The sequence below is a fragment of the Streptomyces sp. GbtcB6 genome (assembly GCF_019091475.1).
GTDB lineage: Bacteria > Actinomycetota > Actinomycetes > Streptomycetales > Streptomycetaceae > Streptomyces > Streptomyces hyaluromycini.
In genome coordinates, this window is record NZ_JAGXJL010000050.1 from 1 (window position 1) to 57,671 (window position 57,671).

The window sequence follows — 57,671 nt, forward strand, 5'->3', positions numbered from 1 at the left end:
CGCGCCGTCTACTTCGGCGCCCGCGTCCTCATCCTGGACGAGCCCACCGCCGCCCTCGGCGTCAAACAGTCCGGCGTGGTCCTGAAGTACATCGCCGCCGCCCGCGAACGCGGCCTCGGCGTCATCTTCATCACCCACAACCCCCACCACGCCTACATGGTCGGCGACCACTTCAGCGTGCTGCGCCTGGGCACCCTCGAACTCTCCGCCGAACGCAGCGCCATCACCCTGGAGGAACTCACCAACCACATGGCCGGCGGCGCCGAACTCGCGGCCCTCAAGCACGAGTTGTCCCAGGTCCGCGGCGTCGACACCGAGGAACTCCCCGAAGAGGAAGACCTCGGCGCACCCGTCGGGACCGGTTCGGAAGGAAATTCCTGAGCCCATGACCGACGCTCTCGACCGCATCCGGGTCGGCTCGGCTCCCGACTCCTGGGGCGTCTGGTTCCCGGACGACCCCCGGCAGGTCCCCTGGGAACGCTTCCTCGACGAGGTCGCCGAGGCCGGCTACTCCTGGATCGAACTGGGCCCGTACGGCTACCTCCCCACCGACCCGGCCCGCCTCACCGACGAGATCGCGAAGCGGGACCTGAAGGTCTCGGCGGGCACGGTCTTCACGGGCCTGCACCGCGGCCCGGCCGTCTGGGAGTCGACCTGGGAGCACGTCAGCCAGGTCGCCGCGCTCACCCAGGCGATGGGGGCGAAGCACCTGGTGGTCATCCCGTCCTTCTGGCGGGACGACAAGACCGCCGAGATCCTGGAGCCGCCGGAGCTGACCGGCGAGCAGTGGGCCCACCTCACCAAGGGCATGGAACGGCTCGGCCACGAGGTGAAGGAGGCGTACGGCCTGGACATCGTCGTCCATCCGCACGCCGACACCCACATCGACACCGAGGAGCACGTCGAGCACTTCCTCGACTCGACCGACACGGAGTTGGTCAACCTCTGCCTGGACACCGGCCACTACGCCTACTGCGGCGGCGACAGCGTCAAGCTGATCGAGACGTACGGCGAGCGGATCGGCTACCTCCACCTCAAGCAGGTGGACCCGGCGATCCTGGCCGACGTCCAGGCCAAGGGCACGCCGTTCGGGCCGGCCGTGGCCCAGGGCGTGATGTGCGAACCGCCCGCCGGCGTACCGGAGCTGGCGCCGGTGCTGACGGCGGCGCAGCGGCTGGGAGTCGACCTGTTCGCGATCGTCGAGCAGGACATGTACCCCTGCGAGCCGGACAAGCCGCTCCCCATCGCGGTGCGCACCCGGAAGTTCCTGAGGTCCTGCGGCGCCTGACAGCCGCTTCCCGGGGACCGCGCGGAGAGATCCGCGCGGTCCCGTGCGCCCCGGCGGGTTCGGGAACACCCGCCGGGGCGCACGCGTTTTGACGGGTGACGGGTGACGTCCGCTACGACGGGGAGGACGAACATGAGCCACGAGGAGACCGCGGCCGAGGCCGTGACACGCAAGGAGCGGTTCGGCGCGCTGCCCGAGAGGATCCGCCCGGAGGACATGGTGGAGACCACGCCGGCGATCCCGCACGACCCGGACCGGGACGCCTACGACCCGGACGAGTTCGCGGTGCGTTACGGCCTCTGAGCCGCCGCCGGGACGCGGACCGCGCCGTGGGCGAGCAGGCTCTCGGCGCTGTCCGGCACCGTCTGCCGGGCCGTCCGGCCCGATCCGCGGCACCCGGGCATCGCCCCGGACGGCATCCGGGCGACGATCCCGACGGAACCGGCGGTGTCCGTGGTCAGCACCGGCCCGAACACCGCACCGGGGAGCACGGTGGTCAGCTCGGTCGGCCCGTCGTGCCCCCGGATGAACTCCCAGGCCGCCGGCTCGGCGGGGGTCTTCGACCGGCGGTAGCGGATCGGCGTCGGATCCTCCGGATCGACCCGGCGCGTGATGACGCCGGGGCACGGACGCCGCGGATCCTGGCGCTGATCGTGGACGGACTGCGGGTCCGATGGGCCTGAGAGGCCTGACGGAACGGAACGGCGGGGCGGGGACCGGAACACGGTCCCCGCCCCGCCGTAGTGCGAGTGTCCGAGGGTGTCAGGCCCCGCGGACCTCCGCGATGGTGACCGGCCGGTGCTCGTGCAGGGACAGCGTGCAGGCGTCGGCGATCCAGCCGGCCTCCAGGGCGTCCTCGACGGTGCAGGGGGAGGGCCGGGTGCCGGCCACGACCTCGGTGAAGGCGGTGAGTTCGGCGCGGTAGGCCGCCGTGAACCGGTCCATGAAGAAGTCGTGCGGGGTGCCCGCCGGGAAGGTCACGCCGGGCTCGACCGAGCGCAGCGGCAGCTTGTCCTCCAGACCGACGGCGATGGAGTCCGCGAAGCCGTGCAGCTCCATGCGGACGTCGTAACCACGGGCGTTGTGCCGGGAGTTGGAGACCACCGCGATGGTGCCGTCGTCCAGGGTGAGGATCGCGCCGGTGGTGTCGGCGTCCCCGGCCTCCTTGATGTAGTCGGCGCCCCGGTTGCCGCCGACCGCGTACACCTCGGTGACCTCATGGCCGGTCACCCAGCGGATGATGTCGAAGTCGTGCACGGAACAGTCCCGGAAGATCCCGCCGGACGCGGCGATGTACGCGGCCGGCGGCGGGGCCGGGTCCAGGGTGGTGGAGCGGACGGTGTGCAGCTTGCCCAGCTCGCCGGCCTGGACGGCGGCCCGGGCTGCGACGAAGCCCGCGTCGAAGCGGCGGTTGTAGCCGATCTGGATCGGTACGCCGCTGCCCTGGACGGCCCGGAGCACCTCGACGCCCTCGGCCATCGTCTTCGCCACCGGCTTCTCGCAGAAGACCGGGACACCGGCCTCGACACCGGCCAGGATCAGGGCCGGATGGGCGTCGGTGGCGGCGGCCACGACGATGCCGTCCACACCGGCGGCCAGCAGCGCCTCGGGCGAGTCCACGACCTCGGCACCGAACTTCTCGGCGGCGGCCTTGGCCGCGTCCGCGAACGGGTCGGTGAAGACGAGCGACTCGACGGCGTCGAGCCCGGAGAGGGTCTCGGCGTGAAACGCGCCGATACGGCCGAGGCCGAGGATTCCGATACGCATGGTGTGTTGCTCCTTGATGTTGTTACAGAGGGCGCTATTAGGCGGCCCGTCAGCTTTCCCGCCGCGCCGCGGCCGCCCGCAGCCCGTCCCGCAGCACCCGCGGCGCCCACCCCTCACGCAGCGCCCGCCGCACTAGGTCCGCCTGCGAGGGCGGTGCCATGCCGTCGACCGGCGGATCGCTGTCGAGGTTGGTCGGGAACGGGTAGCCCTCGGCGCTCGCGGCGATGACGTGCTCCAGCCACGCCTCGCCCGCCCCCTCCGACCGGCGCCGGCGCAGCACCGGGTAGACCGCGTTGGCCACCGCCTCCCGGTCCACGGTCTCCATGGCGCGTCCGAAGGCCGAGGACACCTGGAGCAGGTTGGCCATCCGGCGCACGTCGAGGGTGCGGTTGGTGCCGGCCGCGTGGAACACCGCCGGGTTGAAGAACACCGCGTCGCCCTTCGCGAGGGGCAGCTGCACGTGGCGGGCCTTGAAGTAGTCCTGGAACTCCGGCCGACGCCAGGCCAGATAGCCGGGCTCGTAGGTCTGCGAGTAGGGCAGGTACATCGTCGGCCCCGACTCCACCGGCATGTCGCCGTGGGCGACCGCGCCCTGGAGGGTGAGCACGGGGGAGAGGCGGTGCACATGGGCCGGGTAGGCCGCCGCCGTCTCGTCGGAGAGGAAACCGAGGTGGTAGTCGCGGTGCGCGGTCTGCGCCGCGCCGCCCGGGTTGACCAGGTTGATCTGCGAGGTGATCTGGTAGCCGGGGCCCAGCCAGGCCCGGGAGACCAGGGCCACGATGTCGTTGGCGTAGTAGTCGGCGAACACCTCCGGGTCGTACAGCGCCGCCTTCTCCAGGGCGTTCCACACCCGCTCGTTGGCCCCGGGCGCCGCGAAGTGGTCGCCGGCCACGGCACCGGACTCGTGCTGCTCCGAGATGAGCGCCTCGAACACCGCGGTGGCCCGGTCGACCACCTTCGGATCGGGGAACGCGCCCTTGAAGACGGCGACGCCGGGACCGTCGGTGAGGGCGCGGACGAGCTCGGTCCGTACCTGGTGGGCCGCGCCGGCGGTGCGCAGCCGCTCGCTGTCGTAGACGAGGACGTTGTCCTCGACGGCCGAGGCGTGCGGGTAGGCGGCAGGGTCCGTGGTCCGCTCGACCAGGGCACGGAAGGTGTCGAGGTCGCAGTCCTGCTGCGAGAGCCAGGCACGGCCCTGTTCGGCGGCAAGGGACATCGATGTCCTGCTTTCGGTCACGGCCGCGGTCACGGCCACGGCGGGGCTCTGCCATTCTTGTCAGCACAAACCCCTCGAACAACCAGCAGCGACCCATCAAAAACCCTTCAAGGAGGCAGCCCGTGGGCCACCCCTTCCCCATCCGTGAGATCGCTCGTCAGGCCGGGCTCAGCGAGGCCACCGTGGACCGGGTGCTGAACGGCAGGGGCGGCGTCCGGGATAGCACCGCCCGTGAGGTGGAGCGGGCCATCGCCGATCTGGACCGGCAGCGCACCCAGGTCCGGCTGGTGGGCCGTACCTTCATGGTCGACATCGTGATGCACGCGCCCGAGCGGTTCACCACGGCCGTGCGCGGTGCGCTGGAGGCCGAGCTGTCGGCACTGCACCCGGCGGTGGTGCGCTCCCGGTTCCACTTCCGGGAGACCGGGCCGGTGGAGGAGCTGGTGCGGACGCTGGACCGGATAGCACGCCGCGGCTCGCAGGGCGTGATCCTCAAGGCGCCGGACGTCCCCGAGGTCACCGCCGCCGTCGGGCGCCTCGGATCGGCGGACATCCCGGTCGTCACGCTCGTCACCGACCTGCCCGCCAGCGGTCGGCTGGCCTACGTGGGCAGTGACAACCGGGCCGCCGGCGCCACCGCCGCCTACCTGATGGGCCAGTGGCTCGGCGACCGGCCCGGCAACGTCCTCACGAGCCTCAGCAGCGGCTTCTTCCGCAACGAGGAGGAGCGCGAGATGGGCTTCCGCAGCGCCATGCGGGCCAGGCACCCCGAGCGCACCCTGGTGGAGATCGCCGAGGGACAGGGGCTGGACGCCACCCAGTACGAGCTGGTCCGCGCCGCGCTGGAGCGCGACCCGGAGATCCGCGCCGTCTACTCCATCGGCGGCGGCAACATCGCCACCCTGCGCGCCTTCGACGACCTCGGCCGGGAGTGCGCCGTGTTCGTCGCCCACGACCTCGACCACGACAACACCCGCCTGCTGCGCGAGCACCGCCTGTCCGCCGTCCTCCACCACGACCTGCGCCAGGACATGCGCGAGGCCTGCCATCTGGTGATGCGTGCCCAGGGCGCGCTGCCCCCGGCGGGCCCGACCCTGCCGTCGGCGATACAGGTGGTCACGCCCTACAACATGCCCGCGCCCACGACCCGCTGAGCGCGTTCGCGGACTGACTCACAGGTTGATCGCGTACGCCTTGCGCAGCGTCTCGTGCACCGTCCAGGTCGTACGGTCGCCCGCGCGCAGTACGGCCATGTCCCCGGGGCCCACGGTGAACGTCGCCCCGCCCTCGACCTCGATCGTCGCCGAGCCGCTGACCACCACGAACAGCTCGTCCGCCTCGGTGTCGGTGACCACGCCCGGGGTGATCTGCCAGATGCCACGGAGCTGCTTGCCGTCGGCCGACTCCCAGACCACCTTCCCGGTGACCTCGGGCGTGCCGGAGACGATCTGCGCCGGATCGAGCGGATCGGGTTCGAGTTCGGCGTCGGGGATGTGCAGGGCGAAGCTGTGCGTCGTCATACGGCGACCCTAGCGAGCCGACCGGTGTCCCGGCCGTGGACAGGGTGTGGGGCATCCGGCCTGGTGGGAGGACACTTCGTCGGGCCGTGCCCGGTGGCGTCCGGGCCCGGGCCGGGTGATCGTGGAGGACATGGCTGACTCCCCGGCGGCCGTGGGCCGGCCGCGCGCGCACGACACCCGCGAGGCCGTCCTGTTCGGCGGGGTCTACGGCGCCGTGCTGGCCTGCTCGATGGTGGCCGCGCTCACCCAGTACGGGCACACCTCCGCGGCCAGCCGCCGCTACGACGCCCTCTGGCTCCTGGTCACCGCCTGCGCCTCCGCCCTCGCGCACGGCTACGCCCACTACATCGCCGAGCGGGCCCCGCACCAGCGCTGGGACGCACTGCACACCCTGGCCGACGAGTGGCCGCTGGTCACGGCGGTCCTGCCCACCGTCTTCCTGCTCGCCGGCGCCGGATGGGGCTGGTGGCCGCCGAAGGGCGTCGAGTATCCGGCCTTCGTTCTGAACATCGTGATCCTGTTCGGCCTCGGACTCGTCACCGCCCGCTGGTCGGCACGGAGTTGGCCGTTGGCCGTGTTCATCGGCATGGTCGACGCGTTGCTCGGGGTGATCGTGGTGATCGCCAACGCGCTCATCAAGTAGGTGCCGAGTCGATGCAGTTCATTGAACGGTAAACGGGTTTACGATCACTCAAGGTCACTGTTCCTCCGGGCAAGGAGCCGGCATGACATCCGAAGACGCGGTCACCGCGGAGGCCGTCGACAGCCTGCGGGGCACCGACGATCCCCGGCTGCGCGAACTGCTCACCTCGCTGATCCGCCATCTGCACGCCTTCACCCGCGAGACCCGGCTGACCCAGCGTGAGTGGGAGACGGCGATCGCGTTCCTCACCGAGACCGGGCAGACCTGCACGGACACCCGGCAGGAGTTCATCCTGCTCTCCGACGTCCTGGGCCTGTCGATGCTGGTCGAGACGGTCAACGGGCACAGCGACCCCGGCAGCACCGAGTCGACCGTCCTCGGACCCTTCCACATGACCGAGTCCCCGGTCCGGGAACTCGGCGCCGGCATCGACCTGGTGGGCACCGGTGAACCCTGCGTGGTCAGCGGTGTCGTCCGCTCCGCCGACGGCACTCCGCTGCCCGGCGCGGTCCTGGACGTTTGGCAGGCCGACCCGCACGGCTTCTACGACGTGCAGCAGCCCGACGTCCAGCCGCCCGGCAACGGCCGCGGCCTGTTCACCGCCGACGACGAGGGCCGCTTCCGGTTCCGGACCTGTGTGCCCCGCGAGTACCCGATCCCGACCGACGGCCCGGTGGGCGCCCTGCTGAAGGCCACCGGACGGCACCCCTACCGCCCCGCCCACATCCACTTCATCGTCTCGGCCGCGGGACACGCGCCGGTCACCACGCACATCTTCGTCGCCGGCGGTGCGTACCTGGACTCCGACGCGGTGTTCGCGGTCAAGGAGAGCCTGGTCAAGGACTTCACCCCGACCGACGACCCGGCCCTGGCCGAGGAGTACGGCGTGCCGAACCCGTTCCGGCACGCCCGCTTCGACCTGGTCCTGGAGCGCTCGTGAACCCCTTCGACTTCGTCTACGAGACCCGTCCCGCCCGGGTGGTCTTCCGGCCCGGCGCCGCGCTCACCGCACCCGCCGAGGAGGCCCGGCACCTCGGGCTGCGGCGGCTGCTGGTGCTCAGCGGCGAGCGGGGCGCGGACACCGCGCGGGCGGTCGCCGACTCTCTCGGGGACGCCTGCGCGGGCCTGCACACCGGGGCCCGGATGCACGTCCCGGTGGAGGTCGCCGACCGGGGCGTCGAGGCGGCGCGGGCCGCGGGCGCCGACGGCTGTGTGGCCGTCGGCGGCGGCTCGGCCATCGGCCTCGGCAAGGCCGTCGCGCTGCGCACCGGACTCCCGCTGATCGCCGTGCCCTCGACCTACGCCGGCTCCGAGATGACCCCGGTCTGGGGACTGACCGAGCACGGCGTCAAACGCACCGGCCGCGACCCCGTCGTCCTGCCCCGCAGTGTCGTCTACGACCCCGAGCTCACCCTCTCCCTGCCCGTCCCGCTCTCGGTGACCAGCGGGATCAACGCCCTCGCCCACGCCGTCGAGGCGCTGTACGCCCCCGACGGCTCGCCGCTGGTCGCGCTCATGGCCGAGGAGGGCGTACGGGCGCTGGCGGGCGCCCTGCCCGAGATCGCCGCCGCGCCGGAGTCGGTACCGGCCCGCTCCCGCGCCCTGTACGGCGCCTGGCTGTGCGGGGCCTGCCTCGGCGCCACCACCATGGGCCTGCACCACAAGCTGTGCCATGTCCTCGGCGGCACCTTCGGCCTCCCGCACGCCGAGACCCACACCGTCGTCCTGCCCTACGCCCTCGCCTTCAACGCGTCCGCCGCCCCGGAGGCGGCCGCCGCCGTGGCCCGGGCCCTCGGCGCGGACGACGCCCCAACCGCCCTGCGGGAACTGGCCGGCCGCCTCGGCGCACCCCGCTCCCTCGCCGAACTCGGCCTGAAGGAACCGGACTTGGCGGTTGCCGCGGCCCAGGTCGCCGGGCAGCCGTACGCCAACCCGAGACCGGTCACGACCGACGAGGCCCTGAGCGTGCTGCGCGCGGCGTACGAGGGCGGGCCGGTCCGGTAGGGCCGCGGGGCCCCACGGTCGTTCCCTTCTGCGAGTGCCTGCTCGGTTACCATGCGCGATGTGAACTCACGGGCGGCGCGGGGACTTTGGGCAGTGGCGGGCGCCGCCGGGGCGTTCGCCGCGGTCGCCGCGGGCTGGCAGGTGCTGGGCGACGTGGGACCGGAGCAGTTCGCGTTCGCCGGAGTGAGCGCGCTGATCGGCGGCGCGCTCGCCTGGTTCCAGGCGGGCAGCGCCGTGCGGCCGTCGGTGCCACAGCGTCCGGTGCCCCGGGAACTGCCCCGTGACATCGCCGACTTCACCGGCCGCGGGCCCGAACTGGCGGAACTCGATGACCTGTTGCGCACGAGAGACCGGCCGACCGGGCCGCTGGTCGCGATCTCGGGCCGGGGCGGACTGGGCAAGACGACACTCGCGGTACGGGCCGCGCAGCGTGTCGCAGCCGACTTCCCCGACGGGCAGCTGTTCACGAACCTGCGCGGCTACGACGCCACGCCGGCCGAACCGGCCGAGGTGCTGGGCAGCTTCCTCCGGTCGCTGGGCACCGACCCGCACGCGATTCCCGACGCCCAGCAGGACCGCGAGCAGATGTTGCGCACGCTGACCGCCGGACGCCGACTGCTCATCGTCCTCGACAACGCCAACGGACCCAGGCAGGTGCGGCCGCTCCTTCCCGGCGGGCCGGACTCCGCGGTGGTCGTCACCAGCCGCGCCCCGCTGAGCAGCATCGAGGGGGCCCACCCGGTCGTCCTCGACCTCCTGAACCCTGACGAGGCGGTCGAGCTGCTGGGCAGGGTCGCCGGCCCGGACCGGGTGGCCAACGACCCACAGGAGGCACGGCGGTTGGTGGCACTGTGCGGGCACCTGCCGCTGGCCATCCGCATCGCGGGGGCGCGCCTGGCCGAGCGTCCGGACCTCGGCCTGCCCGCCCTGGCAGAGCGTCTGGCCGACGAACGCCACCGGCTGGACCACCTGGAGATCGGAGATCTCGATGTCAGATCCACATTCATGATCAGCTATCAGGGACTGACGGACGAGCAGCAGCGGGCGTTCCGGCTGCTCGGCCGCTTTCCCGGACCCGACTTCGCGGCGTGGCCGCTCGCCGCGCTCATGGACATCGCACCGCGCGACGCCGAGCGCCACCTGGACGCACTCGTCGTCGCCCAACTGCTCGACCCCGTACGCCCCGACGAGACCGGTGCCGCCCGCTACCGGTTCCACGACCTGCTGCGCGTACTCGCCGCCGAGCAGCCCGAACCCGAGGCCGACGCCGCGGCCGGCCGGCTTCTCGGCGCGTATCTCGCACTCGCCGCCGAGGCGGAGGACCGGTTCCAGCCGGGGGAGCTGCGCAAGACCAGTACCCACCCGCGCCACGAGATCGAGGCCGAGCACCGCGACCGGCTGCTGCGCGACCCGGTCGCGTGGTTCATCGCCGAGCGGCACAACATCGTGCCGTGCGTGCGGTTCGCACACGAGCGGCAACTCTGGGACGCGGCATGGGAACTCGCCCACATCGCCGCTCCGTTCTTCGAGATGCTGGCCACCTGGGACGACTGGGACGCGGCTCTGGGCCTGGCGTTGGCCGCGGCCCGGCACTCCGGGAACCGCTGGGCGGAGTCGATCACACTGTTCGACGCCGGGGCGCTGTCTCGTTTCCTGGGCAGGCCCGATGAAGCAATGGCCGCCTACGAGGAGGCCCTGGCCGGGTACGAGGCATCCGGCGACCGGCACGGCATGGCCGCCGTCATGCTGGGGCAAGGCATCGTCCACCGCAATCGTGGTGAGCGGGACGCTGCCGCGGAGCGGCTGACCGCTGCCGCCGAGCAGTTGGAGACCGCCGGGGACCGCCGGCTCACCGCGCAGGCGGTGCGCAGTCTCGCGGTCGTCCACTGTGGCCAGGGTCGCCTCGACGAGGCCATCGCGCTGTTCCGGCAGGCGATGGCGGAGTTCCACGATCTCGGAGACAGACGGGCCGAGGCCTACGCGTGGCGTGGTCTCGCACAGGCCCAGCTCGACAACGGTGACCTGGGTGCGGCGGCGAGTGCCTTCGGCAGAAGCCTGGAACTGACCCGGGAACTGCACGACCGCCGGGGCGAGGCCCGGGCGCTGCAAGGACTCGGCCGGGTCGAATCCGCCCTGGGCACGACCGCTGCGGCGTTGCGCCGATTCGCCCAGGCCAGGGAGATCGCCGAGGAGACCAATGATCAGGTCCTCGACAGTGAGCTGAGCAACGACATCACGTCCGTGCCCCAGGCGTAACCGTCCCGGCTGCCGGATGCGCCGCGCTTCACGGCCGATGCGGACCGGCGGGGCCGGTCTGACCGGCTTCCTAAACCGTCGCCCGGCCTCAGTCCGGAGCCGAACCGGGTCCGGGAGCGGAGCCGTCGGCGGAAGGGAGGTCGAGTCGTTCGAGGAGTCCGGCACGCAGCGGATCGGCGTCCGGGAGACCGAGTTCGGCGGTGATGGCCAGCGCGTGGGTCCACGCGGTGCGGGCGGGATAGGGGCGTCCGTTGGCGCCGTGGACGTCGCCGAGACAGACGAGACCGGCGGCCTCGCCGTGCCGGTCGCCCGTCTGGTGGAACAGGTCGAGGGCCTGCTGATAGCGGTCGACGGCCTCGGCGTGCTCACCGAGCCGGTGGAGGATGTAGCCGAGACTGTCCTGGATGTGGGCCTGCCCGTTGAGGTCCCCGGTCTCCTGCGCCAGTTCCAGCGCCTGGCGGCAGTACGTCAGTGCCTGCTGGTGGTCGCCGAGCTGGGCGAGTATCCAGCCGATGTGGTTCAGCGCGGCGGACTGCCCGGCCCGGTCGTCGACGGCTCGGTGGTGCGCGAGGCTGTCGTGGGCGTGGCCGAGCGCCTGCTGATGCCGGCCCTGGGCCTCGGACATCCGGGACAGGTGCTGATGGATACGGGCCCGCCCGGCGTGGTCGCCGGCCTCGCCGAACAGTTCCAGCGCGCGCAGGTAGTGCGCGCGGGCCGCGTCCGGACGGTCCAGCCGGTCCTCGGCGAGCCCGAGTCCCCGGTGGGCCTCCGCCTGCCCGACGACATCGCCCTCGCGCCCGGCGGCGTCCAGTGCCGCGGTGTGCGCGGCGATCAGCGCCCGCCGGTTGCCGTGCCGGTCGAGATAGGTGGTCAGCGCCGAGGCCAGCCGCCAGGTGTGGCTGTGCAGGCCGGCCGCGGGCGCCTGCTCCACCGCGGCGAGCAGGACCGGATGCTCGGCGGTGAACCAGGCCTGTGCCTGCCGGTGGCCGGACAACTGCTCGGCGGCGGCGCCCGGTTGGGCGGGCGGCAGGGGAGTGGGGCTGGGCCGGGGAGTCAGCAGGGCGTCCGCCCGGTGCGCGGTGTGGAGGTAGTGGTCGAACAAGCGGTGCGCCGCGGTGCGCCGGGTGTCGTCGCTGTCGTGCGTGGCGACCAGCTCGGCCGCGTAGGCGCGCAGCAGGTCGTGGAAGGCGTACCGGCCGGCGGGCTGTTCGGTGAGCAGATGTCCGCGGACCAGTTCGGCCACCAGCACACGGGCACGGGCGGCAGGCACGCCGGCCAGCGCGGCGACGGCCGGGAGCGCGGCGTCCGGGCCGGGATGCAGGCCCAGTAATCGGAAGAGCCGGGCGGCCTCCTGGCCGAGCGCCCGGTACGACCAGGAGAACACCGCCCGTACCTCACTGCTCGCCTCCCCGCTGTCCAGGGCGTCCAGCCGCCGGTCGGTCAGGCGCAGCTCCTCGGCGAGGGCGGCCAGCGGCAGTTCGGGCTGCGCTGCGGCACGGGCGGCGACGATCGCGAGCGCGAGCGGCAGGCCGGCGCACCGGCCGACGATCTCCCGTACGGCATCGGGATCGGCCTTCACCCGCTCCGCGCCGAGCCGGCGGATCAGCAACTCCCTGGCCTCCTCGGCGGCGAGCATGCCGACGGTCAGCAACTGCGCCCCCTCGGTGGCCGCGAGACCGGTCAGCGACCTCCGGCTGGTGATCAACGCCAGACACCCGGGCGCCCCGGGCAGCAGCGGACGGACCTGCTCGGCGTCGCGCGCGTTGTCCAGCACCACCAGCACCCGACGCCCCGCCAGCAGACTGCGGTACAGGCCGACCTGGGCCTCCAGGCCCGCCGGGACACGGGCCGGCGGCACACTCAGGGCGTCCAGGAATCCCCGTACCGCCTCGGCGGGGCTCAGTACCGATCCGCTGGGCGTGAAGCCGCGCAGGTTCACATACAACTGGCCGTCGGGGAAGGCTCGTTGGGCTCTTCGTGCCCAGTGCACGGCCAACGCGGTCTTGCCCACTCCGGCCGTGCCCGACACCGCCGTGATCACCACCGCCGACGGCTGGTCCGCAACCGAGGCGAGGATGGCCTCCAGCCGGGCGAGCTCCTCACCGCGACCGATGAACCCCTGGACCCCCATGGGGAGTTGGCCCGGTGCCGCACCCGGCCAGGGAGTCGCCGCGGCCGACGGCCGCGCCGGGGGAGCGGCCCGGCCCGGTGCACGGGACGCCGGCCGTGCGACGGACTCGGCCAAGCCTCCCCGCAGGATCGCCTCGTGGACCTTCCGCAGTTCCGCACCGGGGTCGGTGCCGAGCTCCTCGGCGAGCCGCTTGCGGACGGCGGCGTAGCAGTCCAGCGCCTCCGCGCTGCGGCCGGCGGCGTGCAGCGCCCGCATCAGCGCCTCGGTCAGCGGTTCCACGAGCGGGTACGCTTCGAGGAGTTCGGTCAACGGGCCGATCACGGCAACGGGATCGCTGACGCGCGACTCCACATGCACCCAGGCGACCGCGGCGTCCACATGCTGCCGCCGCCAGGCCTCGCGCACCCGTGCCGCCCACTGCCCGCCGAGCCCGGCCAGCGGTTCCCCGTGCCACAGCCCGAGCGCCTCGCGCAGCAGCGCCGCCCGCGCCTCGTCCGTCCGCTCCGTCTCCCGGGCCCGGCCGGCCAACTGCCGGAACCGATGGAAGTCCACCTGGTCCTCGCGGGCCTCCAGCAGGTATCCGCCGGAGCGGCGCACCAGACGCAAGCGGGGATGTCCCGATCCCTCGGTCTGCTCGCACAGCCGGCGCAGCCGTGCGACATGGGCGTGCAACGCGCGCCGCGCTCCGTCCGGCGGATCGGCGCCCCACACCCGTCTGATCAGTACGTCGGCCGCGACGGGCCGGCCGGTGTCCACCGCCAGCGCGGCCAGCACGGTCCGCCGCTGTGGTGGCCCGACCTCGGCGGTCCGGCCCTGAATCTGGAGCTCCACGGGTCCGAGAAGGCGTAATTCCACCACGACATCCACACTCCCCGCACAGCTGTTCTTCACTCTGTGCACACATTCTCGCGCTGGGCGACAACCTATCGACAACGTTCTCAGCCACACTCGAACTTCAGTCTGATGACGCGGACTTCAGTCTGCTGGGGCGTGGAGTCTCCACGCACGGCGGCGCACCGCACACGGGGAACGGCGGCACGGAGCGCCGGTCGAGCGGTATCCGGGGGAGAGAGACGTGAACGAACAACGGGGAGCCACAGCCACGAGAACGGCGGAATTACCGGTACGACGGACGGACCGCCCGTACGACCCGCAGGCGCAGCGCACGGCACCGCACCCGCCGCCTGCTCCGCACCCGTCGGACGGCGGCGGACGCAGTGTGCTGGAGGGCGCCTTCGCGCTGCTGGGAGCGGTGGAGCGGGCCGAAGAGGCCGGACTGACCAGGCTCGCGGCGGAGTGCGGCCTGCCCAAGACGACCTCGTACCGCCTGCTGGAGCAGCTGGTCGAACTGGGTGCCGTCGAGCGAAGCCGCAAGGGCTACCGGATGGGGCCGCGGATCTTCCGGCTCGGGCAGGGCTGGCAGCCGTACCCGGGCCTGCGCACCGCCGCGCGGGCACCGGCCCGCCGTCTCGCGCGCATCACCGGCGCGACGGTGGGGCTCAACGTGCTGCGGGAGGGGCAGACCCTGGTCCTGGACTGGACGCCCGGCGAGACCTCCGGGACGCTCGGCCGATCGCTCGACAGCGGGGTCTGGCCATGGTTCACCGCGGCCGGCAAGGTGCTGGTGGCCGGGGCGTATCCACGGCTGCCGCTGGGCCCGCTGCCAGGGTCCTGGCACCGGCAGGCCGAGGCGATCCGGGACCGGGGCGTCGCCTTCGACCGGGAGGAGGTGACGGCCGGCGTGTGCTGTGTGGCTGTGCCGGTGCACGGCCCGAACGGCGCGCCGCTGGCGTCCCTGAGCGTCGTGACCGATCCCGCCCACAGCCTGGACCGGCTTGCGGGCGTGGTGCAGCAGACGGGAAGGATGATCGGCGCCGCCCTGCGCGGCCGCTGAGCCGACGGGCAGCGGATGCCCGACGCCCTCCGGGGGCGTCCTCACCTTGGTCAGGACCGGGATCGCGGGCGAGACGGGCGCCCGGCTGGGGAGAACCTCGGCCCAGGCGCCCTCTTCCGTGGCCCCTCGACCACTGCACGGGTGCGTTCAGGGTGATGTGCTCGGCATAGCGGCTGTCGGCCGCGGCCAGGATGCGCAGTCGATCCCGGAACCACAGCGCCGAGCCGCCGGAGTGGGTGCCGAGTTCCACGACGACCTGGGCCCGGGAAAGCCACAGCAGATGCTCGAACATCCGCAGATCCTCGGGGAATTTCATGAGACGGACACCCGCGTACGAATCAGGCACATGCTGGCCCACACGATCCTGCCAGTAAGTCAGCAGGCTGCCTTCGGCAGCGGCCTTCGCTTCGGGCGGAAGTGATTCGGGGTCGTGCACGTGGGGCGGAAGGGCCACTGATTCCTGGTCGGCCATCGTTTCTCCCTTTCCGGGGTAAGCAAGGAAACAACAGTGCCTGGCGTTCGAGCGGAACTCATCCATGCAGCTGGGAAAGCGGCACGAAGCAGTTGACCTCGATCTTCTCTGCAGCGGTTGTCGGAGCCTGCGGGGGTTGTCGAGGCGTAGTGTCTCGCTCTTCTAGCGATTGGCGACCGCCCTGCCGCACATCAATCAACCGACGGGCTTGGGTCAGAGCCTGTTTCCTCGTCGGACTGCCTCCGCCTTTCCGATGGGGCCGTCAATTCGAAGGATGTGTGATCCGCAAAAGGTTCACAGCCTACGCGCACGTTGATTCGCTCTTCGTGAATTGCGTGGGGCTTGGAAGCCGGCGTGAGAACGCGGGAGGCGATCGGTGGCCGACGGCTGCGTCGCGTGCGCGACCACCTGTGCCGACGGGCGGTTGTTGAGGGGGGATCAGGTCGAGGGCGGAGCTGTACCCCTCGCGTGGGCCGGCCGATGTCCACGGATGTATTTCGGGTGCCCGTGAGGCGTGCCCATGCCTGCGGCGCTCGATGATGGTGGCGCCCGGAGTTGGTGTCGCCTTTGCGGCCCAGCCGCACATGACGGCCGGCCCTGGCTCTCATCGCCGGCCCCTTAAGCGGAGAAGCCGCCACCGCTTAGGGGTGCCGGGACGGGCTTTCTCGTAGTGCGGCAGGCCCAAAAGGCAACCAAAACTGCCTACTGGGGCAGATCCAGTGGTCGAGGACGAGGTCGGCGCGACTGATTCGCAGCCCGTCGACGGCCTCGGTGAGTGCGCGATTGTGAAGGCGACGGGGACGGCCCGGTCGAGGTCGCCCTCGGTGTCCGCTCGCGCGAGCGGAGCGGTGAAGATCCGTTCCCGTGTGCCGTCGACCGCCCGTCCCTGCAGTCGGCGCCCCGTGCTCACCCGACAGGAATCAGCCGAACACTCTCCGAATATGGCCTAGTTGGCAGTGCCGGGACGCCTCGGGGGCGCCGCTGCGGGCAGCCCGGAGAACTCGCGTCATCGAAGGTCACAGGGCACGTCTTCCGTCGCCGGGGCACCCACAGGCGACCGCCTATCCGTGGACCCGGCTTCAAATCATGAGCACAAATTCCACACAGCCCTCTCTTCAGGCGGGCCCCGATGGTCTAGATTGACCCTGCTTCGCACATGCTGGGACACGAGGCGACAAATGATGATCTATGGGTCCGTCGACACAGACGGCTGGTGGCCGCATCTCCGGCGCCGGACGTGGGGGTGATCAACTCCTGGGGCCCGAGAGGAGCTTCGGGTGCGGGGAGCACCCGGGATCTCGATGGGTTCCCGTGCACGTCGGGAGCCTGGCAGGGCATGCAAGTCCGCCGTGGCAAAGGCGGGTTGTTCAAGCAGCGCTGAAGTAGCCGGGATGTCACACGCAGGGGGCGGGGGCCACCTGCGGGAAGAACAGCGCGGCGCGGGGAGCCGGGGGGCCTCCCGGGGGCGGAAGCGTGCGGGAGGCGGGGGCCTTCCGGGGGAGGAACCGTGTCAGTGCACCATGTCGAACCACTGGGGACCGGGGGGTTTCTGTGCGGCAGGGGGGACTAGTCGACCCTTTTCCGCCGGCGCGCAGGCGTCTGGCGAACGGGGCAATCAGCAGGCCTGCGATCGAGTGGGAGCAGCGGTACCGCCGTACCGTGATCATCAGCGACACCGTGGCCACCGCCTTCGTGGTGGCGGGGATCGGCGAGTTCTTCGGGGCCCGGGACGCGGCCAACTGGCACGAGAAGTGGGGGATTCTCGCATTCGGCACCGAACTGCTGGTGCTGTCGGCGCTTGCGGTGGGCCGGGCGTGGGTTCCGGCCGTGCTCGGCCAGGGCGCCGAGGAGTTCCGCCGGCTCGGACGCTCACTGTTCGCGGCGACCGTCGTCCTGGCGCTCGGCGGGATCGCCCTCACCTCGCGCAACATCAAGCTCTGGATCTTCGTCGCGATCCCCGCGATCGGCCTCGTCACCATGTCCGCGCGGTATCTGCTCCGCCTCTCCTTGCACAAACAGCGGAAGGAAGGGCGGTGCCTGAGACCGGTGCTCGCTGCCGGAAGCCCGGCCACCGTGGGCGACCTGATCACCCGGACCCGCAAGTTCCCGCACATCGGCTGGCGGGTTGAGGCGGTGTGCACGACGGACGGTCGCGGGCTCGACGGCGACGAACTGGACGGAGTACCGGTCGTCGGCCGGCTGACGGACGTCGCCAAGCACGTCCGCCACGACGGCTACCGCGTCGTCGCGGTCACGCCGGACCCGCACTGGACACCGGACCGGTTGCAGCGGCTGGCCTGGAACCTCGAAGGCAGCGATGCCGAGATGGTCGTGGCCCCGGTGCTGATGGAGGTGGCAGGTCCGCGGCTGCACGTCGACGCGGTGCTCGGGATCCCGCTGCTGCGGGTCAGCCTGCCGACCTTCACCGGGGGCCGCCGGGCGATCAAGGAGGTCGTCGACCGGGTGGGCGCGGTGGTCCTGCTGATGCTGTTCGCGCCGCTGATGATGTTCGCCGCGCTGCTCGTGCTGGTGGACAGCCGGGGCGGGGCCTTCTACCGCCAGCGCAGGGTCGGCAAGGACGGCCGGGAGTTCACGATTCTCAAGTTCCGCACCATGGCCGTCGGGGCACACGGGGCACGTGCCCAGCTCGCCGACCGCAACGAGGGCGCAGGACTGCTGTTCAAGCTCCGCCGGGACCCGCGGGTGACCCGGGTGGGAGCAGTGCTGCGCCGGTACTCGGTCGACGAACTCCCGCAGCTTTTCAACGTACTCACCGGATCGATGTCGCTCGTCGGCCCGCGGCCTCCGTTGCCGGAGGAGTGCGCCGAGTACGGCCCGGACATCCGGCGGCGGCTGCTGGTCAAGCCCGGGCTCACCGGCCTGTGGCAGATCAGCGGACGCAGCGACCTGCCGTGGGAGGAGGCCGTCCGCCTCGACCTGCGGTACGTGGAGGACTGGTCGCTCGCCCTCGACACAGTGATCTTGTGGAAGACGATGCGTGCGGTCCTCCATGGGCAGGGGGCCTACTGATGCGCGGGGGGCTGCGACTCATGGGTCCCGCCGACGCGCGGACCGCAGGCCACAAGGGCCTGCCTGGGGGGAGAGACGGGTCATGAGAGTCAGCGTTTTCGGGCTCGGCTACGTGGGCTGCGTATCAGCCGCGTGCCTGGCCGGCATGGGTCACGAGGTCATCGGGGTGGACGTGAACCAGGTGAAGGTCGACCTGGTCAACGACGGCAAGGCCCCGGTGGTGGAGGAACGTATCGGCGAGCTCATCGCCGAGGTCGTGCGGACCGGAGCGCTACGCGCCACCGGCGACGTCCGCGAGGCGATCATGGACAGCGAGGTGTCACTGGTCTGCGTGGGCACGCCGTCGGAGCCCAACGGCAGCCTGTGCACGACGTACTTGGAGCGGGTCACCGAGGAGATCGGCGCCGCGCTGGCCGAGCGGGGCGGGCGGCACACCGTCGTGTTCCGCAGCACCATGCTCCCGGGCACCTGCCTGAACCTGCTGGTACCGATCCTGGAGAAGCACGTCGGCGGTCTGGCCGGGGTCGACATCGGGGTCGCGGTCAACCCGGAGTTCCTGCGCGAGGGCACGAGCGTGCGGGACTTCTTCGACCCGCCCAAGACCGTCATCGGCGAGCTCGACCCGGCAAGCGGCGACGCGGTGCTGGCGCTCTACGACGGCCTGCCCGGCGAGGTGTTCCGGGTGCCGGTCCCGACGGCCGAGGCCATCAAGTACGCGGACAACGCGTTCCACGGCCTCAAGATCGGCTTCGCGAACGAGCTGGGCGCGGTGTGCCAGGCGCTCGGGGTGGACTCGCACCAGGTGATGGACGTGTTCCTGGCCGACCGCAAGCTGAACATCAGCCCCGCCTACCTGCGGCCCGGCTTCGCCTTCGGCGGCTCCTGCCTGCCCAAGGACCTGCGCAGCCTGGTCCACGCCGCACAGCGGGCCGACGTCTCGGTACCCATCCTCGCCCACGTGCTGACCTCCAACTCCGACCATCTGCAACGCGCGGTGGACCTGGTCGAGCGCACCGGCAGGCGCCGGGTGGGCCTGTTCGGGCTGTCCTTCAAACCCGGCACCGACGACCTCCGCGAAAGCCCGCTCGTCGAACTGGCGGAGCGGCTCTTCGGCAAGGGCTACGACATCAAGATCTACGACGCCAACGTGAGCCTCTCCCGGCTGCTCGGCGCGAACCGCGAGTACATCGAGAGCCGGCTGCCGCATCTCGCGCAGCTGCTCGCGGACTCCGTCGACGAGGTGCTCGAACACGCCGAGGTGTGCCTGGTCGGGACCAGGGACCCGGCCGTGCTGTCGGTGCTGCCCCATGGCGAAGGACCCGTGATCGTCGACCTCATCCGCCTACCCGACGCCGAGACGCGCCGGACCGAACCGGGGTACATGGGCCTTGCTTGGTAACGCAGTCAGCGGCGACGGGTCCGACCGTCGCGCGCTGATCCTGGTGGAGAACCTGTCGGTGCCGTTCGACCGGCGGGTGTGGCAGGAGTGCACGACGCTGCGCGACGCGGGCTGGACGGTGCACGTCATCTGTCCGCAGGGGAGCAAACGCGACACGGAGCCGGAGGCGGAGATCGACGGGGTGCGGATCCACCGCTACCCGCTGCGCGCGGCCACCGGAGGGCCGGCCGGCTACCTCAAGGAGTACGGATCGGCGCTCTGGCACACGGCCCGGCTGGCCCGCAAGGTCGGCCCGGTCGACGTGGTCCACGCATGCAACCCGCCCGACCTGCTGTTCCTGCCGGCACTGTGGCTGAAACGGCGCGGCGCACGGTTCGTCTTCGACCAGCACGACCTGGTACCCGAGCTGTACCTCTCCCGGTTCGACCGCGGCAAGGACCTGCTCTACCGCGCGGTGTGCGCACTGGAACGGCGGACCTACCGGGCCGCGGACGTCGTCCTCGCCACGAACGAGAGCTACCGGGACGTCGCGGTACGCCGTGGCGGCCGGCGGCCGGAGGACGTCTTCGTGGTGCGCAGCGCGCCCGCGATCGAGCGGTTCCAACCGGTGCCGCCGGAGGAGGAGTTGAAGCGCGGCAAGCCTCATCTGCTGTGCTACCTCGGCGTCATGGGCCCTCAGGACGGCGTCGACTACGCCCTGCGGGCTCTTGCGAAGCTCCGCGACGAGCTCGGGCGGACCGACTGGCATGCGGTGTTCGTCGGCTCCGGCGACGCCTTCGACGCGATGGTGGAGCTGTCCCGGCGGCTCGGGCTCGGTGACCAGGTGCAGTTCACCGGGCGTATTCCGGACGCCGACCTGGTGCGCTACCTGTCCACTGCGGACGTCTGCCTCTCGCCCGACCCGCGCAATCCGCTCAACGACGTGTCGACCATGAACAAGGTCCTCGAGTACATGGCGATGGGCCGGCCGATCGTCTCCTTCGACCTCAAGGAGGCGCGTGTCTCCGCCGGTGAGGCCGCGCTCTACGCGCCCGCCAACGACGAGGCCGAGTTCGCCAAGCTCATCGCGCTGCTTCTCGACGATCCGGAGAAGCGGGCCCGGATGGGCAAGATCGGCCAGGAGCGGGTGAGCGGCCCGCTGTCCTGGGAGAACTCGCAAGCGTCACTGCTCGCCGCCTATGCCGCCGCCTGCCGGGACCAGACCCCGGTGTCGGCGGGCGGGCCGGTCCGTACGGGGAAGAGGCCGCACCATTGAATGACGACACGATCCGCCTGGTCACGATCGGACGGATTCTCCGTCGGCGGTGGCGGCTCCTGGCCGTCCTCGCCGTAGCGGGCGCGCTCTTCGGCTACGGCACCTCGGTGCTGCTGCTTCCGCCGCGCTACACGGCAGAGGCATCGGTCCTGCTGCCGGGCCAGTGGGAAGAGCGCGAACTGCTCACCCAGGTGGACATCGCGACCAGTTCGGCGGTGGTCGACCGCGCGGCCGACGCGCTCAAGTGGGGCGTCAACGGCACCGAGTTGCAGAAAGACGTGAGTGCCAAGGCCGACGACGGGAACATCATCAAGGTGTCCGGTACGGCCGACACCCCGGAGCGCGCGCAGCGGCTCTCCGACCAGCTGGCCCAGCAGTTCGTCACCTTCGCTACCCGCATCGCGGGCGGCAGCACCGACCCCGCGGCGGACACGGCGACGGAGGCACTGCGCAAGCAGGTCGCCGAGACCAACCGCCGTATCACCGACCTGGCCAACTCGGCGGACCCGGGGCAGACCGTGGAGGGCGTGCAGGCCCGCACCGAGCTGGAAGGCCTGCGCACCGGACTCCAGGACGCCATGAAGAAGCTGGAGGAGGCCAACCCGGCGTCCGCCAAGGCCAGCATGGTCGTCATGGGACCGGCACCCCGGCCCACCGGCGCGTCGGCGCCGACCAGGACACAGCTCATCGGCGCCGGGGCACTGCTGTTCTTCCTGCTCGCCGTAGTCGGCCATCTCGCCGCCGCACGGGTGAGCCGCCGGCTGCGCACCGAACCGGAGATCGCCGCCGCGCTCGGCTCGCCGTTCCTCGGCACCGTCGACGTGCCCGGCGAACGGCACGGGCACCGGCCCGAGAGCCATGGCGCACGGGCCCGGCTCCGCCGGCTTCTCGGCACCGACGTCCGCTGGGACGTACCGGCCCCGCAGCGCTCCGGCGACGAGGCCGAGCGGCGGCTCCGCTACCGGCGGGTGTGCGCCCGCCTCCGGGACCAACTGCCCGCCCCCCGGCGGCTGCTGGTCGTCGTACCGGAAGGCGACGAGGTCGCCCGGCTGGCCGCGGGACAGCTCGTCGCCGAGGCCACCAATGACCCCCGGCTGCGGGTCGTGGAGGTCTCGGTGGACCGGCCGATCGTGCCGGACCGCGACACCGAGTCCGGTGCCCTCGCCGTCCTCAGCGCGGGCAGCTGGACCGCCGCCGAACTCGCTGGCATCGCCGAGGCGTGCGCGGACGGCGGGCACGAGCTGGTCGGCGTCGTCGTCGCCGGCACGGTCCGCGCCCGGCCGACGGAAAAGACCGCCGACCGACTTTCCGACGACGCCACTTTGACGTTCGCGGTCCATGGCCACGCGACAGGAGATCCAGCGTGACGACGAGCACGACTTCGGAGTCGTCGGCCGCCACCCCGCTCCTCGACCTCCAGGCACTGGTGGTCGCGGTGCGCAGACGCCGCCGCCTGTGGGGCGCCATGGCGCTGCTCGGACTGCTGGCCGGCGCGGCCGTCGCGGTCCTGCTGCCGCCCGCCCCGGCCGCCGTGACCAAGGTCCTGGTCGCGCATCAGGAGGACCAGCCGAACGACACCGGAACACTGATCCGCACCGACGCCCAGCTGCTGGCGACCTCGCGGATCGCCGGCCATGCCCTGAAGATCCTCAAGTCCCCGGAAAAACCGGAGGACTTCATGAAGGACTACCGGGGCACCGGGCTGACCAACAACGTCCTTGAGATCGATGTGACGGGCAAGACCGACGCGGAGGCGGTGGCCCGGGCCAAGGCACTGGCCCAGGCGTTCGTCGCGGACCACGCCAAGCGCATCCAGGACATCGCCAACGCCAACGCCCAGGGCCTGCTCGACCAGCAGGCGCGGATGCAGGCGGAACTCGCCGACGTCAACAAGACGATCGGCGGCCGAACGCCCGACACCGACCCGAAGGACTCGGCGAACCTCGAATCGCTCTTCGCCCAGCGGGCCGAACTCACCTCGCAGATCTCCGACTTCGGCCAACGTGCCGAGGAGGCACGCGTCGGCGCACCTCAGCTCGTCGCCGGCACCCAGATCGTGGACGCCCCGCGCGCGGTGGCGCACTCCCTGCCCAAGGCCCTCGTCACCGACGGCGTGGTCGGACTCGTCCTCGGGCTCTTCCTCGGGCTCGCGCTCGCAGCGGTCGGCGTGGTCGTCACGGACCGGCCCGTGCTGCGCCGGGACATCGCGGCGAACCTCGGCGCCTCGGTCATCGCCGAACTGCCCCGCCGCTCCGGCAGGTTGTGGCAGCGGCGGCGGACCCGGGTGGCACGCGAACGGCTCACCACCACGCTGGTCCGCACCTCGCGCGGCGCGGCGGAACCGCTGTCGCTGCTGGAACTCGGCTGCGCCCGCAGCACGGCCGGGATCGCCCTCGGTCTCGCCCGGGCACTGGGGGAGGACGGTCCGGTGACCGTCGTCGACGGTCTCCCCGGTACGCAGCTCTCGGGCCGCCGCCCGAAACCGGGGGACCCCACCGTGGTCGGCGGCGAGAAGGCCGCGACCGTGTCCCCGCAGGACCAGCGGATCGGCGTCGGCTCGGTGGCACCCGGCACGGCGTGGACCGACCTCCAGTACCTCGGCACCCGCACCGTGCTCGTCGTCCGCGCCGGGCACGGCAACGCCGCCTGGCTGCACACCGTGGCCCGGCAGCTCGCCGACCAGCGCATCCCGGTGATCGGTGTCGTACTGATCGACCCCGACCCGCGCGACCGGACCGACGGCACCCTGTGGGACGGGCTGGCCAACGCCCTGCGCGGCCGGACCGAGCCGCCGACCTGGCAGAACGGTGGGGGTACCTCCCACGCCGTTCAGGCAGTGGGGGACGGCAGGCGGCTCACCGAACGCCAGCCGATACGGGCCGCACGGGTCCCGGACAACGACCAGGAGGTGCGGTAGACGTGTGCGGCATCGCGGGCACGTACCGATGGCCGGACGGCAAGGCCGTCACCGACCGGCTCACCGACACCCTCGCCCACCGCGGCCCCGACGGCTCGGGCCGCTACGGCCACCCCCTGGGTGACGGCGAAGTGCAGCTCGGGCACCGCCGGTTGGCCATCGTCGACCTGTCGGAGACCGGCGCCCAGCCGATGGTCTCGGACGGCCTCGCCCTGACGTACAACGGCGAGCTGTACAACGCCCCTGAACTCCGCGCCGAGTTGGAGGCCACCGGAGTGCGTTTCCGCGGCACCTCCGACACCGAGGTGGTCCTGGAGGCCTGGCGGCGCTGGGGCACCGACTGCCTGCCCCGGCTGCGCGGCATGTTCGCGTTCGGCGTCTTCGACGAGCGCACCGGTGACCTGGTGCTCGTCCGCGACCAGCTCGGCATCAAGCCGCTGTTCCTGCTCCGGCGGGGCGAGGGCCTGATGTTCGCCTCCGAGCTCAAGGCGCTCGCCGCCGCGTCCGGCAAGTCCCTGGAGGTCGACCAGGCCGCGTTGGTGGCGTCCCTCCTCTACTACTGGGTGCCGGACTCGCGCTGCGCGTTCCGCGAGGCGGAGAAGCTGCCGCCGGGGAGCTGGCTGCGGTGCCGGCCCGACGGCCGGGTGGAGCGCGGCAGCTTCTGGAACCTGAAGGACGTCGCCGCCGAGGGCCGGGACCGGGCCCTGGCCGGTGAACGGCCGGACCTCGCCGCCATCGTCGAGGAGTCCACCCGCCGCCACCTCATGTCCGACGTGCCCGTGGCGACCTTCCTCTCCGGCGGCCTCGACTCCAGCTATCTCACCGCGCTGGCGGCCCGCCACCAGCCGGGGATCTCCGCCTACACCATCGGATTCCGCGCCGAGGACGCCAAGTTCGAGGCGATGCCCGACGACCTGCGCTACGCCCGGCAGGTCGCCCAGCAGTTCGGCGTCGACCTGCACGAGATCGAGATCGCCCCGAACGTGCTCGACCTGCTGCCGCAGATGACGTACAGCCTGGACGAGCCGATCGGCGACCCCGCCGCGATCAACACGTACCTGATCTGCATGGCCGCCCGGGAGGCCGGGGTCAAGGTGATGCTCTCCGGCATGGGCGCCGACGAGCTGTTCGCGGGCTACCGCAAGCACTTCGCCAACCTGCTCGCGCTGCGCTACCAGCGCGTCCCGCGACCGTTGCGGCGCGGGGTGTCCGGGGTCGTGGACCGGCTGCCGGTCGCCTCGGCCACCCGCGGCTACCGGTCGGTGCGTTTCGCGAAGCGGTTCCTCTCCTTCGCCGATCTGCCCGAGGAGACCGCGTTCCGGCGCAGCTACACCATGTACGACCAGGACGACCTGCTCGCCCTGATCGACCCGGACCTCGCCGGGACGGTCGACGACGTGATCACCGAGCACACGGACGTCTACCAGGACAACGACCTCGACGACTTCGTCAACCGCATGTGCCTGACCGACTCCCGCATGTTCCTGCCGGGCCTGAACCTCACGTACACGGACCGCTCCAGCATGGCCGCCTCCACCGAGGTGCGGACGCCGTACGTCGACATCGAGGTCGTCAAGGCGGCGTTCACCGTGCCCGGCAACCGCAAGATCGTCGGCCGGCAGGGCAAGGCCGTCCTCAAGGAGGCGGCCACCTCGATCCTGCCCAAGGAGATCGTGTACCGGCCCAAGGGCCTGTTCAGCGCCCCGCTGCGGGCCTGGATGAGCCGGGACCTGGCACCGCTGGTGCGCGAGGTGGTCAACGACGGCGAGCTCGTCCGGTCCGGGCTGCTGCGCCGGGACGCGCTGGCCCGGATGGTCGCCGAGGACGCCGCCGGACAGGCGGACTACTCCAAGCATCTGTGGCACGTACTGACCCTCGAGTACTGGTATCGCGACGCGACCTCTGGCCCCGCCCAGAGCGCTCGGACGACGGCTTAGAAAACAGGAGTTCTGGTGAAGCAGGTTGTACAGAACTACAAGAGCGGCGAGCTGGCGGTGCTCGACGTTCCGGTACCGGGGTGCAAGCCGGGCGGGGTGCTGGTGCGCAGCGCCTACTCGCTGATATCCACCGGTACCGAGCTCATGAAGGTCTCCGAGGCCGGCATGTCGATGCTGGGCAAGGCCCGCTCCCGGCCGGACCAGGTGGCCAAGGTCATGCAGAGCGTGGCCACCAACGGACTGCCCGCCACCTACCGCAAGGTGATGGGCAAGCTGGACTCCTACACCCCGCTGGGCTACTCGCTGTGCGGGGTCGTCGAGCAGGTCGGCGCCGGTATCGACGACGTGAAGGTCGGCGACCTGGTGGCCTGCGCGGGCAACGAGCACGCGCTGCACGCCGAGCTGAACTGGGTGCCCAAGAACCTCTACGCCCCCGTCCCCGACGGCCTCGCGCCGCAGCACGCGGCCTTCGGCACCGTCGGCTCGATCGCTATGCAGGGCGTCCGCCAGGGCGAGCCGCAGCTCGGTGAGGTGGCCCTGGTCATCGGCCTCGGCCTGATCGGACAGCTGGTGGTGCAGCTGCTCACCGTGGCCGGAGTCCGCGTCGTCGGCGCCGACCCCGACCCGGCGCGCTGCGAACTCGCCGAGCGCCTGGGCGCCGCGGCCTGCGGCGACCCCGCCTCCGCGGCCGTGGAAGCGGCCGTCGCCGAACTCACCGACGGCCACGGCGTGGACCAGGTCTTCCTGGCCGCCGGCGGCGGTAGCAACCAGCCCGTCGAGCTGGCCGCCCGGCTCGCACGGGACCGCGGCCGGGTCGTCGACATCGGCAAGTGCCGCCTCGACCTGCCGTGGAACGCGTACTACGAGAAGGAACTCGACGTCCGCTTCTCGCGCTCCTACGGCCCCGGCCGCTACGACCCGTCGTACGAGCTGGAGGGCCGCGACTACCCGATCGGCTACGTCCGCTGGACCGAGCGCCGCAACCTGGCCTGCTTCCTCGACCTCGTCGCCCGAGGCCGCGTCGACGTGGAGCCCCTGGTCTCCCACATCGCCGATTTCGACGACGCCGTGGAGACGTACCAGCGCCTGAAGGACGGCGAGTTGAAGGCCGTGGCCGTACTGTTCCGGTACCCCGAGCAGACGGAGGAAGCGGGCGAGACGGAAGCCCCGTCGGTGGCCGTGCCCGCAGTCCGCCGCAGCGAGGGAACGTCCACCCCGGCCCGGTCCGCGAAGACTCCGGTGCGCCTCGCGTTCGTCGGCGCGGGCAACTACGCGACGTCGATGCTGCTGCCGCACCTGGCCCGGCGCGAGGGCGTCGAGCTGGCGACCGTCGTCACCACGACCGCGCTGTCCGGGGCCAACGCGCAGCGGAAGTTCGGCTTCGCCAAGGCGACCACCGACCTCGACGCCGTCCTCGGCGACAAGTCGGTCGACGCCGTGTTCGTGGTCACCCGGCACAGCTCGCACGCCGAACTGACCCGGCAGGCGCTGCTGGCCGGCAAGACCGTGTTCGTGGAGAAGCCTCTGGCCCTCACCGAGGAGGAGCTGGCCGGCGTCCTCGCGACGGTGGAGGAGTCCGGCAACGACCGGCTCCAGGTGGGCTTCAACCGTCGCTTCGCACCGCTGCTGACGGAGGCCAAGGAGCGGTTCGGCGCCCGGACCGGTCCGGCGAGCCTGCGCTATCTCGTCAACGCGGGCAAGCTGCAGCAGGGCAGCTGGTACCTCCAACAGAGCGCCGAGGGCTCGCGGTTCGCCGGTGAGGGCGGCCACTTCATCGACACGGCGAGCTGGCTCCTCGACGCCGACCCGGTCTCCGTGTACGCGACGGCCGCGCCCGGCAACGAGGACCTCCAGGTCGTCCTGCGCTACCCGGACGGCTCCACCGCGACCATCAGCTACGTCACCTCCGGCGCCTCCGGCTTCCCCAAGGAGACCTTGGACATGGTCGGGGACGGCAAGGTGCTGAAGCTCGACGACTTCGTCCGTGCCTCGGTCCACGGCCCCAAGAAGTGGGTCAGTTCGCGGCTGCCCAAGGCCCGGGACAAGGGGCAGAACGCCGAACTCGCCGCGTTCATCAAGGCCGTGCGGACCGGCGGACCCATGCCGGTGCCGCTGGAGTCGCTGGTCGCCACCACGGCGGCCACCCTCGCCGTGCACACCGGCCTGGCCGGCGGCGCGCCGGTGACCTTGGCGAGGACGCCATGACCATGAGCGCGGGCTGGTACCTGCGCCGGCTCTCCCGGATGGGCCCGCGCGAGATGGCGGGCCGGGCGGGCGACACCGTGCGCAGACGGCGCTGGCGGTCGGCGCCGCCCGACTGCCCGACCGTCACCGGCGCCCGCTTCACCGCCGTCCTGCCCGCGGGCACGGTCGCCGAGGTGCCGCCGGACGCTGTGAAACGGCTCGTCGCCGAGGCGGACCGGCTGATGGCCGGGCACGCCGAGTTCTTCGGCGTGGACCGCGACGACCTCATCGACCCGGACTGGTCGTACGACCCGAAGACCGGGCGCCGGGCCCCCTCGGGCCACGCCTTCGACGTGCCGTACCGCGACGAGAACGTGGCCGGGGACATCAAGCAGATCTGGGAGCCGTCCCGGAACCAGTACCTCACCGTGCTCGCCGCCGCCTACGCGGTCACCGGGGACGAGCGGTACGCCGAGCGTGTCGCCGCGCATCTGCGGTCGTGGTGGGCGGCCAACCCGCCGCTGCGAGGCGTGCACTGGATCAGCGGCATCGAGCTGGGCATCCGGCTGCTGTCCTGGGTGTGGATCCGCCGGCTGCTCGACGGCTGGCCGGGCGCGGCCGAGCTGTTCGAGGACAACCCGGTCGCGCTGAACCAGATCTGGCACCACCAGCGCTGGCTGGCCGCCTTCCCCAGCCGGGGCTCCTCGGCGAACAACCATGTCATCGCCGAGACCGCCGGGCAGTTCGCCGCGGCCTGCGCCTTCAACTGGTTCCCCTCGTCGGCGCGTTGGCGCTCCGACGCGCTGCGCTCGCTGGAGCGGCAGCTGCGCGCCAACACCTTCGACTCCGGCCTCAACCGCGAGCTGGCCACCGAGTACCACGGACTCGTCCTGGAACTCGGCCTGGCCGCGCTGGCCGAGGCCGACGCTGCCGACGTGCCGGTGCCCGAGTCGCTCCGGCTGGTGCTGCTGCGGATGACCGACGCGCTCGCCGCCGTGGTGGACAACCGGCTGCGCCCTCCCCGCCAGGGGGACGCGGACGACGGCTTCGGCCTGATCCTGGACGGCGAGGGCACCGACCGCTGGGGCTCGCTCCTTGCCACCGGCGACGCCGTGTTCGGCCGGCTCGACTGGTGGCCGGCGGTGACCGGCACCGACGTGCGCACCCCGCTGCTGGCCGCGCTCATCAAGCCGTACGCGAAGGACGCGACCGCCCGCCCGGCGACCAGGCCCGACCGCTTCGCCGACGCGGGGCTCACCGTCCTGCGCGGTCCGGAGGAGATCTGGTGCCGCTGCGACGGCGGTCCGCACGGCTTCCTGTCCATCGCCGCGCACGCCCACGCCGACGCGCTGTCCGTGGAGGTCCGGCACGACGGGATCGACGTGCTCGCCGACCCGGGGACGTACTGCTACCACGGGCAGCCCGAGTGGCGGCAGTACTTCCGGTCGACCCTCGGACACAACACCCTGGAACTGGACGGCGGTGACCAGTCCGTCTCCGGCGGCCCGTTCCTGTGGACCCGGCATGCCCGGACCCGTGTGCTGGACGTGGACAACTCCGGTGCAGGGGTGGCCCGTTGGGCCGCCGAGCACGACGGCTATCAGGGTTCGGTGCACCGCCGCCGGGTGGAACTCACGGCCGCGAGCAAGGAGTTGAAGATCGTCGACGAGGTGCGCGGCCCGCGCCGGGACGTGCGGTTGGCGTTCCACCTCGGCCCGGCGATCGCCGCGGACCTGGTGGGGCACCGCGCGGTGCTCACCTGGATCCGGGACGGCGAGGGGCGTTCCGCGGTGCTCGACCTGCCGGAGCAGCTGTCCTGGCGGGCGCACCGCGGCGAGAGCGAACCGCCGCTGGGCTGGTACTCCGCCGGATTCGGGCGCAAGGAACCCACTACCACGCTGATCGGCACCGGATTCGCCGACGGCACGGACGGATTCACCACCGTGCTCGGGTTCCGCGGCCAGGGGGGCGCGTGGGGAACATGAGACGGCACTGGGCGCCGGCGGTCGTACCGCTGGCGCTGCTCCTGCTGACGGTCACCGGCTGCGACAGCACGTCGAGCGCCCCGGCCGCGACGAAGCCGGACGCCGCGCCGTCCACGGCCACGTCCGCCGCCCGGTCCGTGGCCCGGGTGTGCGCCAACCCCGCCGCCGGACCGGCCAAGGCGCCGGCGGGCGCGGTCACCGTGGACCCCAAGGTGGTCGGCGACCTGGCGGCGAAGACCAAGAAGAGCCCCCCGAACACCACGTTCTGGCTCAAGCCGGGCACGCACACACTCGAGCGGGACCGCTACGCCCAGGTCATCCCCAAGAAGGGGGACCACTACATCGGCGCGCCCGGCGCGGTGCTCGACGGCCGGAAGGTCAACCAGTACGCCTTCACCGGCAACGCCGCCGACGTCACCATCCGCTATCTGACCGTGCAGGGGTTCGTCGCGCCGCAGGACGAGGGCGTCGTCAACCACGACTCGGCCGACGGGTGGGTCGTCGAACACTCGACGATCAAGGACAACTCCGGCGCCGGACTGATGGCCGGTGCCCGCCAGCAGGTCCGCGCCGACTGTCTGCGCGACAACGGCCAGTACGGCATGAACGCCTACAAGGGCAACGGCCCCCTCACCGGCCTGGTGGTCCAGGGCAACGAGATCGTCGGCAACAACACCGGCGACTGGGAGCGGAGGAAGAAGGGCTGCGGCTGCACCGGAGGCATCAAGTTCTGGGAGGTCGACGGGGCCGACATCAGCGGCAATTGGGTGCACGACAACCGTGGCGTCGGGCTGTGGGCGGACACCAACAACAACGACTTCCGTATCGAGAACAACGTGATCGAGGCCAACGACGGTGCCGCACTGATCTACGAGACGAGCTACAACGCGGTCATCCGCAACAACACGATCCGGCACAACAACTGGGTCGAGGGCCGCAAGGCGGCCGACAGCGGCGACAACTTCCCGTACGCGACGATCTATCTCTCCGAGTCCGGCGGCGAACCGCGGGTCAAGGCCCGCACCCACAAGATCGAGATCTACGGGAACGTACTGGAGAACAACTGGTCCGGGATCACCCTGTGGGAGAACGCCGACCGGTTCTGCAACAGCCCGGCCAACACCTCCTCCGGTGACTGCACCCTGCTGGTGAAGAAGACGAGCACCTGTGTGAGACCGGCGATCGCCAAGGCGCCGCTCTACTCGGACTGCCGGTGGAAGACCCAGTGGGTGGACATCCACGACAACCGCTTCGTGCTCGACGAGTCCGTCGTCAAGTGCACGGAGATGTGCGACCGCATGGCGGTGCTGTCCAACTACGGCACTTACCCGGACTGGTCGCCGTACCACGGCGAAGGGGTGGCCGACGCCATCACCGAGCAGCAGCACAACAGTTGGCACGACAACGTCTACGTCGGGCCGTGGAAGTTCGTCGCCGAGGACCAGAGCAAGGTGCTCGACTTCGGGCAGTGGCAGACGGCGCCGTACCAGCAGGACAAGGGCAGCACCCTCGACCTACAGGCCGGTGGTTGAGATGAGTGAGAACCTGACCCGCGGAACGGACACGACGGAGACGCGGCCGGAAGGCGAACTGCGCTCCGCCGGCACACCGAAGATCGTCGGGATCGTCTGGGGGCTGCTGGTCCTCAACACGCTCGGCTCCGCCGGGGCGAAGACCATCGTGCCGCTGCCCCGCTCCCTCATCCAGATGGTCACCATGGGCTCGCTGGTCGCCGCGTTCGGCCTGGCGCTCCTGGTCAACCAGCGGGTGCGCATCCGGGCCAGCGCCTACGTACTGCTGCTCAGCCTGCTGCTGGTGTCCAGCGTGATCTCCAGCGCGAGCCTGGAGTCCGGGATGGGCGCGCTGTTCCGCTGCTTCCGGCTGACTCTCTTCGTCGGCACCCTGTGGCTGCTCAGCCGCTGGTGGGACGGCAGTCTCACGTTCGTCCGGTACCACATCCGGGCCTACTTCGCGGTCCTCGGCTCGGTCGCCCTCGGCCTGGTCGTCTCCCCGGGCAAGGCCCTGCCCGACCTCTACGGCGGACGCCTCGTCGGCGCGCTGTGGCCGCTCACCCCGCCGCAGATCGGGCAGTACGCGGCGGTCATCATCGGGCTCACCGCGCTGCTCGTCATCGGCAGACGGACCGACCGGACCAGCGCCGTGCTGGTCATCGTGCCGTCGCTGGTGCTGCTCGCGCTGACCCACACCCGGACGGCCACGCTCGGCCTGCTCCTCGGGCTGGCGCTGGCGATCGGCTCGCTCATCCTGACCAGCGCCGCGGCCCGCCGCTTCTTCAGCTGGTCGGTGCTGATCTCCGTCGTGGCCGCGGTCGGCTTCGCCTCCGCGCTGCAGACCTGGTTCCTGCGCGGCCAGAGCCAGGAGAACTTCTCCAGTCTCACCGGCCGGGCCAAGGTCTGGAACGCCCTGCTGGCCGAGCCCCGGTCGACCGCGCAGCAGCTGTTCGGCGTGGGTCTGGGCGACAAGTCCTTCGGCGGGCTGCCGATCGACAACAGCTGGCTGGCCGTCTACAACGAGCAGGGCCTGATCGGTGTCACCCTCGTCGCGGTGATCATCGTCGTGCTGGGCGGTGTCGCGCTGCTGCGCCCGCCGTCCTTGCAGCGGGCCTGCGCGATCTTCCTGATCAGCTACTGCGCGATCGCCTCGTACACCGAGGCCGGCCTCGGCGACGCCTCGCCCTATCTGCTCCATCTGGCGCTGGCCGCCTCGCTGTTGGCGGCCCCCGCCAAGGCCGCTCCGCTCGCGCTGCCCGAAGCCCCTCGACGCCGCGTCCCGCGCTGGGCCCGTGGATCGGAGGTGAAGTGAGCATGCACGTCCTCGTGGTGCACAACCGCTACAACTCGGCGCAGCCGAGCGGGGAGAACAACGTCGTCGACCAGGAGGTGGAGCTGCTGCGCGCGGCCGGCCACCGGGTCGAGCTCTTCGAGCGCCGTAGTGACGACATCGGCGGCCGCTCCCTCCTCGGCAAGGTCGCGGTACCGCTCCTGGTGCCGTGGAACCCGGCGGTCCGCAAGGAGTTGGCCGCCAAACTGCGCACCGAACGGCCGGACGTGGTGCACGTCCACAACGTGTTCCCGCTCCTGTCGCCCGCGGTCCTCGCCGCCTGCGCCGACGCCGGAGTACCCGCCGTTGCCACACTGCACAACTACACCCAGGTCTGCCCGCCCGGCACACTCCAGCGGGACGGCCGGCCCTGCACCGAATGCGTCGGCTCGACACCGCTGCCCGCCGTCCGGCACGGCTGCTACCGCGACTCCAGCCTCGCGACCGTGCCGCTCGCGGTCAGCCTGTCGGTCAACCGGAAGCGCTGGTGGACCGGCGTGGAGCGCTTCCTGTGCATCTCCGCCGCTCAGCGCGACGTCCTGGTCAGCTCCGGCATGCCGGCCGAACGCCTCGCGGTGAAGCACAACTTCGTCCCCGAACCCGACATCCGCCGGGAGGGCGGGGGAGAGCAACTGCTCTACCTCGGCCGGCTCGCGGAGGCCAAGGGCGTACGGCTGCTCATGGCCGCGTGGGACGAGATCGCGGCCGGCGGCGGCGTGGGCGTACCGCTCGCGATCGCCGGCACCGGGCCGCTGGAGAAAGAGGTCACCGCCTGGGCGGCCGGCCGCGACGACGTGCGCTACGTCGGCCTGCTGGACCCGGCGGAGTGCCGCAAGGCCATCGCGCGGTCCGTCGCCGTGATCGCGCCCTCGACCTGGCTGGAGGCGTTCGGCCTGGTGGTCGTGGAGGCGATGGCGGCCGGGGTGCCGACCGTCGCCGCCGGTCACGGCGCCTTCGTCGAACTCGTCGAGGACGGCGTCACCGGACTGCTGCACCAGCCGGGCGACGCTGCCTCGCTGGCGTCCGGCATCCGCCGGATCGCGGCCGACCCGGACCGCAACCGGGCGATGGGCGAGGCCGCCCGGCACCGCTACGAGCAGGGATTCAGCCCGGCCGTCGGCCTGGAGCGCCTGCTGGAGGAGTACCGCACCGCGATCGCGGGTCGGTCAGCACCGGCTCACGGCGGGGACACCCGCGCGAGCAGGGGGGATGGGGACAGCAGATGACACGATGCCGACTCTGCGGCTCGGAAGCGATGGCGAGCGTCGTCGACCTCGGGGCGACGCCACCATGTGAGAGCTTTCTCGCCGCGGACCAACTGGACCAGCCGGAACCGGCGTACCCGCTTCATCTGCGGGTCTGCACCGACTGCTGGCTGGCGCAGATACCGCCGCTGATCACGCCGGAGGAGACGTTCAAGGAGTACGCGTACTTCTCCTCGTTCTCGACCTCCTGGGTGGAGCACGCGCGCACCTTCGTCGAGGGCGCGGTGGACCGCCTCGGCCTTGACTCCGACTCCTTCGTGGTCGAGGTCGCGAGCAACGACGGCTACCTGCTGAGGCACGTGGTGGACCGGGGGATCCGCTGCCTGGGCATCGAGCCCTCGGTGAACGTCGGCGCCGCGGCACGGGAGGCGGGTGTGCCCACGTTCACGGAGTTCCTGAGCCCCGACACCGGCTCGGCCGTCCGCGCCGAGCACGGCCCGGCGGACCTGGTCGTGGCCAACAACGTGTACGCGCACATCCCCGACGTGGTCGGGTTCACCCAGGGGCTGCGCGCCCTGGTCGCCGACGACGGCTGGGTCTCCATCGAGGTGCAGCACCTGCTGACCCTGATCGAGGACAACCAGTACGACACGATCTACCACGAGCACTTCCAGTACTACACGGTCGCCTCCGCGATCCGGGCCCTCGCCAGCGGCGGACTCACGCTCGTGGACGTCGAGTTGCTGCCCACGCACGGCGGCTCCATCCGGCTGTGGGCCCGGCCGGCCGAGGCGGCCGGCGAGCCGACGCAGCGGGTGACCGACGTACTGGCCCGGGAGAAGGCCGCCGGGTTGCAGGAGCTGTCCGGGTACGCCGAGTTCTCCGCCCGGGTGGCCAAGGTGCGCCGGGACCTGCTGCGGTTCCTCATCGACGCGGCCGAGCGCGGTGAGACGGTCGTCGGCTACGGCGCCCCGGGCAAGGGCAACACCCTGCTCAACCACTGCGGCATCCGCCCCGACCTGCTCGCGTACACGGTTGACCGCAACCCCTACAAGCACGGCAGGTTCACCCCGGGAACCCGCATCCCGATCCTGGAGCCCGAGCGGATAGCCGCCGACAAACCGGACTACGTCCTCGTCCTCCCGTGGAACCTGCGGGCCGAACTGGTCGAGCAACTGTCCTTCGTGCACGAGTGGGGCGGCCGACTGGTCTTCCCGATCCCGGAACTGAGCATTGTCGAGGTCGCGAAAGAGGTCACAGCATGAAGGTCGTCCTGTTCTGCGGCGGTTACGGGATGCGGATGCGCAACGGAACCTCCGACGACGTCCCCAAGCCGATGGCGATGGTCGGGCCGCGCCCCCTGATCTGGCATGTCATGCGCTACTACGCGCACTTCGGGCACAAGGACTTCATCCTGTGCCTCGGCTACGGGGCCCACCACATCAAGGACTTCTTCCTCAACTACGAGGAGACGGCGTCCAACGACTTCGTCCTGCGGGGCGGGCGGACCGAGTTGCTGTCCACCGACATCGCCGACTGGACGATCACGTTCGCGCAGACCGGCATCGAGTCACCGATCGGGGAGCGACTGCGCCGGGTGCGGCACCACCTCGACGGCGACGAGATGTTCCTCGCCAACTACGCCGACGTGCTCACCGACGCCCCGCTGCCGGAGATGATCGACCGGTTCGCCCGGCGAGACGCGGGGGCGTCGATGATGGTGGTGCCGCCGCAGTCGTCGTTCCACTGTGTGGAGCTGGGCGAGGACGGCCTGGTGGGAGGCATCACCGCGGTGAGCGAACTGCCGCTGTGGGAGAACGGCGGCTACTTCGTGCTCCGCCAGGAGGTCTTCGACCACATACCGGAGAACGGGGACCTGGTCGCCGACGGATGCGCCCAACTGGCCAAGCGCGGGCGGCTCGTGGCGCATCAGCACCGCGGCTTCTGGAAGCCGACCGACACCGTGAAGGAGCGGGCCGCGCTCGACGAGGCCTACGCCCGGGGCGACCGCCCGTGGGCCGTGTGGGAGCGGGACAGCGCCGGAGTCAGAGCGTGATCCGGCTCGGGGCCGGGCCCCTGGACCGGATCGTCGCGGTGGGCGCGCACTGCGACGACATCGCCATCGGCGCCGGCGGCACGCTGCTCACACTGTGCCTCGCGCGGCCGGGCATCCGTGTCGACGCGCTGGTGCTCTCCGGCGGCGGCAGCGAGCGGGAGCAGGAGGAACAGGCCGCGCTCACCGCCTTCTGCCCGGGCGCCGACCTGCGGCTGACCGTGCTCAAGCTGCCGGACGGCCGGATGCCCGCGCACTGGGAGGAGGCCAAGGCCGCGGTCGAGGAGCTGCGCGAGCGGACCGACCCGGATCTGCTCCTCGCCCCGCGCACCGATGACGCGCACCAGGACCACCGCGGCCTGGCACAGCTGCTGCCCACCGCGTTCCGTGACCACCTCGTGCTCGGCTACGAGATCGTCAAGTGGGACGGGGACCTCGGCCGGCCGGCGGCATACCAGCCGCTGTCACCCGAGATCGCCGAACGGAAGGTGCGACTGCTGCAGGAGCACTACCCCTCGCAGCGGCACCGGCCCTGGTACGACCGGGAGGCCTTCCTCGGCCTCGCCCGGATCCGCGGCATCGAATGCCACGCGCGCTACGCCGAGGCGTTCGCCGTCACCAAACTCACGCTCGATCTGGGGGACTGAACCTTGCGCGTACTACTGACCGGACACCAGGGCTATCTGGGCACCGTGATGGCCCCGGTCCTCAGGGCCGCCGGGCACGACGTCGTCGGCCTCGACGCCGGCCTGTTCGCCGACTGCGTCCTTGGCCCGCAGCCCGATGACCCGCAGGGGTATCGGGTGGACCTGCGCGACGTCACGGCCGACCACGTGGCCGGGGTGGACGCCGTGATCCACCTGGCCGCACTGTCCAACGACCCGCTCGGCTCGCTGGCGCCCGAGCTCACCTACGACATCAACCACCACGCGTCCGTACGGCTGGCCCGACTGGCCCGCGACGCCGGAGTACGGCGCTTCCTGTACGCGTCGACCTGCTCGGTCTACGGCGCCGCCGGTGGTGACGACCTGGTGACCGAGGACGCCCCGCTGCGGCCGGTGACGCCGTACGCGGAGTCGAAGGTGCGGGTCGAGGACGACCTGCACGCGCTGGCCGACGACGACTTCACCCCGGTGTTCATGCGCAACGCCACCGCCTTCGGCTACTCGCCCCGGCTGCGCGCCGACATCGTGCTGAACAACCTGGTGGGGCACGCGCTCCTGTCCGGCGAGGTCCTGGTGCTCTCCGACGGCACCCCCTGGCGCCCGCTGGTGCACGCCGCCGACATCGCGCGGGCCTTCACGGCCGCGCTGACCGCGCCGCGCGAGGCGGTGCACGACAGGGCGTTCAACATCGGCAGCGAGACCAACAACGTCACGGTCGCCGAGATCGCCGAGCAGGTCGCCGAGGCGGTGTCCGGTGCGAAGGTGGTGATCACGGGGGAGAACGGTGCCGATCCGCGGTCGTACCGGGTGGACTTCGCCCGGTTCCGCGCCGCGATTCCCGGCTTCGACTGCGAGTGGACGGTGAAGCAGGGCGCGCTCGAACTCGCCGACGCCTACCGCAAGTTCGACCTGACCCGGGAGGACTTCGAGCAGCGCTACACCCGGCTCGCCGTGCTGCGCGCGGCGTCCGAGGCCGGCACCGTCGACGACACCCTCAGGCGGCGCCGGTGACCGACGTGAGCGAGGAGATGTACGCGCTGGTGGAGCGGATGTACCCGCTCTGCCGCAGCATCACCGGCGACGGTGTGCGCGCCACCCTGGACATCGTCGGGGAGTACATCCCGCTGCAGGTGCACGAGGTGCCGACCGGGACGCAGGTCCTCGACTGGACGGTGCCGCAGGAATGGAACATCCGGGACGCGTACGTCGCCGACACCGCCGGCCGGCGGGTCGTCGACTTCGCCGCGTCCAGCCTGCACGTACTCGGCTACAGCGTGCCGGTGTCGGCGACCATGCCCCTCGCCGAGCTGCGCGGACACCTGCACACCCTGCCGGACCACCCGTCCTGGGTGCCGTACCGCACCAGCTACTACAAGCCGGACTGGGGGTTCTGCCTGGCCCAGGAGACCCTGGACGCGCTGCCGGACGGCGAGTACGAGGTGCACATCGACTCCACCCTTGCGGACGGCCACCTCACCTACGCCGAGTACGTGGTCCCCGGACAGGTCGCCGACGAGGTCATCGTCTCCTGCCACGTCTGCCACCCGTCGCTGGCCAACGACAACCTGGCCGGCATCGCGGTGGCGACCTACCTGGCCCGGGCCCTTGCGGAGCAGCCGACGTACTACACCTACCGGTTCCTGTTCGCACCCGGCACCATCGGGGCGATCACCTGGCTGGCCCGCAACGCGGAGCGGGTGGACCGCGTCAAGCACGGCCTCGTACTGGCCTGCGCCGGCGACTCGGGTCATCTGACGTACAAACAGAGCAGGCGCGGCGACGCGGAGATCGACCGGGTGCTGCGGCACGTGCTGACCGCATCCGAACGCCCGCACCACGTCACCGAGTTCACTCCGTACGGCTACGACGAGCGGCAGTTCTGCTCGCCCGGGTTCAACCTGGGCGTGGGCTCGCTCACCCGGACCCCGTACGCCGGCTACCCCGAGTACCACACCTCGGCGGACAACCTGGACTTCGTCTCCCCGGAGGCGATGGCGGACACCCTCGCAGTGTGCCGCGAGGCGTTCGCCGTCCTCGACCGCAACCGGCGGTACCTCAACCTCAGTCCCTACGGCGAACCGCAGCTGGGCCGGCGCGGGTTGTACGACGCGCTCGGCGGCCGCAGCGACACCAAGCAGGCCCAGATGGCCATGCTCTGGGTGCTCAACCTCTCCGACGGCGAGCACAGTCTGCTGGACATCACCGAGCGGTCCGGGCTCCCGTTCGACACCGTCGCCGCCGCGGCCGATGCGCTGCGCGGCGCCGACCTGGTCAAGGAATGACGCCCATGACCACCCAGGGGGAGAAGACGACAGCACCGGCCGGGTCCGCCAAGCGGGCCCTCGTCGGCCGGCTGTCCTGGGGGCTGGCCGACCAGGCGGCCTCCAGCATCAGCAACTTCGCGGTGGGCATCTACGTGGCCCGCTCGCTGGGGGTGACCGCGTTCGGCGTGTTCAGCCTGGCCTGGGTGACCTACGGCGTGGTGCTCAACGTCTCCCGCGGCCTTGCCACCGACCCGCTCGTGGTGCGCTTCAGCGGCGTGCCGGAGGCGTCCTGGCGCGGGGCGGTGGCCCGCTCGACGGGTACCGCACTCGGCGTCGGTGCGGCCCTCGGCGTGGTGTGCCTGGCGGCCGGGCTCGGCCTCGGCGGCCGCGTGGGGCCCGCGTTCGCCGCCCTCGGTGTCATGCTGCCGGGGCTGTTGCTCCAGGACGCCTGGCGGTTCTCGTTCTTCGCCGCCGGCGCCGGGCGGAAGGCCTTCCTCAACGACGTCGTGTGGGGCATCGCGCTCGTCCCGGCCATGGTGGTGGCGGCCCGGGTGGGCAGCGTGGCCGCCTTCGTGCTCGCCTGGGGCGCGTCCGCCACGGTGGCCGCCGGGTACGGCTACCTCCAGTCCGGCATCCGGCCGCACATGGCACAGGTCCGCGGGTGGCTTCGGGAGCAGCGCGATCTCGGCTACCGGTACCTGGTCGAGAACGTCAGTCTCAGTGGCGCGAGCCAGCTGCGGGCGTACGGGCTCGGTGTGATCGTCGGGGTGAGCGCGGTCGGCGCGGTGCGGGGCGCCGAGCTCCTGATGGGCCCGTTCCTCGCCGTGCTGATGGGTCTCTCGCTGGTCACCGTCCCGGAGGCGGCCCGGGTGCTGCGGCGGGCTCCGCACCAACTGGGCAGGTTCTGCCTCCTCCTCGGCGGGGGACAGGCCGCCGGAGCGCTGCTCTGGGGCTCGGCGCTGCTGCTGATGCCGAACCGGCTCGGCGAACTGGGGCTCGGCGACGTCTGGCACTCCTCCTCGCACCTCATCGTGCAGATCACCCTGAGCGTCGCGGGAGCGGGCCTCGGCACCGGTGCGGCGGCCGGACTGCGCGCGCTCGGCGCGGCCCGGCGCAGCCTGCGCTGCCAGCTGTTCGCCTCCGCCTGCTACGTCGGCGGCGGGCTCGGCGGGGCGGCCGTCGCCGGCACGGCCGGCTCGGCCTGGGGCGTCGCCGCCGCGACCCTCAGCGGCTCGGCCGTCTGGTGGCTGCAACTGCGGTCCGCCCTGCGCGAGCGCCACCGCAATCCCATCCCCGAAGTGAGGACCGCATGACCGACCGACCCAGGCTGAGCATCGGCCTGCCCGTGTACAACGGCGAGGAGTACCTGGCCGAGTCGTTCGACGCCCTGCTCGGCCAGACCTACGAGGACTTCGAACTGGTCGTCTCCGACAACGCCTCGACCGACGGGACCGAGGACATCTGCCGCAAGTACGCCGCGCAGGACTCCCGTATCCGGTACCACCGGCTGCCCCGTAACATCGGCGCCACGCCGAACCACAACCATGTGTTCGCCGAATCCCGCGGCGAGCTCTTCAAGTGGGCCTCGCACGACGACCTCTACGGCCGCGACCTGCTGCGGCGCTGCGTGGAGGCACTGGACGAGCGGCCGGACGTCATCCTCGCGCACACCGGCCAGGCGGTCATCGACGGCGACGGCCAGGTGACGGTCCCCTACGAGTACACGCTCGCCACCGACTCCCCGCACGCACCGGAGCGCTTCCGCAGTCTGCTCTTCGAGCCGGGCGGCGACGACTTCTACGGGGTGATGCGGGCCGACATGCTGCGCCGGGTGAAACCGATGGACAGCTACCACCACGCCGACCGCACGTTCGTCGCCGAGATCACCCTGCACGGGCCCTTCCACCAAGTGCCGGAGCTGCTCTACTTCCGCCGCGACCACCCCACCCGCGCCGAGCGGGCGAACCCGTCCAAGCGCTCCCGGTGCGTCAACCTGGACCCGCGCCGGGCCGGCCTGCTGCACCCGACGCCCCGGCTGCTCGCCGAGTACGTCTGGGGCTTCGCCTCGGCGATCCGGCGGGCACCCCTGTCCCCGGCCGACCGGCGCGCGTGCTACCGCCACCTGGCCGCCTGGATGACCAGCCGGGTCCGGCCGGGCGCCGGCGAGCGGGTCGAGGACCGCGCCCCGGTCGACCCGGCCCTGCTCACGGTCTCCGTCGACGCCCTCGTCGCCGGCCGTGAGGGGAGGCAGGCATGACGTCCGCGGACGGAACGCCGGTGCGCGTCGGGGTGTTCGGCCTGCTCGGCTCCGGCAACCTCGGCAACGACGGGTCGCTGGAGGCCGTCCTCGGGTACCTCCGCGCCGACCACCCGGAGGCGGTCGTGGACGCGCTGTGCGGCGGGCCCGAGGCCGTGACGACCCGGTTCGGGATCCCCGCCACACGGCTGCACTGGAACCGCGCCGAGTACCGGACCGCATCACGCGCGGGCGCGCTCGCGGCCAAGGGGCTCGGCAAACTCGTCGACGTCTTCCGCACCGCCGCCTGGGTGCGCCGCCACGACGTGGTGATCGTGCCGGGCATGGGTGTCCTGGAGGCCACCCTCCCGCTACGGCCGTGGGGCTTCCCGTACTCGCTGTTCCTGCTCTGCGCGAGCGGCCGGCTGCTGGGCACCCGGGTCGCACTGGTCAGCGTCGGCGCCGCCGAGATCCGCAACCGGCCCACCCGCGCCCTGGTCCGCTGGTCGGGCCGCCTGGCCGCCTACCGCTCCTACCGCGACGCCCAGTCCCGGGAAGCGATGCGGGCGATGGGCGTGGACACCGCGCGCGACGAGGTCTACCCGGACCTGGCGTTCGCCCTGCCGACACCGCCCGCTAACGCGCCCTCGGACGTGCCGGGCCCGGTCTGCGTCGGCGTCATGGACTTCCACGGCGGCAACGACGACCGCGCCCGGGCCGACGAGATCTACCAGCGCTACCTCGACGGGACGATCCGGTTCGTCCGCACGCTGGTCGAGGAGGGCAGGCCGGTCCGGCTCCTCACCGGCGACCAGTGCGACGCCTCGGTGGTCGCCGCGATCCTCGACGCGGTCGACTCACCACTGGTCACCGCGGCCGAACCGGCCTCACTGGCCGACCTGATGAAGGAGATGGCGGCCTCCGACACCGTGGTGGCGGTCCGGTACCACAACCTGATCTGCGCGCTGAAGACCGGAACGCCGGTGCTCGCACTCAGCTATGCGGCCAAGAGCGACGCGCTCATGGACCGGATGGGCCTCGGCGCCTACTGCCACCCGGCGCGCGAGGTCGACGCCGACCGGCTGCTGGAGCAGTTCCGGGCGCTGGAGAAGCGATCGGCCGAGCTGCGGCAGATCCTCACCGAGCGGAACCTGGCCGCCGCCCGGCAACTGGAGGACCAGTTCAGCTCGTTGACCACGGCCGTGTTCCCCGCGACCCACCACATCCACGCCCGGCAGGAGTCTCCATGAAAGCGACCGAAGTCCCGGAGATCACCGGCGCGTACCTCTTCGAGCCGACGCCGTACACCGACGAACGCGGCTTCTTCTGCCGCACCTTCGACGCCGACGTGATCCGCTCGGTGGGCCTCGACCCGCACGCCTTCGTCCAGGACAGCGTGTCCCGCTCGGTCCGGGGCGTGCTGCGCGGCCTGCACCTGCGCTCCGGCGCCGGCGAGGCCAAGCTGGTGCGCTGCTCGTACGGGCGGATCTTCGACGTCGTCGTGGATCTGCGGCCGGATTCTCCGACTTACCGCAATTGGGCCTCCTTTGAACTCACAGGAGAATCACAACCAACTCTTTACATTCCCGCGGGATGCGCGCACGGTTTTCAAGCACTGACCGACATCGCCGACACCTCGTACCGGATCGACCGCCCGCACGATCCGGCCGAGGACGTGACCATCGCCTTCGACGACCCCGAGCTCGCCATCCCCTGGCCGCTGCCGGTCGCCCTGATGTCCCAACGGGACCGAGAGGCGCCCAGCCTCGCCGAGGTCCTGAAGCACAGAGAAAGTTGAGGTCCCGTGGACACCGAAGTGCTTGACCTGCCCCTGTCGCGGACAGCCAACGAGCGGCTGCACGCCATGATCCCCGGGGGCGCGCACACCTACGCCAAGGGCGACGACCAGTACCCCGAGAACCTGGCCCCGGTCATCAGCCACGGCAGCGGTGCCCACGTGTGGGACGTCGACGGCAACCGCTACATCGAGTACGGCTCCGGCCTGCGGTCGGTCAGCCTCGGCCACGCCCACCCGCGCGTGATCGAGGCGGTGCGGCGCGAACTCGACCGCGGCAGCAACTTCGTCCGGCCGTCCATCGTGGAGGTCGAGGCCGCCGAACGCTTCCTGGCCACCGTGCCGACGGCCGAGATGGTGAAGTTCGCGAAGAACGGCTCCGACGCCACCTCCGCCGCGGTGCGCCTCGCCCGCGCCGCCACCGGCCGCTCACGGGTGGCCCTCTGCTCCGACCATCCGTTCTTCTCCGTCGACGACTGGTTCATCGGCACCACACCGATGTCCGCCGGCATTCCGTCGACGACCACCGAGCTCATCGCGTCCTTCCCCTACGGCGACCTGGCCGCCACGGAGGAGATACTCACCCGGTACCCGGACGAGATCGCCTGCCTGATCCTCGAACCCGCCACCCACACCGAGCCGCCGCCGGGTTACCTCGCCGGCCTGCGCGAACTGGCCGACCGGCACGGCTGCGTACTGATCTTCGACGAGATGATCACCGGCTTCCGCTGGTCCGAGGCGGGCGCCCAGGGCCTGTACGGCGTCGTCCCCGACCTCTCCACGTTCGGCAAGGCGCTGGGCAACGGGTTCGCCGTCTCCGCGCTGGCCGGGCGCCGCGACCTGATGGAGCGGGGCGGACTGCGTGACTCCGGCGACCGGGTGTTCCTGCTGTCCACCACGCACGGTGCGGAGACGCACTCCCTGGCAGCCGCGATGGCCGTGCAGACCACCTACATCGAGGAGGGCGTCACCGCGCGGCTGCACGCCCTCGGCGAGCGGCTGGCCGCCGGTGTCCGCGACGCCGCGGCCGCCATGGGCGTCGGTGACCACGTCGTCGTCCGGGGCCGGGCCAGCAACCTGGTCTTCGCCACCCTCGACGACAACGGGCAGCCGTCGCAGCAGTACCGCACCCTGTTCCTGCGCCGGCTCCTCGCGGGCGGGGTGCTCGCCCCGTCGTTCGTGGTGAGCAGCGCACTCGACGACGCGGACATAGACCGCACCGTCGATGTGGTGGCCGAGGCGTGTGCGGTGTACCGGAAGGCACTGGACGCCACCGACCCCACCCCCTGGCTGGCCGGGCGAGCGGTGAAGCCCGTGTTCCGCCGCCTGGCGTGACGTGACGTGACGTCAGTGGCGCTCCCGTCGGCCTGTGTCGGTCGTCCGGTCGACCATCTGGTCGGTCATCCGGTCGGCCGTCCGGTCGACCAGCCACGCGGTCGCCGGTATCACCGCCAGCGCGGTGCACCAGCCGCCGAGGGCGTCGGTCGGGTAGTGCGCGCCCAGGCCGACCTCCGCCCAGCCCATGGTGGCGCCGGCGACCAGCGCCGCGGCGAGCACGAGTGTCGTGCCGGCCGTCCTGCCGAGGCCGAGCCGACCGGTCGCGAGCAGCGCCGCCATGAGGGCGAGCGCGGTGAAGAAGGCAGTGTGCCCGCTCGGGTAGGACAGGTTGCCGGGGCCGTGGATGGTGCGTCCCACCAGGTGCTTGAGGAGCGTGGTCGTCCCCACGGTCAGGCCGGCGCCGGCCACGACGAGCACCGCTGCGCGGGGACGCCGCAACAGCAGGCAGCCGGCCACGCCGGCCACGATCAGCATCGCCGATCCCGCGGGTTCCCCCAGGAAGTCCAGGGCCAGAGCGACGTGCCGCCACGGCGGCCGCACACTGTCCGCCGTCGGCCGGATGATCCAGCTGTCCACCCGGCCGGGCTCGCTGTGGCCGGCGTACAGGACCCCGAGGACGACGACCACCAGCGTGGCGAGTGCTGCGATCAGCCCGAGGCCCGCGCGCAGCGACGGGGGCAGTAGCGTGCGTGCCGCGAACTGGCCCGGGCCGACTTCCAGGTCCGCTCCTGCCAGGCGATCCAACGCGAGCCCCCCGTCGTGTCCGCCCCACCCAGCCTCTGCTTGTCACCCTAACCGTTTGCGGGTGGTTCCTGACCTTGGTGGGGCGCCTTTGAGACGGGCTCCGCTTCTTGGCGACGGGTGCCGTCGGCGCAGTCATCGGCGGTAACGAGGGATCATCCCGGCCTCCCTGTGCCGGGCTCGTTCCCGTACGGCGATCGGGCGGCCGCCGTACGGTCGCCGCCTGCCGGTCGTGGATCGTGCGGGCTGCTCATCCACGCCATGGATGAGCCGGATACGCGATTCGGATCGCGTGGAGGATGGCGAGCGGGCCTCCCGAACGCCCATAGTCGTCCCTACCCGCACGCCGCTGTTCGGACCAGCCGCCTACGTGCGGTCGTCCGCGGCATGCTGCGCGCCACAGGCGCCCGAGAACGGTATGCCCGCTCCCTCACACCGTCCCCGGAGTCGCCATGCCTGGTTCCGTTCCCCTGCCCTCGCCCTCGCCGACCGCGATCGACGACGCCCCCCAGTCGCCCGTGGCCGTCTCGGGCCCCGCCCACGTGCTCCGTGTGACCCTGCTGATGGCGGGCAGTTGTCTGCCGATCCTGGGGGCAGTGCTGATAGCACCGGTGCTGCCGAAGATGCAGGACCACTTCGCGTCGGTGCCGGGAGCCAAGGCGTTGGTGCCCCTCGCCCTGACCGTTCCGGCCCTCTCGCTGGCGCTGCTGGCCCCGTTCGCCGGCGTGCTCGTGGACCGACTGGGCCGCAGACGCCTGCTGATAGCGGCGACCCTGTTGTACGCCGTGTTCGGCACCGCTCCGCTCTGGCTGGATTCGCTGGGAGCCATCATCGCCGGCCGCGCCCTGGTAGGGGTCACCGAAGCCGTGATCATGACATGCTGCACCACGCTGATCGGCGACTACTACAGCGGCGATCGGCGGGTGAAGTACCTCGCCCTGCAGACGATGTGCGCGTCCGCGTCGGCCACCGTCTTCTTCGTGGTCGGCGGCGCCGCCGGATCGGCGGGCTGGCGGGTGCCCTTCTGGATCTACGCCGTGAGTCTGGTGCTCGCCCCGCTGATGGCCGCTTCCCTGACCAACCCGGTGACAGGAGCGACGGTCGCCGGGACTCCGGTCGCCGAGGAGCGACGTCCCTTCCCCTGGCGGCGGATGGGCGGCATCTGCGCCCTCACCTTCTTCGGGGCGATCGTCTTCTACACCGTCCCGGTCGAGATGTCGTACCTGCTCGACGACCTCGGGGTGAAGAACTCCGGCGTGATCGGTCTGGCCAGTGCGGTCGGCAGCGCCGCCACCGTGGGCGGGGCGGTCACCTTCGCCCGCCTCAAGCGGTCTCCGGGCCCGATGCTGCCTGTCGTTCTCGGGCTCAGTGCGCTCGGTTTCGGGGTGATCTTCCTCGCGGGGAATGCTCCGCTGCTGGTCGTCGGTGCGGTCGTCAACTGCCTGGGTACCGGCATGCTGCTGCCCGCGCTGCTCACAAGCGCCATGTCCCGCCTGGCGTACGAGGACCGCGGCCGTGGCACGGGACTGTGGATGGCGGCCTTCTTCGGCGGTGAGTTCGTCTGCCCGCTCGTGCTGCTCGCCGGGGAGTCGGCGGTCGGCAGTCTCGCGGGTGCGGTGGGCGTGCTGGGGCTGGCTGCCGCGGCCGGCGCGGCAGGGCTGTGGGCGGTCGGCCGTCGGGTGGGCGCCGTCGTATCGGACGACTGCACCACCGCAACGGGGTGAACACACCGTGCCGTGGACGGTGTCCTGCTGGTCACCGACCGGTGCGGGGTGCGCGGGGCCGGGACGGCAGGACGCCCGGCCCCGCGCCCGGCCCCGCGCCCGGCTCCGCGCCTGGTGCGGCCGCGGCCGCGGGTTCCGCCAGGCCGTTGCCCGTCAGGGTCGCGCCCACCTCCGCAGCCTTGCGTCGCAGCCAGATGTGGGCCGCGTCCTGGGCGTGCACGGGATGCCACCACATCGCCTCCCGGACCGGTACCGCCTCGAACGGGCAGGGCAGGACGCGTACCCCGGCGACGAGAACCGCCCTGCGGGCCAGCCGCTCCTGGATCATCGCGACCCGGCGGGTGCCCTCGACCATGTGCGGCAGCAGTTGGAAGGTCTGTACCGAGACCTCCACCCGGGGGCTGATGCCGATCATGCTCAGCTGGCGGGCGACCGGGGCGTCGTAGGGGCGCTGATAGACGACCCAGGGCAGGCCGGCCAGCTGGTCGAGGGTGAGTGCGTCGCCCACCTCCGGGTGGTCGTCGGCGACCATGCACAGCCAGCGGTCCGTGTAGAGGTCGACGGCGGGGAAGCCGTCGATGACGCCATGCGGCATCAGCAGGCCGTCGACGGTACTCAGGAGCGTGGCGGTGTTCTCCTGGACGGAGGGTGCCGGGTGCTGGAACGTGAGCCGGATGCCGGGCGCCTCGTGGTGCAGGGTTCGGGCGAGCGCGGCACCGAAGACGGCCGTGCCGTAGTCCGACGCGAGCAGGGTGAATTCGCGGATTTCGGCGGCCGGATCGAAGTCGGCCTGGCTGGCGAAGACGCGCTCCAGCAGATCGCAGGCGGTGGCGCTGCGGTCGCGCAGGGCGACGCCGAGCGGGGTCAGTTCGTAGGTGTTGCCGGTACGGGCGAGCAATTCGTCGTCGAAATGGCGGCGCAGCCTGGACAGCGCCGCGCTCATCGCGGGCTGGCTCAGTCCGACGCGTTCGCCGGCCCGGGTGACGTTGCGCTCCTCCAGTAGCGCGCGCAGGGCGAGGACCAGATTGAGATCGAGTCGGGACAGGTTCACCGAGCACCATCCAACGCGAGGGAAAGCCATCCACACCATGGATGAGGCGCATCCACAGGATTGATTTCCATGATTGACGGATCGAGGTCAGAGTAGACCCATCCCAGCGGGAGGACATCTGATGGCAACACTCGTGCAACCTGCCGGCCCGTTCGCGCTCGGCACGTTCTCGCTTCCGGACGGACAGCCGTTCCCCGGCATCCTGGCGAAGGGCCGAGTACTCGATCTCAGCCGAGCCCTCGCCTGGGCACCGTCCGAGGTGCGGGCCGTGGTGGAGCGCTGGGAGGAATCCCTCCCCGTCCTGCACGTCCTGGCGGACGAGGACGCCCTCGACTGGCAGCCCCTGGAGAACCTCCGGGTGCACGCCCCGCTGCAGCCACGACAGATCTTCCAGTCGGGCGCCAACTACCGGCAGCACGTGATCGACCTGGAGGTCGCCCACCGTGCCCCCGACGACCCGCGCACGGTCGAGGAGGCGCGGGCGGAGATCGCCACCGTGATGGACCGGCGGGCCGCCGAGGACCTGCCGTACGTCTTCATCGGCCTGCCCGGCGCGATCACGGGCCCCTACGACGACGTCGAACTTCCGTCATGGGCCGAACAGCCGGACTGGGAGCTGGAGTTGGCGGCCGTCATCGGCAGGACGGCCCATCGGGTGTCCGCCGAGGAGGCCCTGGACCACGTTGCCGGCTACACGATCGCCAACGACCTCACCGACCGGGCCACCGTCTTCCGGCGGGACATGAAGGCGATCGGCACGGACTGGCTGCGCTGCAAGAACGCGCCCGGGTTCACCCCGCTCGGCCCGTGGCTCGTCCCGGCCGGGTCGGTCGCGGACCCGGGTGACCTGCGGGTCACCCTCAAGCTCAACGGCGAGACCATGCAGGACGAGTCCACCAAGGACATGCTCTTCGGCGTTGCGCGGTTGGTGTCGTACATCTCGCAGACGGCCCGGCTCCTGCCGGGTGACCTGGTGCTGACGGGCAGTCCGGCGGGCAACGGCATCCACTGGGGGAGGCTGCTGCGGGAGGGCGATGTCATGGAAGGGGCCATCACCGGTCTGGGCACGCAGCGCACCCGCTGTGTGGCGGAGGCGTCGGCATGATCCTGGACCGCCACGACCCCGAGGGCGCCGTCGCCGAGGCGGCCAAGGCGTACTCCAACTGGGGGCGTTGGGGCGCGGACGACGTGCTCGGCACCCTGAACTTCCTCGACGAGGCCAAGCGGCGCGAGGGGGCCGCACTGGTGCGCCGGGGCATCAGCTTCTCGCTGTCCCAGGCGTTCGACATGAACGGCCCGCAGCAGGGCTGGCGGCGGCGGACCAACCCGGTGCACACGATGCTGGACACCGGCACCGACGCGGCCCTCGGCAACCAGGGCTTCCCGCACGGCATCGGCGGCGCCGACGACGTGATCGCGATGCCGTTGCAGTGCTCGACCCAGTGGGACGGGCTCGGGCACATCTTCGACCACGGCAAGGCCTGGAACGGCCGGGACGCGGCCCGCACCGTCACCTCCGACGGCGACCTCGTCACCGGAATCGAGCACATGGCGCCGTACGTCGCCGGGCGCGGGGTGCTGCTCGACGTGGGCCGAGTGGTCGGTACCGGGGGAGAGCTGCCCGACGGTTTCGCCATCACCGAGGAGCACCTGACGGCGACCGCCGAGGCGCACGGCGTGGCGGTCGGGCGCGGCGACATCGTCGCCGTACGCACCGGTCGGCTCGCCCGTGCCCGCCGCGACGGCTGGGGCGACTACGCCGGCGGCGACTCGCCCGGTCTGTCCTTCACCGCCGCCGGCTGGCTGCACGGCACCGAGATCGCCGCGATCGCCACCGACACCTGGGGCTTCGAGGTGCGGCCCAACGAGTTCGAGAACGCCTTCCAGCCGCTGCACCAGGTCGCCATCCCGCACCTGGGCCTGCTCATCGGTGAGATGTGGGACCTCGACGCCCTCGCCGCCGACTGCGCCGCCGACGGCGTGTACGACTTCTGGCTCACCGCGGCGCCGCTGCCCATCACCGGGGCCGTCGGCTCACCCGTCAACCCGATCGCCGTCAAGTAGCTTACCCAGTGGGCCCGTTCGGCCGCCGGATGCGCCGCCCCCGGACAGCGGCGGCGCATCCGGCCCCCGCCCCCGTCCCTGCTCCTGGCCCGCGCGCCCAGCGCGCGAGCCGCATCCCGGCCGCCCGAAGCCGCGCGGCCCGACCCCGGGAGGTATCCCCGACATGGCTGACAGCCGCACTCTCCCCCAGCCGCCGACCGGTAGGACCCCCGTCGTCCTGGTCATCGGCGGGGGCGCCTCGGGCAACGCCGTCACCGTCCTGTTGCGCCGCGCCGGGATCGCCGTCGACCTGACCGAGGTCAGACCCGACTGGAACGCCACCACCGGTTCCGGTATCACCCTCCAGGGCAACGCCCTGCGGGTGCTGCGCGAACTGGGCGTATGGGAGCGGGTGCAGGCCTCCGGATACGCCTTCGGCTCGCTCGGCGTGACGGCCCCGGACGGCACCGTCCTGTTCGTCGCCGAGGACATCCAGACCGGCGGGAAGGACCTGCCCGCCACCGTCGGCATGCAGCGCCCCCAGTTGCAGCAGATCCTCATCGAAGCGGTCCGGGCCTCCGGTGCCGGCGTACGCCTGGGCACCACCGCCGAGGCGCTGGACCAGGACGCCGACGGTGTCTCGGTGCGCTTCAGCGACGGCACGACCGGCCGCTACGACCTGGTGATCGCTGCCGACGGCCTCAACTCGGCCACCCGGGCCGCGATCGGGATCACGGACAAGCCGGAGCCCACCGGCATGGCCATCTGGCGCATCGCCGCCCCGCGGCCCGCGAGCGTCACACGTACCGACCTGGCCTACGGCGGCCCCGCCTTCATCGCGGGCTACTGCCCCACCAGTGAGAACACGATCTACGCCTACCTCGTCGAGGCATGCCGCGACCGCGCCGCCATCGACCCGGCCGCCTACGCCGACGAGATGCGCCGCCTGGCGCAGGGCTACGGAGGCGCCTGGCCGGAGATCACCGAGCACATCACCGACCCGGAGAAGGTCAACTACACCTGGTTCGACCACCTGCTGGTCGAGGGCTCCTGGCATCGCGGCCGGGTCGTGCTCATCGGCGACGCCGCCCACTGCTGCCCGCCCACCATGGCCCAGGGCGCGGCGATGTCCCTGGAGGACGCCCTCGTGCTCGCCGAACTGCTCGGCGGCGGACGGGACTGGGACGACGAACTGCTCCAGACCTACCACGACCGCCGCATCCCACGGGTACGCACCGTCGTCGAGGCGTCCATGCAGATCGGCCGGTGGCAGCTGGACGGCGTGCGGGACGCCGACATGGCCGGGCTGGTCGGCCGCACCATGAACCTCCTCAAGGAGCTTCCGTGACCGCCACCGCGTCCTCCGCGCCGACGATCGACGTCCACGCCCATCTCCTGCTGCCGGAGGTCGAGGAGGCCGTCGCCGGTCACCCCGGCCTCGCCGAGGCCCGGGAGCTCGACGCCCGCCGCAACGGCCCGGCGGCCCTGGCCGTGAACGGTCCGATGCTCGGGGCACGCGCGCCCAGGCTGACGGAGGCCGCCGTACGCCTGGCGGCCATGGACACCCAGGGCGTGGACATCCAGTTGATCAGCCCGTCCCCGTCGCACTACCACTACTGGGCCGAGCCCCGGCTCGCGTCACAGATATGCCGGCTGGCCAACGAGGGCACTGCCGCACACTGCGCGAAGGCCCCCGACCGGCTGCACGGCCTCGGTCTGGTCCCCCTCCAACACCCCGCCCTCACCGTGAAGTTGCTCGACCACGCACTGGAACAGGGCCTCAAAGGCGTCGAGATCTCCTCGCACGCCCCCGGCCGCGAGCTGTCGGATCCCGCGTACGAGCCCTTCTGGTCCCGGGCCGAGGAGCGCGGCGCCCTTGTCTTCCTGCACCCGTTCGGCTGCACCCTCGACGAGCGCCTCGAGCGCTGGTACCTGTCCAACACCGTCGGCCAGCCCACCGAGAACGCCGTCGCCCTCTCCCACCTCATCTTCTCCGGTGTCCTGGACCGCCACCCGGAGCTGAAGCTGATCGCGGCACACGGCGGCGGCTATCTGCCCACCCACCTCGGCCGCTCCGACCACGCCTGGCGGGTCCGGCCGGACGCGCGGGACTGCGCACGGGAGCCGAGCAGCTACCTGAGGCAGCTGTACTTCGACTCCCTCGTCCACGACCCGGACGTACTGCGGGAGTTGCTGCGCGCCGCCGGACCGCAGCGGGTCCTGCTCGGCTCGGACTTCCCCTTCGACATGGGCACCGAGGACCCGCTGTCCGCACTGCGCGCGGCGGACCTGCCCGACGACGACTTCCACGCGGTGCGGGGCGGCAACGCGGCCTCCCTGCTCGACCTCGACTGAGAAGGAACCCCCATGAGCGACCGTCTGCTCACCCATCTGCGGCACGTCGACCTCGCCGTGCCCGACTACGACAAGCAGCTCGACTTCTACGCAGGTGTCTGGGGTCTGACCAAGGTCGCGGAGGACTCCGGGATCTCGTTCCTGGCCGCGGAGGGCTCGCCCGAGCAGTACGTCGTCCGGTTGCGCAAGGCCGACGAGAAGCGCCTCGACCTCGTCTCCTACGGGGCCGCGAGCGCCGAGGACGTCGACACCCTCGCCGGCCGACTCCTCGCCGGAGGCGTTCAGTTGATCTCCCAGCCGGGCAAGGCCGACACTCCCGGCGGCGGCTACGGCTTCCGTTTCTTCGACGTCGACGGCCGCACCGTCGAGGTCTCCGCCGACGTCGAGGTCCGCCGGCACCGCAGGATCGAGGAGAAGGAGTCGATCCCGGTCAAGCTGTCACACGTCGTCCTCAACTCACCGGACCTCGACAGGACCCGGGAGTGGTACGAGCGTCACCTCGGCTTCCGCCTGTCCGACACGCTCGGTCATCCGCACATCGGCGACGTCATGCACTTCATGCGGATCAGCAGCCAGCACCACTCCATGGCCATCGCGAAGGGCCCGCACACCTCCCTGCACCACGTCTCCTTCGAGATGCGGGGCATCGACGAGTACATGCGCGGCTCCGGCCGTGTCATCCGCGCCGGCTTCAAGAAGGTCTGGGGCCCGGGCCGGCACATGGCGGGCGACAACACCTTCACCTACTTCCTGGACCCGCACGGCAACACCGTCGAGTACACGACCGAACTGGAAGTCCTCGACGAGGACACCTGGCACCCCCACGTCTACGACTTCTCCCAGCCCGAGGTCACCGACCAGTGGGGCACCGCCAACCCCATGAACGAGCTGGTCACCAAGGAGTCCTTCAACGACGTGGACCACGGCTGCTTCGTCGCCCCGCCGGTCTGATCCCCGAACCCCGCGGACGCGGCAGCCCTGTCACGCCCTGGCTTCCCCCGTCCTCCCGTCGACAGGACCCCTTCCATGCGTTTCGCCACGTACGAACACCGCGATCGACGCCAGGTGGCCGTCGTCGAAGAGGACGGCACGCTCTACCCCCTGCCCGGCGCCGGCTCCCTGACCGGCCTGCTCGCCGACGGCAGCGGTCTGCCCGGACTGCTCGACGCGGGCTCCGCCACCCTCGACGTCCCGGCCGGCCCCCACGTCTCCGACGTACGGCTGCTGCCGCCGCTCCAGCCGCCCACCGTGCGGGACTTCGTCACCTTCGAGGAACACGTCGAGGGCGTACGACGGTCCGTGGACGGTGCCGCCGGGGTGCCGGGGCAGTGGTACGCGGCCCCGACCTTCTACTTCACCAACCCCTACGCCGTGTACGGCCCGCACGACGACATCCCCGTGCCGCCGGGGTCGAGTGTCCTCGACTTCGAGCTCGAAGTCGCGGCCGTGATCGGCAAGGAGGGCCGCGACCTCACCCCCGAACAGGCCCGCGACCACATCATCGGATACACCGTCCTCAACGACTGGTCCGCCCGCGACCTGCAGTCCGCCGAGATGAAGGTCGGCCTCGGCCCGTGCAAGGGCAAGGACACCGCCACCACCCTGGGCCCCTACCTGGTCACCGCCGACGAGCTGGACAAGTACCGCGACGCGGACGGCTTCCTGCGCCTCGCACTGACCGCGGAGATCAACGGCGAGGTGATCGGCAGGGACCTGCTGTCCAACATGAGCTGGACCTTCGAGGAGATGGTCGCCTACGCCTCACGCGGTACCTGGGTACGCCCGGGCGACGTCCTGGGCTCGGGCACCTGCGGCAACGGCGGCTGTCTGGCGGAACTGTGGGGGCTACGAGGCCGCCAGGACCCGGCGCCGCTGAAGCCCGGCGACACCGTCACCCTCTCCGTCGAGGGCATCGGCACCCTCTCCAACACCGTGGTACCCGGCCCCGATCCGGTGCCGGTGCCGGTCGCCCGGCGCCGCCCGCGGAGGCCGAGGAACTGACCCGCCAGGGTGCCCGGATCATCGCCACCGACGTGACGGAAGCCCCCGGTTGCCGCCGCCTCGCCGTCACCAGCACACAGGACTGGGCGCGACTCGCCGTCGCACCGCTTTCCCTGAGCCGCCCGGAACGACGCTTGAAACATCAAGCAAAGAGGGGGACACTTCTCATGCTTGATATTTCAAACTTGCCTCCGACGTCCCTAGGAGCTGTCGTGTCCGCAACCTCTCCCGCAGTCGCTGTCCGCCGTGGTCCGCTCGTCGTCGTAGGAGGCGTGCTCGGCGCGATCGTCGTCTCCTCCGTCGCGAACGCGTTGATCGCGCTCGTCGCCCATGCCGCCGGCGCGCCCGACGACTTCCAGCCGTTGAAGGCGTCCTCGTACGTCTTCCTGACGGCGGTCGGTGTCGTACTCGGCTCACTGGGCTGGGCCGTCATACGCAAGGCCGCGAAGGACCCCGAGGCTCTGGCGCGATGGCTGGTGCCGGCGGTCGTGGTCGTCTCCTTCGTACCGGACTTCCTGCTCTTCGGGGACGGCGGAGTCACAGGTGTCCTCGCTCTGCTCCTGATGCACGTGACCGTCGCGGTGATCGCCGTGTTCGCCTATCGCAGGGGCATGCCCCTGTCGTGACGGCAGAGGGTCCTCCGCCTCCGGGATTCCTCGGCGGCCTGACCTGCCGCCGCCCGCTCCACGTCCCGCGGGATCCGCTCGGGAGGGGCGGCCCCGCACCCGCAGGGGATCGGGGCATGGGCACGGTCGGCTGATCCGGACTCGGCAGGGCTCGACGTCCGAGCCGTCAGCGCCGCGTCGCTTCGGTTCCCACCGGGGCGTGTTCCGGGCTGAGAGCACGGGATCGGTCATTCCCGCTGCAATCGTCATCCGGCAGGACCCGCCCGATTCCCGACCGGCTTGACGCATTCCGATATGGGAATACGATGGCTGCCATGGCACGAGCAGCGACGACGTCGGACGCGTTCAACGCGATCGCCGAGCCGCAGCGTCGGGACATCCTGGCGCTGCTGCGGGCGGGTGAGCGGCCGGTGACCGACGTGGCCCGGGAGCTGGGGATGAGCCAGCCGGGGGCGTCCAAGCACCTGCGGGTACTCCGGGAGGTGGGGCTGGTGCGGGTCCGCGGGGCGGGCAAGCAGCGTCTCTACGGCCTGGACGCCCGCGGGCTGCGGCCGGTCCACGAGTGGGTCGGCGGATTCGAGCGGTTCTGGAACGAGAGTTTCGACCGCCTGGACACCTACGTGCAGGACCTCAAGCAGACACGGCAAGAGGACTGACCGATGACAGGGGCAGGGCAAGACACGCGGGCGGAGCCGGCGACGGCCGACCGGGAGATCGTGATCTCCCGGGTCATCGACGCCCCACGAGAGCTGGTGTTCGAGGCGTTCACCGAGGTCCGGCACCTGTCGCGGTGGTGGGGTCCGGAGGGGTTCACCACCACCACGCGGTCCTTCGAGTTCCGCGAGGGCGGGGAGTGGGTCTTCGTGCTGCACGGGCCGGACGGGACCGACTACTCCGAGTGGATCCGCTGGCTGCGGATCGCCCCGCCGGAGCGGATCGAGCTGCTGCACGGTGAGTTCCGCGACGACCCGAACGCCTTCGAGTCGGTCCTGACCTTCGCGCCCGACGGCGCGGCGACCCGGATCGTGATGCGCACGGTGTTCCCCACCAGGGAACTGCGCGACGAGGCGGTCGAGAAGTACCACGCGATCGAGGGCGGCCGGCAGACCCTGAGCGGCCTGGCGGCCTACGTCACCGACCTCGCGCGGAAGGGGGCGGAGGGCTGATGGCCGGGAAGGTGTTCTTCAGCGTGTCGATGTCGCTGGACGGCTTCATCGCGCCCGAGCCCGTGCCCGCCCAGGACGAGCTCTTCGCGCCCGACAGACAGGACGACCCGGACGTTCAGCGCTGGATGGCGCAGTGGACGGAGCTGCAGCAGTGGGTGTTCCCGCTGCGGTTCTTCCGGGAGAACCTGAAGCTGGGCGAGGGCGGCGAGGAGGGCCTCGACAACGACGTGGCGCGGGAGACGTTCTTGCGCACCGGCGCGAGCGTCATGGGCAAGCGCATGTTCGACCTCGGCGAGCTGTCATGGCCGGAGGAGGCGCCCTTCCACACCCCGGTCTTCGTCGTGACGCACACCAAGCGTGACCCGTGGGAGCGGCCCGGCGGCACCACGTTCCACTTCGTCGACGACGGCATCGAGCACGCCCTCGACCAGGCCCGCGAGGCCGCCGGCGACCGCGACGTCCGCATCGCCGGCGGCGGCGCGACGATCCTGGAGTACCTGAACGCCGGCCTGGTCGACGAGTTCTCGATCACGCTGTCACCCGTGCTGTTCGGCGCCGGCACCCGCCTGTTCGACGGTGTGGACGCGTCCAGGATCGCGCTGGAGCCGGTCCGTTCGGAGCCGTCGTCGCGGGTGACGCACCTGACCTACACCGTGCGCCCACGGTAGCCGCGCCACCGCGCCACCCCAGCGACCCGAGCACCCACGGCGCACACGCTTGAATCAGCAGGCCGCCACGGCCGACTGAGATGTCGCAGAGTAGTTCGAAGGGGACCAGCCCCAAGTGCCGCGCAGTGATCCGGTCGGAACGCTGGAGAGGTTCAGGCCTTCTCGGCGATGCTCCTGCCGAGATCGAGTTCGATGCCCTGGGGCTGCTGAAAGCCGCGTGTGAAGAGGCCGCGCACCCGATCCGCGCTCTCCGGACGGCCCGCCGTGCGCCGGAAGGCGACCAGAGCGGCTGCGTAGTCACTCGCCGGAATCGTGGTGGCCGCGTCGACGAACTCCTTCGTGCCGGAGATCGCGGCCTTGTCGAACCCGGCGATGCGGCGGGCGAAGGCGTCGACGAAATCGTCCAGCTCACCTTCGGGCAGAACGCGGTTCACATAGCCGTACTCGGCTGCGAGCCGGGCCGGGAAGTCGTCTCCTCCCAGCACGATCTCCATTGCGCGGCCCCGGCCCACCAACTCGGCCAGACGCCCCATGGGGTTGCCGCCGGGCACAGCGCCGATGCCCACCTCGGGCTGGCCCAGGATGGCGTCGGGGCCGGCGAAGCGGATGTCGGTGCTCAGCACGAACTCGCTGCCCGCACCTCGGACACGGCCGTTGATCGCCGAGATCGTGACGGCCGGGACCTTGCTCAGACGCAGCAGGTTGTCCGAGACGAGGGGGAGCCCGGTGGGGCCCAGCGGCATCGCGGCCGCGCGCTCTTTGTCCATCAGAAGGTCGAGGTGCGCCATGAAGAAGTCCGGGTTGGCGCTCTGGAAGACAACGACGGTCAGATCAGGGTCCTGCTCGATGCGGGTCACCAGATCGGCAAGCTGCTCGACGGTGTCCAGGTCGATGAGGTTGATCGGGGCATTCTCGAAGGTCACCTTCCAGTAGGACGGCGACACCACATGTACGTCAAACTGCGAGTGATTACTCATGTCATCCATTCAGATCTCGAAGAT

48 protein-coding genes and 3 pseudogenes (1 of these 51 running past the window's edge) are annotated in these 57,671 nt (G+C 71.5%); 41 read left to right on the top strand and 10 right to left on the bottom strand.

The features are described from left to right. The 3 genes and pseudogenes from KVT45_RS44620 to KVT45_RS44630 form a co-directional block, all read left to right on the top strand. Positions 1 to 381 (top strand): annotated as a pseudogene (locus tag KVT45_RS44620) (sugar ABC transporter ATP-binding protein); the annotation flags it as partial. Positions 382 to 385: 4 nt separating this feature from the next. Further along, entirely contained in the window at positions 386 to 1,288 is a 903-nt protein-coding gene (locus KVT45_RS44625; protein WP_217555396.1) for a sugar phosphate isomerase/epimerase, read from the top strand. Positions 1,289 to 1,420: 132 nt separating this feature from the next. Beyond that, a complete protein-coding gene (locus KVT45_RS44630; RefSeq protein WP_217555398.1) occupies positions 1,421 to 1,591 on the top strand; it encodes a hypothetical protein in 171 nt (56 codons plus the stop codon). Here the strand turns inward: KVT45_RS44630 and KVT45_RS56990 are convergent. From KVT45_RS56990 to KVT45_RS44645, 3 genes are read right to left on the bottom strand one after another with little or no spacing between them, the layout of a single operon-like run. Then, a complete protein-coding gene (locus KVT45_RS56990; RefSeq protein ID WP_254648268.1) occupies positions 1,579 to 2,013 on the bottom strand; it encodes a hypothetical protein in 435 nt (144 codons plus the stop codon). The two genes, KVT45_RS44630 and KVT45_RS56990, sit on opposite strands and share 13 nt — an antisense overlap. 37 nt (positions 2,014 to 2,050) lie before the next feature. Beyond that, positions 2,051 to 3,055: a Gfo/Idh/MocA family oxidoreductase gene (locus tag KVT45_RS44640; protein ID WP_217555400.1), complete on the bottom strand. Its 1,005-nt coding sequence runs from the start codon at positions 3,053 to 3,055 to the stop codon at positions 2,051 to 2,053. A 49-nt stretch (positions 3,056 to 3,104) separates the two neighbouring features. Beyond that, positions 3,105 to 4,271 carry a phytanoyl-CoA dioxygenase family protein gene (locus tag KVT45_RS44645; protein WP_217555402.1) on the bottom strand — a complete coding sequence of 389 codons (1,167 nt, stop codon included), beginning with the start codon at positions 4,269 to 4,271 and terminating at the stop codon, positions 3,105 to 3,107. Positions 4,272 to 4,393: 122 nt separating this feature from the next. Here KVT45_RS44645 and KVT45_RS44650 point away from each other — a divergent pair, with 122 nt between their 5' ends. Next, entirely contained in the window at positions 4,394 to 5,425 is a 1,032-nt protein-coding gene (locus KVT45_RS44650) for a LacI family DNA-binding transcriptional regulator (RefSeq protein ID WP_217555404.1), read from the top strand. Between the two features lie 18 nt (positions 5,426 to 5,443). Here KVT45_RS44650 and KVT45_RS44655 read toward each other — a convergent pair whose 3' ends face one another. Continuing rightward, positions 5,444 to 5,791, bottom strand: coding sequence for a cupin domain-containing protein (locus tag KVT45_RS44655; protein WP_217555406.1), 348 nt, complete (start codon positions 5,789 to 5,791; stop codon positions 5,444 to 5,446). Positions 5,792 to 5,921: 130 nt separating this feature from the next. On the opposite strand from KVT45_RS44655, the gene KVT45_RS44660 reads away from it, so the two are divergent. The 4 genes from KVT45_RS44660 to KVT45_RS44675 all read left to right on the top strand — a co-directional run bounded on the left by KVT45_RS44660 (position 5,922) and on the right by KVT45_RS44675 (position 10,694). Continuing rightward, entirely contained in the window at positions 5,922 to 6,434 is a 513-nt protein-coding gene (locus KVT45_RS44660; protein WP_217555408.1) for a hypothetical protein, read from the top strand. 82 nt (positions 6,435 to 6,516) lie between these two features. Beyond that, entirely contained in the window at positions 6,517 to 7,374 is an 858-nt protein-coding gene (locus KVT45_RS44665) for an intradiol ring-cleavage dioxygenase (protein WP_217555410.1), read from the top strand. Next, positions 7,371 to 8,438, top strand: a complete 1,068-nt coding sequence (locus tag KVT45_RS44670; protein WP_217555412.1) for a maleylacetate reductase — start codon at positions 7,371 to 7,373, stop codon at positions 8,436 to 8,438. Before KVT45_RS44665 ends, KVT45_RS44670 begins: the two co-directional genes overlap by 4 nt. Positions 8,439 to 8,498: 60 nt before the next feature. Further along, the gene (locus KVT45_RS44675) at positions 8,499 to 10,694 is read left to right on the top strand and encodes a tetratricopeptide repeat protein (RefSeq protein WP_217555414.1); all 2,196 of its coding nucleotides are present in this window, start codon (positions 8,499 to 8,501) and stop codon (positions 10,692 to 10,694) included. 88 nt (positions 10,695 to 10,782) lie between these two features. Here the strand turns inward: KVT45_RS44675 and KVT45_RS44680 are convergent, their stop codons facing one another. After that, positions 10,783 to 13,656, bottom strand: a complete 2,874-nt coding sequence (locus tag KVT45_RS44680; protein ID WP_308311049.1) for a tetratricopeptide repeat protein — start codon at positions 13,654 to 13,656, stop codon at positions 10,783 to 10,785. Positions 13,657 to 13,900: 244 nt separating this feature from the next. Here KVT45_RS44680 and KVT45_RS44685 point away from each other — a divergent pair, with 244 nt between their 5' ends. Beyond that, a complete protein-coding gene (locus KVT45_RS44685; protein WP_308311050.1) occupies positions 13,901 to 14,719 on the top strand; it encodes a helix-turn-helix domain-containing protein in 819 nt (272 codons plus the stop codon). A gap of 256 nt (positions 14,720 to 14,975) precedes the next feature. Here KVT45_RS44685 and KVT45_RS58540 read toward each other — a convergent pair. Beyond that, positions 14,976 to 15,257 (bottom strand): annotated as a pseudogene (locus KVT45_RS58540) (hypothetical protein); the annotation flags it as partial. A gap of 1,485 nt (positions 15,258 to 16,742) precedes the next feature. On the opposite strand from KVT45_RS58540, the gene KVT45_RS44695 reads away from it, so the two are divergent. The 21 genes from KVT45_RS44695 to KVT45_RS44795 all read left to right on the top strand — a co-directional run bounded on the left by KVT45_RS44695 (position 16,743) and on the right by KVT45_RS44795 (position 44,292). Beyond that, on the top strand, positions 16,743 to 18,221 hold the full coding sequence (locus KVT45_RS44695) for a sugar transferase (protein ID WP_217555416.1): 1,479 nt from the start codon (positions 16,743 to 16,745) through the stop codon (positions 18,219 to 18,221). 82 nt (positions 18,222 to 18,303) lie between these two features. Then, on the top strand, positions 18,304 to 19,620 hold the full coding sequence (locus KVT45_RS44700) for a nucleotide sugar dehydrogenase (protein ID WP_217555418.1): 1,317 nt from the start codon (positions 18,304 to 18,306) through the stop codon (positions 19,618 to 19,620). Then, on the top strand, positions 19,610 to 20,875 hold the full coding sequence (locus KVT45_RS44705; protein WP_217555420.1) for a glycosyltransferase family 4 protein: 1,266 nt from the start codon (positions 19,610 to 19,612) through the stop codon (positions 20,873 to 20,875). The genes KVT45_RS44700 and KVT45_RS44705 overlap by 11 nt, the downstream gene beginning before the upstream one ends. Next, on the top strand, positions 20,872 to 22,242 hold the full coding sequence (locus tag KVT45_RS44710) for a Wzz/FepE/Etk N-terminal domain-containing protein (RefSeq protein ID WP_217555422.1): 1,371 nt from the start codon (positions 20,872 to 20,874) through the stop codon (positions 22,240 to 22,242). Before KVT45_RS44705 ends, KVT45_RS44710 begins: the two co-directional genes overlap by 4 nt. Further along, positions 22,239 to 23,792, top strand: coding sequence for a Wzz/FepE/Etk N-terminal domain-containing protein (locus KVT45_RS44715; protein ID WP_217555424.1), 1,554 nt, complete (start codon positions 22,239 to 22,241; stop codon positions 23,790 to 23,792). The genes KVT45_RS44710 and KVT45_RS44715 overlap by 4 nt, the downstream gene beginning before the upstream one ends. 2 nt (positions 23,793 to 23,794) lie before the next feature. Continuing rightward, on the top strand, positions 23,795 to 25,729 hold the full coding sequence (gene asnB / locus KVT45_RS44720; protein ID WP_217555426.1) for an asparagine synthase (glutamine-hydrolyzing): 1,935 nt from the start codon (positions 23,795 to 23,797) through the stop codon (positions 25,727 to 25,729). 15 nt (positions 25,730 to 25,744) lie between these two features. After that, positions 25,745 to 27,934 carry a bi-domain-containing oxidoreductase gene (locus KVT45_RS44725; RefSeq protein WP_217555428.1) on the top strand — a complete coding sequence of 730 codons (2,190 nt, stop codon included), beginning with the start codon at positions 25,745 to 25,747 and terminating at the stop codon, positions 27,932 to 27,934. Further along, positions 27,931 to 29,898, top strand: a complete 1,968-nt coding sequence (locus tag KVT45_RS44730) for an alginate lyase family protein (RefSeq protein WP_217555430.1) — start codon at positions 27,931 to 27,933, stop codon at positions 29,896 to 29,898. The genes KVT45_RS44725 and KVT45_RS44730 overlap by 4 nt, the downstream gene beginning before the upstream one ends. Beyond that, positions 29,895 to 31,430 carry a right-handed parallel beta-helix repeat-containing protein gene (locus KVT45_RS44735; RefSeq protein WP_217555476.1) on the top strand — a complete coding sequence of 512 codons (1,536 nt, stop codon included), beginning with the start codon at positions 29,895 to 29,897 and terminating at the stop codon, positions 31,428 to 31,430. Before KVT45_RS44730 ends, KVT45_RS44735 begins: the two co-directional genes overlap by 4 nt. 1 nt (position 31,431) lies before the next feature. Next, the gene (locus tag KVT45_RS44740) at positions 31,432 to 32,721 is read left to right on the top strand and encodes an O-antigen ligase domain-containing protein (protein ID WP_254648272.1); all 1,290 of its coding nucleotides are present in this window, start codon (positions 31,432 to 31,434) and stop codon (positions 32,719 to 32,721) included. Between the two features lie 2 nt (positions 32,722 to 32,723). Continuing rightward, positions 32,724 to 33,965 (top strand): glycosyltransferase family 4 protein, encoded by a 1,242-nt coding sequence (locus tag KVT45_RS44745; protein WP_217555432.1) that lies wholly within the window; start codon positions 32,724 to 32,726, stop codon positions 33,963 to 33,965. Beyond that, complete coding sequence (locus KVT45_RS44750; protein ID WP_217555434.1) at positions 33,962 to 35,209, top strand: class I SAM-dependent methyltransferase; 1,248 nt, start codon at positions 33,962 to 33,964, stop codon at positions 35,207 to 35,209. Before KVT45_RS44745 ends, KVT45_RS44750 begins: the two co-directional genes overlap by 4 nt. Next, a complete protein-coding gene (locus KVT45_RS44755) occupies positions 35,206 to 36,000 on the top strand; it encodes a sugar phosphate nucleotidyltransferase (RefSeq protein WP_217555436.1) in 795 nt (264 codons plus the stop codon). Before KVT45_RS44750 ends, KVT45_RS44755 begins: the two co-directional genes overlap by 4 nt. Next, entirely contained in the window at positions 35,997 to 36,644 is a 648-nt protein-coding gene (locus KVT45_RS44760; protein WP_217555437.1) for a PIG-L deacetylase family protein, read from the top strand. Before KVT45_RS44755 ends, KVT45_RS44760 begins: the two co-directional genes overlap by 4 nt. Before the next feature lie 3 nt (positions 36,645 to 36,647). Beyond that, complete coding sequence (locus KVT45_RS44765; RefSeq protein ID WP_217555438.1) at positions 36,648 to 37,673, top strand: NAD(P)-dependent oxidoreductase; 1,026 nt, start codon at positions 36,648 to 36,650, stop codon at positions 37,671 to 37,673. 17 nt (positions 37,674 to 37,690) lie between these two features. Continuing rightward, positions 37,691 to 38,944, top strand: a complete 1,254-nt coding sequence (locus tag KVT45_RS44770) for a DUF4910 domain-containing protein (protein ID WP_217555479.1) — start codon at positions 37,691 to 37,693, stop codon at positions 38,942 to 38,944. A 5-nt stretch (positions 38,945 to 38,949) separates the two neighbouring features. Beyond that, positions 38,950 to 40,239, top strand: a complete 1,290-nt coding sequence (locus KVT45_RS44775) for a hypothetical protein (protein WP_217555441.1) — start codon at positions 38,950 to 38,952, stop codon at positions 40,237 to 40,239. Further along, positions 40,236 to 41,183, top strand: a complete 948-nt coding sequence (locus KVT45_RS44780) for a glycosyltransferase family 2 protein (RefSeq protein ID WP_217555443.1) — start codon at positions 40,236 to 40,238, stop codon at positions 41,181 to 41,183. The genes KVT45_RS44775 and KVT45_RS44780 overlap by 4 nt, the downstream gene beginning before the upstream one ends. After that, the gene (locus KVT45_RS44785) at positions 41,180 to 42,412 is read left to right on the top strand and encodes a polysaccharide pyruvyl transferase family protein (RefSeq protein ID WP_217555444.1); all 1,233 of its coding nucleotides are present in this window, start codon (positions 41,180 to 41,182) and stop codon (positions 42,410 to 42,412) included. Before KVT45_RS44780 ends, KVT45_RS44785 begins: the two co-directional genes overlap by 4 nt. Then, the gene (rfbC, locus tag KVT45_RS44790; protein WP_217555446.1) at positions 42,409 to 42,960 is read left to right on the top strand and encodes a dTDP-4-dehydrorhamnose 3,5-epimerase; all 552 of its coding nucleotides are present in this window, start codon (positions 42,409 to 42,411) and stop codon (positions 42,958 to 42,960) included. The genes KVT45_RS44785 and rfbC overlap by 4 nt, the downstream gene beginning before the upstream one ends. A gap of 6 nt (positions 42,961 to 42,966) precedes the next feature. Then, positions 42,967 to 44,292, top strand: coding sequence for a glutamate-1-semialdehyde 2,1-aminomutase (locus KVT45_RS44795; protein WP_217555448.1), 1,326 nt, complete (start codon positions 42,967 to 42,969; stop codon positions 44,290 to 44,292). A 12-nt stretch (positions 44,293 to 44,304) separates the two neighbouring features. Here KVT45_RS44795 and KVT45_RS44800 read toward each other — a convergent pair whose 3' ends face one another. Then, on the bottom strand, positions 44,305 to 45,039 hold the full coding sequence (locus KVT45_RS44800) for a phosphatase PAP2 family protein (RefSeq protein ID WP_254648273.1): 735 nt from the start codon (positions 45,037 to 45,039) through the stop codon (positions 44,305 to 44,307). A gap of 449 nt (positions 45,040 to 45,488) precedes the next feature. Here KVT45_RS44800 and KVT45_RS44805 point away from each other — a divergent pair, with 449 nt between their 5' ends. After that, positions 45,489 to 46,760 carry an MFS transporter gene (locus KVT45_RS44805; RefSeq protein WP_217555450.1) on the top strand — a complete coding sequence of 424 codons (1,272 nt, stop codon included), beginning with the start codon at positions 45,489 to 45,491 and terminating at the stop codon, positions 46,758 to 46,760. Positions 46,761 to 46,791: 31 nt separating this feature from the next. On the opposite strand, the gene KVT45_RS44810 is transcribed toward KVT45_RS44805, so the two are convergent. Continuing rightward, complete coding sequence (locus tag KVT45_RS44810) at positions 46,792 to 47,811, bottom strand: LysR family transcriptional regulator (RefSeq protein WP_308311051.1); 1,020 nt, start codon at positions 47,809 to 47,811, stop codon at positions 46,792 to 46,794. Positions 47,812 to 47,932: 121 nt separating this feature from the next. Between KVT45_RS44810 and KVT45_RS44815 the strand changes: the two genes are divergently transcribed. From KVT45_RS44815 to KVT45_RS44860, 10 genes are all read left to right on the top strand, one after another. Beyond that, the gene (locus tag KVT45_RS44815) at positions 47,933 to 48,916 is read left to right on the top strand and encodes a fumarylacetoacetate hydrolase family protein (protein WP_217555451.1); all 984 of its coding nucleotides are present in this window, start codon (positions 47,933 to 47,935) and stop codon (positions 48,914 to 48,916) included. Further along, positions 48,913 to 49,875 (top strand): cyclase family protein, encoded by a 963-nt coding sequence (locus KVT45_RS44820; RefSeq protein WP_217555453.1) that lies wholly within the window; start codon positions 48,913 to 48,915, stop codon positions 49,873 to 49,875. Before KVT45_RS44815 ends, KVT45_RS44820 begins: the two co-directional genes overlap by 4 nt. Positions 49,876 to 50,038: 163 nt before the next feature. Then, positions 50,039 to 51,202, top strand: a complete 1,164-nt coding sequence (locus tag KVT45_RS44825; RefSeq protein WP_217555455.1) for an FAD-dependent oxidoreductase — start codon at positions 50,039 to 50,041, stop codon at positions 51,200 to 51,202. Then, the gene (locus KVT45_RS44830) at positions 51,199 to 52,209 is read left to right on the top strand and encodes an amidohydrolase family protein (RefSeq protein WP_217555457.1); all 1,011 of its coding nucleotides are present in this window, start codon (positions 51,199 to 51,201) and stop codon (positions 52,207 to 52,209) included. The genes KVT45_RS44825 and KVT45_RS44830 overlap by 4 nt, the downstream gene beginning before the upstream one ends. Before the next feature lie 12 nt (positions 52,210 to 52,221). Beyond that, positions 52,222 to 53,160 (top strand): VOC family protein, encoded by a 939-nt coding sequence (locus KVT45_RS44835; protein WP_217555459.1) that lies wholly within the window; start codon positions 52,222 to 52,224, stop codon positions 53,158 to 53,160. Positions 53,161 to 53,235: 75 nt separating this feature from the next. After that, on the top strand, positions 53,236 to 54,210 hold the full coding sequence (locus KVT45_RS44840; protein ID WP_217555460.1) for a fumarylacetoacetate hydrolase family protein: 975 nt from the start codon (positions 53,236 to 53,238) through the stop codon (positions 54,208 to 54,210). Between the two features lie 212 nt (positions 54,211 to 54,422). Continuing rightward, the gene (locus KVT45_RS44845) at positions 54,423 to 54,836 is read left to right on the top strand and encodes a DUF6069 family protein (protein WP_217555462.1); all 414 of its coding nucleotides are present in this window, start codon (positions 54,423 to 54,425) and stop codon (positions 54,834 to 54,836) included. A 314-nt stretch (positions 54,837 to 55,150) separates the two neighbouring features. Beyond that, positions 55,151 to 55,492 (top strand): helix-turn-helix transcriptional regulator, encoded by a 342-nt coding sequence (locus KVT45_RS44850; protein WP_217555464.1) that lies wholly within the window; start codon positions 55,151 to 55,153, stop codon positions 55,490 to 55,492. 3 nt (positions 55,493 to 55,495) lie between these two features. Further along, positions 55,496 to 56,002: an SRPBCC family protein gene (locus KVT45_RS44855; RefSeq protein ID WP_217555466.1), complete on the top strand. Its 507-nt coding sequence runs from the start codon at positions 55,496 to 55,498 to the stop codon at positions 56,000 to 56,002. Then, positions 56,002 to 56,670: a dihydrofolate reductase family protein gene (locus KVT45_RS44860; protein ID WP_217555468.1), complete on the top strand. Its 669-nt coding sequence runs from the start codon at positions 56,002 to 56,004 to the stop codon at positions 56,668 to 56,670. The genes KVT45_RS44855 and KVT45_RS44860 overlap by 1 nt, the downstream gene beginning before the upstream one ends. A 152-nt stretch (positions 56,671 to 56,822) precedes the next feature. Here KVT45_RS44860 and KVT45_RS44865 read toward each other — a convergent pair whose 3' ends face one another. Both KVT45_RS44865 and KVT45_RS44870 read right to left on the bottom strand, forming a co-directional pair. Continuing rightward, complete coding sequence (locus tag KVT45_RS44865) at positions 56,823 to 57,647, bottom strand: enoyl-CoA hydratase/isomerase family protein (RefSeq protein WP_217555470.1); 825 nt, start codon at positions 57,645 to 57,647, stop codon at positions 56,823 to 56,825. A 1-nt stretch (position 57,648) separates the two neighbouring features. Then, positions 57,649 to 57,671, bottom strand: a pseudogene (locus tag KVT45_RS44870) (4-coumarate--CoA ligase family protein) (its annotated part continues 277 nt past the right edge of the window); the annotation flags it as partial.

Bases quoted from the DNA above. Each gene is read 5' to 3' on its own strand.
- KVT45_RS44625 (WP_217555396.1), top strand. From the start codon at position 386: ATGACCGACGCTCTCGACCGCATCCGGGTCGGCTCGGCTCCCGACTCC.
- KVT45_RS44630 (WP_217555398.1), top strand. From the start codon at position 1,421: ATGAGCCACGAGGAGACCGCGGCCGAGGCCGTGACACGCAAGGAGCGG.
- KVT45_RS44640 (WP_217555400.1), bottom strand. From the start codon at position 3,055: ATGCGTATCGGAATCCTCGGCCTCGGCCGTATCGGCGCGTTTCACGCC.
- KVT45_RS44645 (WP_217555402.1), bottom strand. From the start codon at position 4,271: ATGTCCCTTGCCGCCGAACAGGGCCGTGCCTGGCTCTCGCAGCAGGAC.
- KVT45_RS44655 (WP_217555406.1), bottom strand. From the start codon at position 5,791: ATGACGACGCACAGCTTCGCCCTGCACATCCCCGACGCCGAACTCGAA.
- KVT45_RS44660 (WP_217555408.1), top strand. From the start codon at position 5,922: ATGGCTGACTCCCCGGCGGCCGTGGGCCGGCCGCGCGCGCACGACACC.
- KVT45_RS44665 (WP_217555410.1), top strand. From the start codon at position 6,517: ATGACATCCGAAGACGCGGTCACCGCGGAGGCCGTCGACAGCCTGCGG.
- KVT45_RS44700 (WP_217555418.1), top strand. From the start codon at position 18,304: ATGAGAGTCAGCGTTTTCGGGCTCGGCTACGTGGGCTGCGTATCAGCC.
- KVT45_RS44730 (WP_217555430.1), top strand. From the start codon at position 27,931: ATGACCATGAGCGCGGGCTGGTACCTGCGCCGGCTCTCCCGGATGGGC.
- KVT45_RS44735 (WP_217555476.1), top strand. From the start codon at position 29,895: ATGAGACGGCACTGGGCGCCGGCGGTCGTACCGCTGGCGCTGCTCCTG.
- KVT45_RS44740 (WP_254648272.1), top strand. From the start codon at position 31,432: ATGAGTGAGAACCTGACCCGCGGAACGGACACGACGGAGACGCGGCCG.
- KVT45_RS44745 (WP_217555432.1), top strand. From the start codon at position 32,724: ATGCACGTCCTCGTGGTGCACAACCGCTACAACTCGGCGCAGCCGAGC.
- KVT45_RS44750 (WP_217555434.1), top strand. From the start codon at position 33,962: ATGACACGATGCCGACTCTGCGGCTCGGAAGCGATGGCGAGCGTCGTC.
- KVT45_RS44755 (WP_217555436.1), top strand. From the start codon at position 35,206: ATGAAGGTCGTCCTGTTCTGCGGCGGTTACGGGATGCGGATGCGCAAC.
- KVT45_RS44770 (WP_217555479.1), top strand. From the start codon at position 37,691: ATGTACGCGCTGGTGGAGCGGATGTACCCGCTCTGCCGCAGCATCACC.
- KVT45_RS44775 (WP_217555441.1), top strand. From the start codon at position 38,950: ATGACCACCCAGGGGGAGAAGACGACAGCACCGGCCGGGTCCGCCAAG.
- KVT45_RS44780 (WP_217555443.1), top strand. From the start codon at position 40,236: ATGACCGACCGACCCAGGCTGAGCATCGGCCTGCCCGTGTACAACGGC.
- KVT45_RS44785 (WP_217555444.1), top strand. From the start codon at position 41,180: ATGACGTCCGCGGACGGAACGCCGGTGCGCGTCGGGGTGTTCGGCCTG.
- rfbC (WP_217555446.1), top strand. From the start codon at position 42,409: ATGAAAGCGACCGAAGTCCCGGAGATCACCGGCGCGTACCTCTTCGAG.
- KVT45_RS44805 (WP_217555450.1), top strand. From the start codon at position 45,489: ATGCCTGGTTCCGTTCCCCTGCCCTCGCCCTCGCCGACCGCGATCGAC.
- KVT45_RS44815 (WP_217555451.1), top strand. From the start codon at position 47,933: ATGGCAACACTCGTGCAACCTGCCGGCCCGTTCGCGCTCGGCACGTTC.
- KVT45_RS44820 (WP_217555453.1), top strand. From the start codon at position 48,913: ATGATCCTGGACCGCCACGACCCCGAGGGCGCCGTCGCCGAGGCGGCC.
- KVT45_RS44825 (WP_217555455.1), top strand. From the start codon at position 50,039: ATGGCTGACAGCCGCACTCTCCCCCAGCCGCCGACCGGTAGGACCCCC.
- KVT45_RS44835 (WP_217555459.1), top strand. From the start codon at position 52,222: ATGAGCGACCGTCTGCTCACCCATCTGCGGCACGTCGACCTCGCCGTG.
- KVT45_RS44840 (WP_217555460.1), top strand. From the start codon at position 53,236: ATGCGTTTCGCCACGTACGAACACCGCGATCGACGCCAGGTGGCCGTC.
- KVT45_RS44850 (WP_217555464.1), top strand. From the start codon at position 55,151: ATGGCACGAGCAGCGACGACGTCGGACGCGTTCAACGCGATCGCCGAG.
- KVT45_RS44855 (WP_217555466.1), top strand. From the start codon at position 55,496: ATGACAGGGGCAGGGCAAGACACGCGGGCGGAGCCGGCGACGGCCGAC.
- KVT45_RS44860 (WP_217555468.1), top strand. From the start codon at position 56,002: ATGGCCGGGAAGGTGTTCTTCAGCGTGTCGATGTCGCTGGACGGCTTC.
- KVT45_RS44865 (WP_217555470.1), bottom strand. From the start codon at position 57,647: ATGAGTAATCACTCGCAGTTTGACGTACATGTGGTGTCGCCGTCCTAC.